Here is a 41,034-nt window from a genome sequence, read left to right on the forward strand (position 1 = left end):
CAGCGTCAGCACCAGAGGCAGCGCCAGCACGTGATCAACAACATCCGCATCCGCCAGCCGGAGCAGCCGCGGGAGCGTGAGGTCAGGGAGAACCGGGGCTTCGACATCCCGGCTGACGTCCTCGCCCAGCTCGTCGCGGCTCGCGGTGGCAACGGTGGCAACGGGGGCGCGATCGCCGGCGGCGGCAACAACAACGCCAACGGCGGCAACGGCGGAAACGGCAACGCCGCAGGCGTCTCCGCATTCAACGCGATTCCCATCCAGGCCCAGTGAGACCGCCGAACCGGTCGGTCTCACCCGATTGAAGTTCGGTGGCGTGCGCCGTTGCCGCATTCAAAGGCCGGTAGGAGGAACGGCGGGGGGGGCGTATCGATCCGCAGGGCCTGAACGTCCACGAATCGGTTGGCTCTTGCCATCTGGTGGAGGACCGCGAACGAACCTGCCGGCTCATATGGGAACTGGCCTGCTGATCTACACCAGAGCGCCCCGCCACCCTTCGTCAGGGCGCGGGGCGCTCGACTGTGTGCGAGCGCCCCGCTGCTGGGGCCAGCCGTGTACGCCGATGCCGTGGCCGGACATCCAGAAGTCGACACCTTCGGCCGTGTACGGCACCGTGTTGTCCGGCAGCATGTCCGGTGGCGCCCACATGAGCTTGGCGCACCTGCCCGGTTCGGCGTTCACGACCTCGCCCTCCCGGCGGGAGGCGGTGAAGAACACCCCCATGCGCGGCCGTCCTTCCGGCGAGCAAGGCGGGGTCGGCGGTCATGTGCGGGTGGCGGTGATCAGACGGCGGGCGCCCTGGTGGAGAAGGTCGGCGGCGACGCGGGAGCCGAGGGTGGCCGGATCGTCGACGTCGCCCCACGCGTGGGAGCGGACGAACTGCGAACCGTCGCGGTTGAACACCATCCCGTACAGGCTCAGCTGCCCGCCTGCGGTGGTGGAGGCGTATCCGGCGATCGGGGAGTCGCAGTGGCCGTGCAGCATGTGGAGCATCGTCCGCTCGGCGAGGATGTGCCTGGCTGTGGCCGGGTGGTTGAGTTCGTCGAGCAGTCGCATCACGGGGGTGTCCGCCTGGCGAGCCTGGACGCCGAGGACGCCGGCGCCGACCGCCGGGACCATCGACACCGCGCCCTCGCCGGAAGGACGGAAGTCGATCACGTCATGGACGTCGTCCCGCTGACCCGGACTACCTCCGCGACTGCTGGCGGTATCGACCGGGGGCCAAGCCGTACTCTCGTTTGAACGCTTTGGCGAAGGCGAATTCGGAGGTGTACCCGGTGCACTGCCCGACGGTCTGCACCGGTTTGTCAGTGTCGCGCAGCAGTTGCGCCGCCAGGGTCATCCGCCACCAGGTCAGGTAGCCCAGCGGCGGTTTGCCGACCAGCGAGGTGAACCGGCGGGAGAAGGCCGCCCTCGACAGTCCGGCTTTCGCGCCCAGCGCTTCGACCGTCCACTGCCCGGCGGGTTCCTGGTGGATGTGGCGCAGCGCTGCGGTGATCGCCGGGTCGCGCAGCGTCGCGGCCCACCCGGTGGCCGGGCCATCGTCGGCTCGCTCGTCGAGCCAGGCCCGCAGTATGTAGAGCAGCATGATGTCCAGCAGGGCCGACACGACCGCTTCGGTTCCGTGGTCGGGGTTGGCGATCTCGTCGCCGAGCAGGTTGACGGCAGCATGTAGCGGCGTGCGGTGGCCGAGACGTGCCGGCAGGTGGATGACCTCGGGCAGTTCCTCGAACAGTGGATGTGGCCGGGTTTGGTCGAGCGTGTATGCGCCGCACAGCAGGATCGTCGTGGCCCTCTCGCCGTCGTCGGCGCTCGGCGCTATCTCCCGCAGGGAGGCCGAGGGTGCGCCCGTCAGGGGTGTCGACGGGCTGTCGGCCAGAGCGTGCCCGCAACCGTGCGGCAGGCACACCACATCGCCCACGCTCAGGGCGATCGCGGCGCCCTCCGGCGGGATCAGCCAGCATGTCCCTTCCAGCACCACATGGAAGCCGGCCCCGGAGAACGGCTCGGCCCGCACTCCCCACGGAGCGTGCTTGCGGATCTCAGTGGAATGCGGGCGCCCCGTACGCATGACACCGATTGCATCGCTGAGCACATCCATCGCCAGATCGTATCGCAGTCCGCCACCCGGCAAGACGATCAGATATGAAACGGAGACAGTGAGCCATGGGGAGCGGCTCCTGACCTCCCTACGCTGAGTGCGTCAAACAGATTGACCGATCGGTCTACCAGAAGGGCATGACATGAGCCAGTACACCGCGACCGCGACCGCGACCGGCCGCGACGGCCGCGCCTTCAGTTCGGACGGCAAGTTGAACGTTGAGCTGGCCCTCCAGAAGGAGTTGGGCGGCACCGGCGACGGCACCAACCCCGAGCAACTCTTCGCGGCGGGCTATGCGGCCTGCTTCGCCACTTCCATGCAGCTGGTGGCGCAGAAGAAGAAGATCGACGTCTCGGGCATGTCGGTCACCGCCGAGGTCGGCCTCGTCCCCAACGGCCAAGGCGGCTTCCAGCTCGAAGTCAGCCTGCGGACGAAGCTGCCGGAGAGCATGCCCCGGAATATCGGTCGCGAGCTCATCGAGGCCACCCACCAGGTTTGCCCGTACTCCAACGCCACGCGCGGCAACATCCCGGTCGAGCTGCTCGCCGAGTAGCCACCACCCGCTGGATGCCACCTGGACCGCAACCGCCGGAGTCCGCGATCCAGGTGGCGTCGTCTTTCCCGGTTGCCCCACGAATCTGGACGAACAACCCGAGTCGGAGCATGGGCATGACAGAGACATTCACCTCATCCGCCTCCAGGCTGGATCCCGCCGGGACCGGCGCTGGCGCCGCCACGGGCGGACGCGTCAGAAACGCGGCGCTGCCGCTCTTCGTCGTGTGCGCGGTGCAGTTCCTCGACGCGATGGACATCGCGACCATGGGTCCCGCCCTACCGCAGATCCAACGGGAACTGGGCATGACGCCTGACGCCCTGCAATGGGTGGTGAGTGCCTACACGCTCGGCTTCGGCAGCACACTGCTGCTGGGCGGCCGGCTGGCCGACCTCTTCGACCGTAAGAACCGTATGAGTGGGCTACGAGGCACAGGAAATGCACGCCGCGGTTAACGAGATCCGCACCCAGCTCGGTCGCCCTTCCATCACCTTGGGAGCGATTCGCCAGGTCGAGCACGCGGTCGCGGTCCACTACCAGGGCGATGCCTACAACGAGCAGTACGCGGCACGATGCGCCGCCCTAGCGCTTAAGGAGGACTGACGATGGCTTACTCGTCTCACGGCCACTGGTTCGGCCCTGGCACCCCTGGGGTGGCCTGATGACCGGAGCAATGCTTGAGATCTGTGGATCGGCCGGGAAGGGGTGTACCTTCCCGATGATCATGTAGGTCTCATGCATGACCGACGCGCCAACGTCGGTCGGGAAGGCACACCCGTGCTCACCGTAGTCCCTGACCCCACCGACGGCGACCGCCGTACCGCAGACGGCCCGGTCTCCTCCTCGCTGATCGACGAGATCGTCCGCGAGGGCGCCCGCAGGATGCTCGCCGAAGCCCTCAAAGCCGAGGTCGACGCCTACATCGCCCAGTTCACCGACCAGCGCGACGAGGCCGGGCGCGTCTGGTCGTCCGCAACGGCTACCACCAGCCGCGGGAAGTGCTCACCGCGGCCGGCGCGATCGAGGTCAAAGCGCCACGCGTCAACGACAAGCAAACCGATGAGGTCACCGGCGAACGCAAGCGGTTCTCCTCGGCGATCCTGCCGCCCTGGGCGCGCAAGACACCGAAGGTCAGCGAGGTGCTGCCGCTGCTGTACCTGCATGGCTTGTCCAGCGGGGACTTCGTGCCGGCGCTGGGGCAGTTCCTCGGCTCCACGGCCGGGCTGTCGGCGCCGGTGATCACCCGGTTGACCGAGCAGTGGAATGCCGAGCAGCGTGCCTTCGCCGCCCGCGACCTGTCGAAGGGGGAACCTCAGAGTGAAGACCGGGGTATGTGGGCAGGGGCCAGCGTTGCCACCAACCAAGACCTGTCCGGGCTATTCCTCGTCAGAGCTGCCGAATTGTATCTGCGGAAGGGCGGCCGCTTCGGGTTTGTCATGCCGCTGGCCACGCTGTCTCGGCGCCAGTTCGCCGGACTCCGCACCGGGCAATTCCACGCGCCAGGACATCAGACCTTGCTGGCGTACGACGTGCCATGGGATCTTGACCTCGTCAAGCCCTCGTTCTTCCCAGTGCCCGCATCGGTCATCTTCGGAGAATGCGTGGCGGATTCGCCGAGGGCTCTGGACCAATCCGCAGAGCTTTGGTCCGGTCGCCTACCGACAGCCAACGCGTCGATTCAAGTGGCGCGCACGCGCCTCGTACGAACCACGCAGGAGACGGCCTCCGGAGAGGGCGGAACGACCTCGCCGTACGCGGCCCGTTTCGTGGAGGGGGCCGCAGTCGTCCCGCGCGTCCTGCTCATCGTTGAGAACCAGCCTGCTCCACCGCTCGGAGCTGGCGCGGGTCGAGTCGCGGTAGCTAGTCGACGCAGTCCGAAGGAAAAGCCGCCCTGGAAGGAGCTGCCTTCTCTCTCCGGAATGGTGGAGCGTCAATTCGTGCGGCCTTTGCTGGTCGGTGACTCGGTCCTGCCCTACGCGATCCGGGAACGACTGCGGGTTATCGTGCCGTGGGATGGTCAACGAATCCTCCACGGCGGCGACGAGCGACTCGACCTCTATCCGGGCCTAGCGCAATGGTGGCGAGAAGCTGAGCGCTTGTGGATGAAGCATAGATCAAGTAAGCGTTTGGGAAGCGGCTCGACTTCCGCCGCGGTCTGTCCATGCAGTTCCCGACTCCCGAACACCGGATTGCCTACTCCGCGAGCGGCATGTACCTCGCTGCAGCTCGTGTGAGCGACCCTTCGGCCGTAATCGAGCACGTTCTGTATTGGGGTGTAGCGGCTAGCCTTGAAGAAGCGCGATTCGTCGTGGCTGTTTTGAACAGTGAGACCATGACGGCCCGCGTTCGGCCGTTGCAGGCGCGCGGTGAGCACAACCCCCGCCACTTCGATAAGTACGTCTGGCAGGTGCCAGTGCCGCTTTACGGCCCTGATGACGAGCGACACCAGTAACTCGCCGCGCTCGCCGAGAAGGCCGAGGCCATGGTCAGCACACTAGACCTGCCGCAGGGCGTGTCCTTTGAAGCGCTGCGGCGCCGAGTACGCGAGGCATCGGCGTCCTCCGACACAGGGCGTCGCATCGAGGAGACAGTAGCTGCGATTCTGGGGAATCCGCTCTAGCCGGACCTGACGGCAGGATTTGCTTTTTTAGCTGGTCGCTGCCATTTTCATTACATCACGCCTGACCGGTTCATGCTACTGAGAAATCCTCGATGCTTACGGTTGACGCTCACCTGCTCCCATGACAACGTCAGTTAGCGAGGGTAATGGGACCGATTCCCTCTTCCTGCCAAAAGGCCTTGGCGTCCGCATTCGGCCCCGTTCAGCAGCCGGGCGGAAGCCTTGAGAGGAGATTCATTGTTTCAGGAGCAGATCGGCGGCAACAAGACGGCGGCGCAACCGTTCGTCACGGCCGATGGCTGGGTCTGGTTCATAGCGACGCAGCGCAACGAACTCTGGCGCGTGCGGGCCGACGGCACCCAGCTGTCCCAGCCCGGCGGCAACTTCGCCAATTCGACGCCGTTCGTCACGCCCGACGGCTGGGTCTGGTTCCAGGGGACGAACAACCGCCTGTACAAAATGCGGACCGACGGCAGCCAGAAGCAAACGTTCAGCAACTACACCATCGCCTCCTCGCCTGTCGTTACCGCCGACGGCTGGGTCTGGTTCCAGGGGACGGGGGCGAGCCAGCTCTGGCGCATGCGGACCGATGGCAGCCAGCTGTCCCAGCCCGGCAACAACTTAACTAGCTCGCCGCCGTTCGTTACCGCCGACGGCTGGGTCTGGTTCCGGGCAACGAACAACGGCCTGTGGCGCATGCGGAGCGACGGCAGCGAACTGTCCAGGCCCGGCAACAACTCCACCAATTCGACGCCGTTCGTTACCGCCGACGGCTGGGTCTGGTTCCAGGCAACGAACAACAGCCTGTGGCGCATGCGGGCCGATGGCAGCCAGCTGTCCAGGCCCGGCAACAACTCCTGCTTGGGCTCGCCTACGGTCACCGTCGACGGCTGGGTGTGGTTCCGGGCAACGAACAACAGCCTGTGGCGGATGCTCAGCGATGGAAGCCAGCTCACCTCCGTCGACGGCAACTCCACGTTGTGCACTCCGGTAGTCCCAGCCATGGGCTTCGCCAATGGCGTGGTCGGCGAATGGGTGTACTTTCAGGGAACAGGAAACCAGCTCCTGCGGGACTTCGTGCCGGCCAGCGACCTGAAAACTGAGGAAGGGACGCCAGCGTATTACGTGCTCACGGTCGCCTACGCGCCGCCAGGCACCGAGGGCGGCGGCAGCAGCTCTTCCGTGCAGTACGCCGGCGGCAGCTCGACCGGCACGACTACCACGACGAGCGAGTCGTTCAAGAACGGAACGAAAGTCGAAGCCAGCGGAGGGGACAAAGCGACGCTCGGCGGTGACTTCTCGGCATCCCGCAGCGAAACCAACACTTCCGCGCTAGAGATCACCAAGAGCCAGACCTATACACTTGAGATGTCAGGCCCGGCCAAGGACGGCATCAATCATGACTACGACGCCTTCCTGCTCTTGCTCAACCCAACCGTGACGGCGCAGCAGTACCCGCAGGACATCGTCCTCTGGAGCATGGGCACCGAAACAGCCACTGCCATGATCTACCTGGTCTACGCCGGCTGGCTCAAGGGCACGACGCCCATGCCACCCGGGATCAAGGCCTCCCTCGACGCGCGTGGCCTCACGCAGCACGACTACGACCAGATCCTTTCCACTGATCCTTTCGCCCGCGGCTCGGGAGCAATCGACCCGGAACGCTTCCTCCCCACCCTGCAGAGCTTCCCCTACAGCCCGCCGCTTGACCCCCAGAGCGAGCCTGCAAAGTTCACTGTCGCGTTGTCAAGCGCAAACGTCCAGACCGATACCCACGAAGTGCAAACCGAGTACACCGTGGGCATGTCAAAGGGCATCAGCTTCCTCAAAAAGAGCAACGAGCTCACCTGGACGAGCACGAGCTCAGAGGAGAAGAGCGAAGCCCACTCGCAATCAGCGACCGCGACAGTGGGCGGCCCGGCGTACGGATACCAGGGCCCGGCCACTGTCCTGGTCTACTGGGACACGCTGTACAGATCCTTCATGTTCGCATTTCCCACTACGTCCGCCTCGCATGTAGGAACGTTGAGCGACGAGTCCGGCCAGCCACTCGCCTACGAGCCGGTCACGCTCACCGTCGGCGGCCACCAGTTCAGCACCTTCACCGACGGGCTAGGCGAGTACCGGTTCTACGGCACACCCGCTGGCCAGGGCACGATCACCTCCGGAGCCCGTCAGATACAGGTCGAGCTGGGCGGCTAACGGCACAGTCGGATATCAGAACTGTCCGAATGCCGGGTGCACGGGCGGGCAGCTGTAGGCCAGCCCGCAAATCGGAGCGTCATCGGCTGCGGCAGCGACCAGCGCATACGCTGATCCGTGCGGAACTGGTAAGAGGCCGCCACGCTCGTCGACGGCCGTCCCGAGCTGGCCCTTGTTGCCAGGGGCGGTATCGACGCCCAGCGCGACGCCGGCCAGCGCTTCAACTTCAACCCTGTCTCCCGGCCGCGCAACACGGGTGGTCACCATAAAACTAGACGATAGGGCTCTTCCCGTTCGTCCGGTCACGCCCTCTCGGGTCATGCAGGCAGGCGGGCCGCGGTGCTGGCCCACCTGCGATAAGCGGGCATACTGCACTTTTAGACTAGCTGCGCCGCCAGCCCGTTCCCCGGGTGACGGCGGCACAGCTAGCGGTGCGCCCCTCGGGGTGGTGCGGCGCCGTCCGGTACCGATGAATCACGCGGTGCATCCAGGCTCAGATTCTGAGAGTTGCCAATCTATTGGGAGGAATAGCGAACATCCTCTTCATAGCGATCAAGCCTTCCTTGGGTCACTGCACGATCTTGCTGAGCGCGGTCTCGTACGCCTGCGCGTCGGTTGGCGGAAGATCCTTGGAGATGCGCAAGACGACGTTGCCCACCTGGTAGGTGTACTCGCCCAGCATGGGGCTCGCCTTGGCGAGGGTCTGGATGTAGTTGGCGCGTGTCTGGGCCGCGTCAGCGTCTTGGAACACCTCCACTCCGCCGCCGAGGTTGATGTCACCCGGCTTGCCACCTGCCCCCGCCGCCCGCTCGTGGGTGAACGCCGCCTTGCTGGTGTAGCCGTTGGGGCGGCCGAGAAGCTTGTTCGGGTCGTTCTCTTCGGTGTAGGTCACGGTGAGAGCGGCCGGCAGGCCCCGCGCGGCCAACTCAGAGACGATGTCAGCGGCGTCCCTGTCGGTGCTGACGCCGCCGCAGGCGGTCAGGAGGGCGGCCAGCATTTAATACAGCCACCGATTGCCTTTGACAGCCAACGGATGAGATCTGCTCTTACCTCAGTAACCTCATAGAGCCTCATACAGCCGAGGACAGCCGATCATCCCGGGATCGGTAGGGTTGGACCCATGAGCACGCCTGCGGAACGCTACGCCGCCTTCCGTGAGCAGCAGGCCGGTAGCGGGCCCGCCCTCACCTCGTTCCGGGGTCTGTACGACTTCGCCCTCGACGAGTTCCAGATCGACGCCTGTCAGGCCCTGGAGGCCGGTGACGGTGTCCTGGTCGCCGCCCCGACCGGGTCCGGCAAGACCGTGGTCGGGGAGTTCGCCGTCCATCTCGCCCTGGAGCAGGGCCGCAAGTGCTTCTACACGACGCCCATCAAGGCCCTGTCGAACCAGAAGTACAACGACCTCGTCCGCCGCTACGGCGCGGCCAAGGTCGGCCTGCTGACCGGGGACAACAGCGTCAACGGCGAGGCGCCGATCGTGGTCATGACCACCGAGGTCCTGCGCAACATGCTCTACGCGGGGTCCGGCACGCTCGCCGGTCTCGGTTACGTGGTCATGGACGAGGTGCACTACCTCGCCGACCGGTTCCGCGGCGCCGTCTGGGAAGAGGTGATCATCCACCTGCCCGAGTCGGTGCGGGTGGTCGCGCTCTCCGCGACGGTCAGCAACGCCGAAGAGTTCGGCGAGTGGCTCGGCGAGGTCCGCGGCGACACCACGGTCATCGTCGACGAGCACCGTCCCGTGCCGCTCTGGCAGCACATGCTGGTCGGTAACCGCCTGTACGACCTGTTCGCCAACGAGGGTGACGGCGTGCTGCGCATCAACCCCAACCTCATGCGGATCTCCCGTGACGAGGTGCGGCTGGCGCAGGCCCGGGGCCGCCGGGGGTACACCCGGCCGAGGCGCGGCCCGGCCCCGCACCGGCCGGACATCATCGAGAAGCTCGACGCGGAGGGGCTGCTGCCCGCGATCACGTTCATCTTCTCCCGCGCCGGGTGCGACACCGCCGTCATGCAGTGCCTGTACGCCGGTCTGCGGCTGACGACGGAGCGGGAGCGGCACGAGATCCGCCAGATCGTCGACGAGCGCACGGCCCACCTACCGGACGAGGATCTCGCGGTCCTCGGCTACCTGGAGTGGCGCGACTGCCTGGAGCGCGGCCTCGCCGCGCACCACGCGGGCATGCTGCCCGCGTTCAAGGAGGTCGTGGAGGAGCTGTTCACCAAGGGCCTGGTCAAGGCGGTGTTCGCGACCGAGACCCTGGCCCTGGGCATCAACATGCCCGCGCGGTCGGTGGTCATCGAGAAGCTCGACAAGTGGAACGGCGAGACCCACGCCGACCTGACCCCGGGGGAGTACACCCAGCTGACCGGTCGCGCCGGGCGGCGCGGCATCGACGTCGAGGGTCACGCCGTCGTGGTGTGGCAGCCCGGCATGGACCCGGTTGGCGTCGCCGGGCTCGCCAGCACCCGTACGTACCCGCTGCGCTCCAGCTTTCGCCCGTCGTACAACATGGCGGTCAACCTCGTCGGGCAGGTCGGCCGGGCCCGTGCCCGCGCGTTGCTGGAGGACTCGTTCGCCCAGTTCCAGGCCGACCGGGCGGTCGTCGGGCTGGCCCGCCAGCTGCGCAAGTCCGAGCAGGCGCTCGAGGGCTACGCCGAGGCCATGACGTGTCACCTCGGCGACTTCCAGGAGTACGCGGGGCTGCGCAGGCGGCTGTCGGACCGGGAGGCCGAGCTGTCCCGCCAGCGCGGGGCCGCCCGCAGGGCGCAGGCCGTGCAGTCCCTGGAGGAGTTGAAGCCGGGAGACGTCATCCGGGTCCCCGGCGGGCGGCGCGCGGGGCTGGCGGTGGTCCTCGACCCGGGGGTCAACGTCCGGGGCGAAGGGCCCTCCCCGCTCGTGCTCACCGCGGGCAAGCAGGTCAAGCGGCTGTCCCCGGCCGACTTCCCGGTGCCGGTGGAGCCGGTCGAGTGGATCAGGATCCCCAAGGGGTTCAACGCGCGGGCCCCGAAGGAGCGGGCCAACCTCGTCTCGACCATGCACGCCAAGATCGGCGACCGTGATCTCGGCAAGCCGCCCCGCGCCAAGGACCACGCGGCCGAGGACGAGGAGATCCTGCGGCTGAGGCGGCAGCTGAGGCAGCATCCCTGCCACGGCTGCGACGAACGCGAGGACCACGCGCGATGGGCCGAGCGGTACCACAAGCTGCTGCGCGAGACCGAGGTCCTGCGCCGCAGGGTCGAGGGCCGGTCCCACGTCATCGCCCGGACCTTCGACCGGGTGTGCGGCGTGCTCGACCAGCTCGGCTACCTGGAGGGCGAGACCGTCACCCAGGAGGGGCGGCGGCTGGCCAAGCTCTACACCGAGCTGGACCTGCTCACCGCCGAGTGCCTGCGCGCGGGCCTGTGGGAGACGCTGGACCCGGCGGAGCTCGCCGCCTGCGTGTCGTCACTGATCTACGAGTCGCGGCAGTCCGACGACGCCCGCAGCCCGCGCATCCCGGCCGGCGCCGCCAAGGAGGCGCTGGCGGCCATGATCCGGCTCTGGGGCGAGCTGGAGTCCATCGAGGAGGACCACGGACTGTCGTTCATCAGGGAGCCCGACCTCGGGTTCGCCTGGGTGGCGTTCCGGTGGGCCAAGGGGCACAGCCTCGACGCCGTTCTCACCGACGGCGATCTCGCGGCCGGCGACCTGGTCCGCTGGATGAAGCAACTGCTCGACCTCCTCGGCCAGCTCAGGGACGCCGCGCCGGTCGGAAGCAAGGTCAAGGAGAACGCGAACAAGGCCATCGACGCGCTGCGCCGGGGCGTGGTCGCGTACTCCTCGGTCAACTGATCGGCGGCGAACTGACCGCCCGGTCGGGGGCGTGTAGCGGCCAGTTCGCGCACAGTAACCGCAGGGCAAGGTTCTCGGGTGATCTGGGTGGAAATCTCCCTACAACAAGCCCCGCAGTCCCTGGAGGTAGGGATGTTCGCTCTCCTCGCCGCGCTCTTCTTCCTCGCAGCACTGGTCTTCGCCATCGGCGGCTGGGCCGTCGGCGCCGTCCTCACGGTGACCACGCTCGGCGTCGCCGGACTGTTCTTCCTCGCGCTGCACCTCGGCGGGTACGGCACGAGCTGGAGCCTGAAGAAGTAGCCTCCCGCGGCTATCGCACCGGAAAACGCGCGGGCCCCGAGGACACTCGTCCTCGGGGCCCGTCGCCGTGATCCCATGTGACGGCTGACGGCTGACGGATGGCGGCGGATGACGCCTGGTGGCGCGTGCCGGGCGCGCGTGGCGGCGGCGGGGTCAGGTCGCGGCGCGCGAGGAGAGCGCGGAGAGGAGCCGGTTCAGCGGACCGTCCAGGCCGTACCTGTCGGCGAGGGCCACCAGGCGGTCGGGGTCGAGGGGCGCGGTGGGGCAGGCCAGGCCGGTGTCGGGAACCGGCGCGTCGTGCGCCACCTTCACCACGGCGGGCGCGACGTTCAGGTAGTCGCGAGCGGCCGCCAGCTTGGCCCGCGCTCCGGCGGGGAAGCCCTCCTGGACCCCCTCGTCCAGGGTGGCGATCAGCTTGTCGAGCGAGCCGAACCGGCTGATCAGCGTGGCCGCCGTCTTCTCGCCGACACCCGGCACGCCGGGGAGGCCGTCACTGGGGTCGCCGCGCAGCGTCGCGAAGTCCGCGTAGCCCCGGCCGGGAATCCCGTACTTATGGGCGACAAATCCCTCATCCACCGTCTGAAGGTTACGAATGCCTCTTACTGTGTAAAGGACCCGGCAGGGCTTGGCGTCGTCCACGAGCTGGAACAGGTCGCGGTCCCCGGTGACGATGTCCACCGCCCCGGCCTCCCGGTACGTCAGCGTCCCGATGACGTCGTCGGCCTCGTATCCGTCGGCGGCGAGCCGCGCGATGCCGACCGCGTCGAGGATCTCCTCGATCACGGGGATCTGGGGCACGAGGGTGTCCGGCACCTCCTCCTCGTCGCCCGTCGCGACGCGGTGCGCCTTGTACGTGGGAATCGCCGCGACCCGGAAGGCGGGCCGCCAGTCGGCGTCCATGCAGGCGGCGAGCCGCGTGGGCGAGTGGTCGCGCACCAGGGTGGCGATCATGTCGATGAGCCCGCGTACGGCGTTGACCGGCATGCCGTCCGGCGCGGTCATCGACTCCGGCACGCCGTAGAACGCGCGGAAGTAGAGCGAAGGGGTGTCGAGAAGCATCAGCACCCGTCCATCATGGCCAGAGAGCGGGTCCGCCGGGCTCACCGGGGAGGGAAATCCTCTCCCGGTCGCGTTTCCGGGTCCCGGTGGCGCCTAGCCGTCGAGGACCCCGACCGCGAGGAGGCAGGTGTCGTCCTCCGGGTTGGGACCGCCGAGCGCGTCGAGGAGCCGGTCGAGACCGGGATCGAGGTCGTCGTGCCCCGAGATCGTCTCCGCCGCCCCCAGGGTGAGGGCCAGGCCCTCGTCGATGTCGCGCGAGCGCCGCTCCACCAGGCCGTCGGTGAACATCAGCAGCAGGTCGTCGGGGTGGAGCAGGATCTCCGCCACGCTGTACCGCGGGCCGGGCGCGGCGCCGAGGACCATGCCCTGCGGCGGCTGGAGCTGGCGGGCGACGCCGTCCCGGACGAGGATCGGGGACAGGTGGCCCGCCTGGGCCCAGGTGAAGACGCGGGTCGCCGGGTCGAAACGGCCGATGATCACGGTCGCGGTGGTCTCGTCGAGGCGGCTGAGCACGAGCTCGTTGAGCCACGCCAGCAGCCGGTCCGGGGACGCGCCCGTCATGGTCAGCCCCACCAGGGCGTGCCGGAGTTGAGCCATCTGCGCGATGGCGGGCAGCCCGTGACCGGAGACGTCGCCGATCGCGAGGAGCATCCGGCCGTCGGGCAACTGGGCCGCCTCGTACCAGTCGCCTCCGAGGCTGGCCGCTTTCTCCGCCGGGACGTAGCGGACCGCGACCCGCGCGTGCGGCAGGTCGATCGAGCCGCCGGGCTCGGGCAGGATCGCGTCCCGCAGCGCCAGTGTGATGGTGCGGTCCTCGGCGGCCTGCTCGCGTACTTCGAGAAGCTGCGTCCGCAGCCGGTCCACGATCTCCGTGGTCGTCGCGGGGACCACTGCGCGTTCGCCGGTGAAGGGAGGGCATGGCCCGGCGCCGCCAGCTACGGCGATCATGTGAACAGCTCCTCGAGCAGGAAGGGATGTGGAACGGAAAGTGATTGTTCCGACGCGCAGCGTAGCATCGCGAGACCGTTTCACGTACCGCGGGGGTGGGGCCCTGACCAGCCTCGGGCCGGTACCTGGTGTGTGCCGGCCCCGTGCTCATCGTTAGATTGGAGCGCGTGACAACGACGTCCTCTGATCTCTATCCCGTGTCCCGCCTCGCCGCCGTTCAGGAGGCGACCGCGGCCGCCGGTCTCGGCGCGCTGCTGCTGACGCCCGGACCCGACCTGCGCTACGTCACCGGCTACGACGCGCTGCCCCTGGAGCGGCTCACCTGCCTCGTCGTCCCCGCCTCCGGAGAGCCGTTCATGATGGTTCCCCGGCTCGAACTGGCGGCCGCCGAGCACTCGCCCGCCTCGCGGCTCGGCGTCGAGTTCGTCGCCTGGGACGAGACGGACGACCCGTACGGCCAGGTCGCGCATCGGCTGGGGTCCCTGTCCAAGGTGGGTCTCGCCGACAGGATGTGGGCGCTGCAGTCACTGCGGTTCCGCGACGCGATGCCCGGGGTCGAGCAGGTGCTGGCCGGGAGTGTGCTGAGCCCCCTGCGCGCGCGCAAGTCCCCGGCCGAGGCCGCGGCGCTGCGGGCCGCGGGCGCCGCCATCGACGCCGTCCACGCCCAGGTGCCGCGGTTCCTCAAGGCGGGCCGCAGCGAGCGCGGGGTGGGCCGGGACATCGCCGAGGCGATCCTCGCCGCCGGGCATGTCACGGTCGACTTCGTGATCGTCGGCTCCGGCCCGAACGGCGCCAGCCCGCACCACGAGGTGTCCGATCGGGTCATCCAGCCGGGCGACGCCGTGGTGGTGGACATCGGCGGCACAATGCCGAGCGGCTACTGCTCGGACTCCACCCGGGTCTACTGCGTCGGTGAGCCGTCACCCGAGTTCGTGAAGTACTACGAGGTGCTCAAGGACGCCCAGGAGGCGGCCTGCGCCCACGTACGGCCCGGCGTGACCTGTGAGTCCGTGGACGCCGCCGCCCGTGACGTGATCACGGAGGCCGGTTACGGCGAGTACTTCATCCACCGGACCGGGCACGGCATCGGCCTGGAGACCCACGAGGACCCGTACATCGTCTCCGGCAACACGGCCCTGATGGAGCCGGGATTCGCCTTCTCCGTCGAGCCCGGGATCTACCTCCCCGGCAAGCACGGCGCGCGCATCGAGGACATCATGATCTGCGGGGAGACCGAGGGAGAGCGACTCAACCACTCCACGCGTGACCTCGTCATCGTGTGACACCTCTGCGCACTGATGGCGGTCAGGCTCACAATCGGGGCGGCCGGTGATCCGGCCACCCCGATCGCGAAGCCGTACCCCACATCGGGCGCGCCATCGCGGGTCAGCGCGCGGTGGCGTCCTGTATCCGATCCAGAGCACGCCGCAGGTGGCGGCGCCGCTCGCCATCCTCCGCGAACGCCCGCCAGCCGCCGAAGTAGTTCAGTCGCAGGTCGCCGGCGAGGGCCGCTTCCAGCAACGGGGCAGCCCCGGCGGCGGGGGCGCCGATCTCGCCGAGATATCCGATCGCGGCAGCCATGACCGGGGTGACCTTGCCCTCCGGGAGCGCCTGGATCGTCTGGAGCAGGACCGGAACGGCGTCGGTGGGATCGCCGGTGACCCGCCACAGCGCGTGGGCGGCCTCCACTCGCTCCCAGTCACCGATGTCGGTCAGGGATCGGCGCAGCGGCTCCTCATGGCGCGCGGCCAACGGACCGAAGTCGGCCAGGAGTCTGAGGGCCTTGTTCGATCGGCCCTGCTCCAGAGCGGCGCCGATCATGGCCAGCGCCGGTTCGGCGTCGCCGGTGACCCGCCACAACGCCCATGCGGTGGTGACCCGCTCGACGCCGGACAGGTGCCCCGTCGCAGTCCGCGGCGGTCTGCGCAGGGCGGGCAGGGCCGATTCGGCGTCGGGGCCGATGGCGCCGAGCGCCGCGGCGGCCCACAGGCGCGCGTCGCCGTCGAGCAGACTCCTCAGCTCCGGTACGGCGGGCGCCGCCGACGCTCCCCACGCTTCCAGAGTTTGGGCGAGGACACGTCGCAGTTCGACGTTGTCAGCCCGGCGCAGGAGATCGCGTACGGCGGGTACGAGGACGTCGGCCCATCCCTCAAGCCGTCCGAGCAGCTCGTGCAGACCCGGAAGGGCGGTCATGTACGGGGACGTGCCGAAGAGGTTGGCCGACCGCGGGAACCTGACGCCACCCGTGGACAGCTGGTCGAGAAGGCCGGGACGGGCGCGCCGATCACCGGCCCACGCCAGCCCCCACAACGCGATGTCGGCGATGCGGGCCTCCCCGCGACGGGACAGTCGCGTCTCATCCGCCAGCATGGCGGCCAGCCGGTCCAGGTGCGGCCCTGCCTCGCCGCTGGCGACGAGCAGGTGCAGCGCGAACGCGCGGACCGTCGCGTCGGGGTCGTCGAGGTGCTCGACCAGCGGAGGGAGCAGTTCGGGCAGCGCGGACAGCCAGGTGCTCAGGACGACGCCCGCCGCCTTCACCCCACCGATCCGCACCTGCGGGTCGCGATGCGCCGGCATCCTGGTGGCGAAGCGGATGCGTGCCCGGCAGTGCCCGCCCAGCTCGTGGTCGATACCCCAGACCAGTGACTCGGGTGTGCCCCCGTACCACGGGTTGTGCCGCCAGGCCGCGAGATCACCCTCGCGGACGGCGCCGCAGACCAGGTCGATGTCCTCGGCCAGGCGGCCGAGCGCCATCGTCGCCGCCAGCTGTACCTGAGGCTCGCGATGCTCCCGCAGGCCTTGCAGCCAGGTCGCGCCGTACGGGGACAGCTTGCCCGCGGCGAGCACCAGCCCGAGCCGTACGGTCAGGTCGGGTTCGGCCGGCCACCTGGCGCGCAATCGATCCACGACCGTCTCGGCCTGTGGGCGCGCGGCCCCGAGCGCCCACGTCGTCATCCGCCGTACGTGGACGTCGGCGTCGTCGAGTGACTCCAGCAGCGGAGGTATGGATGCCGCCCACGCCTCCGGCCAAGCCGGATCGACCCCTCGCCCCCTGAGCTCTCCGGCCTCGTTCAAGGAGTTGATCCGGGAACGGACTGATGCGACGATCTCGGCGATCGGTCGCATGTCGTACGCGAACAGGTGCCGGGACCATCGGCCCGAACTGTGAAGGAAAGGTGGGGGCGTGATCCTGGACGGTGGCCCTGAGGCCGATATCCCGGGTCGAGTGCCGGTGGGAGACTCGCTGACGCATCCACTCGCAGAGGTGCTGGACGGAGTCGGCAGGGGCGAGTACCCGGACGCGGACGGCTCCGTGCGCGTCCTGCGCCAGCCGAACGACCGCGACTGCGGTGTGATCGCCTTCACCGGGCACAGCGTGGTCTTCGCGGACGTGGACCCCGCGTGGGCGCGCGGGTTGCTTCCCGGCGACGATCTGTCCGCGCCGCTGAACCCGCCGTTCCTCAGCGCTCTGGAGAAGCGGACCGGGCGCAGCGTGAACAACGTGGACATGCTGGTGGTGGCCGGTCCGCTGGCCGGTCCGCCCCCGGTGTCCCTCACCGAACTCGCCGATCCCGACCATCCCCGGGTGCGCCGTGCCGTACGGCATCGCGACGGGGTGCGGGTGTGGCGGGCGGAGGGCGGGATCGTGCTGCTGGGCCGGGGCGTGGCCGGCCGGTGGGAGATCGCGGTGGAGGTCGATCCCGGGTATCGGGGCCGGGGGCTCGGCGCGCGGCTCGCCCGTGCCGGGCGGCACCTGCTCGGCGAAGGACGGGTGGTGTGGGCCCAGATCGCTCCGGGGAACGCGGCCAGCGTGCGGGCCTTCCTGTCCGCCGGGTTCACCCCCGTCGGCGCCGAGGCCCTGCTCGTCCCGGCCGCCGACGTGTGAGAACCGACGGTCAGGCGGCCTCGGCGCCCGGTGTGGCGCCGATGGCGTCCGCGAGAGGCGCGGGCAGGGGATAGGGACGTTCGGCCGGTAGCAGGCCGGTCACGTCCCGCCCGTTCCGGAGGGCGGCGTGGATGTCGCGCACCCGGCCGGTGACGTCGGTGATCCCGAGGATCCACTCGTCGACATAGCGGTGGACGGCCTCGCCGGACAGGCCGATCTGGATGGATCGGTGCGGCAGGGCGTTGTGGTGCGCGTCGCGTTCCGGGTCCCACTGGATCCGGACCGGGCTGTGCCGCAGCCGCTCCGCCCAGGCCGTCGGGTCGGTGCCGTCGTGGTGGCTGAGGCAGGCGTGCCCGAGCGCCCACTCGAACCCGGCACGGGAGATCTCGACGGCCAGGACGCGGGTCTGCCCGGGTTTGGCGGCCCAGCCGCAGCGATACATCATCCAGAGGAACGAGGGCTTGATCCACGTCATGCGCTCCCGCTTGAACGGCGGGACGAACCGTCGCGCGGTAACGGCGGGTTCGGCGATCACCGGGTCGTACGCCTGATAGACGGTGACGGACTCCTCGGAGTAGGCGGCACGGATCTGCCGATAGGGCACGTTCATACCGATCAGCGTCGCGAATCGGCACGTCACCGGGCAAACGCATTTTTCACCTGAAAGCCTGATTGATCGGGACGGCCCAGGTGGGACGAACGGGACAGGTCGCGTCGGCGAGGAAAGACGCTCTTGGCCGGTACACGGGCGGCGTTGCACCATCGGTGCATGGCGGCCCTGGCTCCCGGCGATCCGCGCCGGCTCGGTGACTACTGGCTCGCCGGGCGGCTGGGCGAGGGCGGCCAGGGAGTCGTCTACGAGGCCTACGACGCGACGGGCCGCCGGGTGGCCGTCAAGGTGCTGCGGGCGGACGACGGCGCCGGCATGCGGGCCAGGTTCGCCAAGGAGGCCGCCGCCGCGCGGAAGGTGTCGCCGTTCTGCACCGCCAGAGTGATCGAGGCCGACCTCGACGCGGCCCTGCCGTACATCGTCAGCGAGTACGTGGGCGGGCCGAGCCTGCGGCAGGCCGTGGAGCGGGACGGGCCGTACGAGGAGGACCGGCTCTACCGGCTGGCCACCGGTGTGGCGACCGCGCTCGCGGCCATCCACCAGGCGTCGGTCATTCACCGCGATCTCAAGCCGGACAACGTGCTCATCGGCCCCGACGGACCACGGGTGATCGACTTCGGGATCGCCCGCACCCGGGAGATGTCCCTCACGACCACCGGGCGCGTGGCCGGGACCCCGGCGTTCATGGCCCCGGAGAGCGTCCTCGGGCAGCGGGCGGGCCCGGCGGTCGACATCTGGGCGTGGGGCGCCGTGACGGCCTTCGCCGCGACCGGGCGCGAGCCGTTCGGAGGGGACGGCATCGCGTCCCTCTTCCACGGCATCCTGGGCGCGGAACCCGACCTCTCCATGATCGAGGAGCCGCTGCGCGGCCTGGTCGCCGCCGCCATGGCCAAGGACCCGCGCGACCGGCCGACCGCCAGGTCGCTGCTGCTCGGCCTCGTCGGCGGCAGGAACGAACTGGCGCTGCTGCTCGCGGCGGGCACCCGTACGGCGGAGCTGGTCCGGCCCCCCGCCGGCACGTCGCCGCCGTCGCTCGCCGCGCTGGCCGAGGACGCCTACTCCGGACTCGGCCCCGCGGACCGTGCGCTGGTGCCGAGGATCCTGCTCCGCATGGTCACGCCGGGGGAGGGCGAGGACGACCTGCCGAGGAAGATTCACCCCGGCGAACTCCTCGACGGCGTGGTCGGCCCGGCGACGGCCGAGCGCGTGCTGTCCGGGTTCGCCCGGATGGACGTGGTGGCGCGCGAGGGCGACGCCGTCTCCCTCGCGAACGCGGCCCTGCCGCGCGCATGGCCCCGGATGCGCGAGTGGATCGACGCGGACAGGGACGGCCTGCGGATCCACCGGCAACTCGGCGACGCGGCGGGGATGTGGGACCGGCACGGCCGCCGCCCCGGCGATCTCTACCAGGGCACCGCGCTGGAGACGGCGGTCGCCTGGGCCGCCACCGGGCGCCAGCACGTCACGCTCAACCTGCTGGAGAGCGCCTTCCTCGACGCGTCCCTCGCGCTGGGCCGGGTGCGGGGCCGCCGCAGGCGCCAGCTCACCGGGGCGCTCTCCGCGCTGCTCGTCCTGGTGCTGGCGTCGGCGGTGGTCGCGGTGGTCCAGGGGGCGGCCGCCGCCCGGCAGCGTGACGTCGCCGCCGCGCGGCAGACCGCGGCGCGGGCGGACTCGCTGCGGTCGGCGGACCCGGCCAGGGCGATGCTGCTGAGCGTCGCCGCGTGGCGGCTCGCCCCCGTGTCGGAGGCACGCGCCGCGCTGTACAGCTCGCTCGCCCAGCGTGAGCACAGCGTGTCACCGCCGCCGAAGGTGACCGCGGAGGCGCGGTTCGGCCTCAGCGGCGACGGGCGGACCCTCGCCGTCGTCGACCAGGACCGGGCGGTGCTGTGGGACGTGGCCGCCGGCCGGGAGCGGGGCGCCGTCTCCGGCGTCGGCCGTGCCGTACGGGACGTGGCGCTGAGCCGGGACGGGAGGTGGCTCGCGGTCGCGGGGGAGCGCTCGGTGCGCGTCTGGGATCTCGTGTCGCGGCGGCCCGCGGGCTCGGAGATCGGCCAGGTGGCGCGGTGGCTGGACTTCAGCCCGAGCGGGCGGTCGCTCGGCCTGGTGACCGAGGGCGGCAGGTGGCAGATCTGGGACACCGCCGAGGGCACCCGGATGGTCGACCGGGCGGACGCCGGGGTCGAGGCCGTGGCGATGTCGTACGACGACCGGCTGGCGGCCCCGATGCTGGACGGCGACCGGTTCGAGCTGTGGGACGTCACCACGGGGAGGCGGCTGCCCGTACCAGGCGAAGGGCGGGCGGTCTGGGTCGCCTTCGGCCCGGACCGGCGGACCCTGGCGGTGAGCGCGGGCGCGGACGTCGTCTTCTGGGACCTGCCGGAACGGGCCCGCAGGGGCGGGCGGCTGGAGGGGGCGGGCGCGGTCTGGCTGGCGTTCAGCGCCGACGGGCGCTTCGTCGTCACCTACGACAAGAGGAGCGTCGGCCTGTGGTCGGCCGAGGGCGTGTCGCTCCTGCGCTATCCCCTGGGCGACACCTCCGGCATGCCGTCCGCGCGGATCGGCGCCGACGGCCGCACCCTCAGCTACCTGCTGGGAGGAGGGGCGGTCGCCGTGCTGGACGTGGACGCCGGCGCCCACTCCCTGAGGCTCGCCTCCGAGATCCAGACGGTCGCCTTCAGCCGCGACGCGCGGCTGGCCGCCGTGCAGACCGGAACCTCCCTTGAACTGTGGGACGTCGCCGGCGGGCGGAGGCTGGGACCTCCCCTGGCGTCCCCGGCCGCCACGGCGCTCGCGGTCAGCCCGGACGGGCGGGTCCTCGCCGTGGGCGCGGAGGACCCGCCCGTCCTCACCCTCTGGGACGTGTCCCGGCGGGTACGGCTGGCCGCGCTCCCCCTCGCGGACGTGAACTGGGTGGGCGGGCTGGCGTTCAGCCCGGACGGGCGGACGCTCGCGGTCAGCCCGTCGAGCGGCAGCCCCGAGCCGGTGCAGCTCTGGGACGTGGCCCGCCGTACCAGGAGCGACGTCCTCGCGCACGACGGCGGGGACGTCATGGCGTTCCGGCCGGACGGCGGGGCCCTCGCCGTGGGCGGCCTGGCCAACGCGCTCGTCGCGCTGCCCCGGGGGCCGGTCTGGGACCGGCCCTTCGGGCCCAGCGACGACGGCGTGCGCTCGGTGGCGTTCAGCCCGGACAGCCGCATCGTCGCGACCGGGTTCAGCAAGCTCGGCGTGGACCTGTGGGACGCCACGACCCGCCGCAGGACGGGCCGTCTGGCGCCGCTCCAGGGGCGTCTCGACGACGTGGTCGCGCTCGCCTTCTCCCCGGACGGCCGGTTCCTCGCCACCGGCGGGGCGAGCGGCAGCGTACGCGTCTGGGACGTGGCGGCGCGACTTCCGCTGGGCCAGCCGTACACGGCCCACACGGGTCAGGTGACGGCCCTGGCGTTCGGCGCGGGGGGACGCGATCTCTACAGCCTGGGCTGGGACGGAACGCTCCAGCGCTATCCCGTCGATCCCGGGCGTGCCGCCACCGCGGTGTGCGCGCGTGTGGGGGCGACGTTGTCAGAGGACGAATGGCGACGCCTCATCCCCGAGGTGTCCTACCGGAAGGTGTGCTGATCGTGCTGCGACTTCTCCTTCTCCTTGGACTCGCGCGTCTCACCGGCGGCCGGAACGGTGGCCGGGGCGGTGCCCGGGGCGGTGACCGGACCGGCCGCCTCGACGGCCGCGACCGTCCGGATCCGCCGGCCGTCGAGTACGCCGAGGTCACGCCGGACCCGGTGGTCCTGGACCCCGACGCCAGGGTCCCGGTCCGGATCGACGTCGTCACCGGCGGATCGGGTGGCGAACCGCCGCGCGGGGTCCTTTCGGGCCCCGACGGGTGGCGTACCGAGCTGGACTTCCACCGCGCCGCCGAGTCGCCGTTCGAGGAGGGATGGCGGGCGGAGCACGTCTTCTCGCCGAGGGCCGCGCGCGGCATCTGGCGGGCGACCGTGGCGCTGGGCGAGTCGGCCCACGAGCTGGAGTTCTCGGTCGAGGACGCGGAGGAGAGGGATCCGGCCGCGATCGTCGACTTCCGCGTCAGCCCCGAGCAGGTGGAGGAGGACGCGCCGATCACGCTCAGCGGGGTCCTGAAGGCCGAGCGGGTCCGGCCGGAGAAGCACCGGATCGTGCTGTCCTTCCGGCAGGAGGACGCGCTGTCGTGGAGCGAGATCGCGGAGATCGGCACGGACGAGTCCGGCGAGTTCGCCGTGACGCTCGACGCGTGGGAGCCGGGATGGTGGCGCGCGGACTATCTCGGCACGGCCCGCGGGTCCGACGGCTACCGCGCCCTCCGGAGTACGCGGAGCGAGGCCGCCTACTCGATGGTGCGCAGCGGCCCCAAGATGCGGTCGCGGTTCTCCGGGTACAACGCGCTTCCGTCCTCCACGGGTTCGGGGAAGCTCGTGAAGCACACGGGCAAGCTGATCCACGAGACCCCGCTGGACCCGCCGCCCGGCGTCGAATGGGTGGCCGCCCCGTCGAGGGAGGTGACCTTCTGGTTCAAGCCCTCCGGCGGCTCGTGGTCGTCGGCTCCCGTCGCCAGGGCGACGACCACGAACAACGGCTCCTTCACCAAGAAGCTCTCGGCGGCGAGGTCGGGCGAGTGGCAGGTGCGCTACAGCGGCCAGAGCGGAGATCTGAAGGCCGCTCCGAAGACCCGCCAGGTGAAGGTGAGATGAGGGAAAGGGCAAACTGACACCATTTGTCGGCACGCGACGCGCCGATACGGCGCTACCGTTTCAGACGTGGAGGAGATCGATCGCCGCATCGTGTCGTTGCTGGCCCGTGACGGCCGGATGAGCTTCACCGATCTGGCCAAGGAGACCGGGCTGTCGGTGTCGGCCGTGCACCAGCGTGTACGCCGGCTGGAGAAACGTGGCGTGATCCGCGGATACGCGGCGCTCGTCGACTACGACGAGATCGGCCTTCCGCTGACCGCGTTCATCTCCATCAAGCCGATCGACCCGGCCGCGCCCGACGACGCGCCGATACGGCTCAGCCACATCTCGGCGATCGAGGCGTGCCACAGCGTGGCCGGCGACGAGAGCTACATTCTCAAGGTCCGGGTCGCCTCGCCCATCGCCCTGGAGGAGTTGCTGCAGCAGATCCGCGCCTCGGCGAACGTGAGCACCCGCACCACGATCGTCCTGAGCACGCCGTACGACTACCGCGCCCCCGAGATCGAGCCCGGCCTGACCGGGGACGACGCCGAACGCTGAACGGGCGGCCCCGGTGCCGGGCCGCCCGTTCAGCGTTCGCGCGCCGGGCCACTACACCTGGGCGGGAAGGAAGTGCCCGCGCACCCGCTCGTACGCCTCGGGGGCCGCGCCGATCCGGTCGAGGCCGAGCAGGGCGGCTCCGACGATCGGCGGCACGTCGGCGACGACCAGCACGGCGTGCGGGGCGCGCTCCGCGTACCTCCGCTCGACGAGCGCCATGAGGAGCTCGTCGCCCGCGGTGAGCACGCCTCCGCCGAGCACGACCTCGCAGGGCCCGTCCAGCAGGCCGAGGCGGCGCATCGCGACCTCGCCGAGCACGGTCACCTCCTCGGCGAGCCGCTCGACGAGGCCGCGGGCGATCGTGTCGCTCCGCGCCGCCGCGAGCAGCGGGGGCACCAGCTCGTGCAGCCGCTCGACGGGCAGCTCCCCGAAGTGCAGCCCGATGACGGCCTCCTCGACCGTGGCCGTGCCGAACCCGGCGCGGACCACGTCCACCAGGGCGGTCCGCGGCCCCCTGCCGTCCTCGGCGCGCGCGGCGTGCCACAGCGCCTCCTCGCCGAGGCCGTACCCGCCGCCCCAGTCGCCGCTGAGCCGGCCGAGCGCGGGGAACCTGGCCACCTCGCCGGAAGGGGCGACGCCGACCGCGTTGATGCCTGCGCCGCAGACCACCGCCACGCCCCAGGGTCCCCTGGCCCCGGCGCGCAGCAGTGCGAAGGTGTCGTTGCCCACGACGACGTCCGGCGCGTAGCCGCGGCGGAGCAGCTCGTCGCGGAGCCGTTCCTCCTCGATCGGCAGGTCGGCCCCCGCGACGTACGCGGCGATGTGATCGGCGATGTGCCCGGCGATGTGCCCGGCGTGCCCGGTGTGCCCGGCGTGGTCCGCCTCCCCGGGCGAAGCCGACAAGACCGACGAAGCCGGCGCGGGACCGGCCTGAGGGAGGGTCCGCTCCACGATCTCGCCGATGACGTCGATCGCCGCCGCCACCCCGGCGCTCTGCGGCAGGAACGCCGCGCCCCTGCCGGTGGCCAGCACGGACCCGTCCTCGGACACGAGGGCCACGTCCGTCTTGCTGTTCCCTCCGTCGACCGCCAGCACGGTACGCGGGCGACGTTCGGTCACCGGGACACCGCCCAGGCGAGATGGGACCGGTTGGCCTCGACGAGCAGCCGGGCCAGCTCGTTCGCCAGGGACGCCTGCCCGACCAGCGGATGCGCGAGCAGCGCGTCCCGCACCCGCCGCTCGCCGCCGCGCAGCGCCGCCTCCAGGGCCAGCGACTCGTACGCGGAGACGTGCCCGATGAGGCCTCGGTACAGCGGTTCGAGCGGATCGACCGGCAGCGGTACCGCCCCGGAGGCCGTGATGCGGGCGGGCACCTCGATGACCGCGTCGGCGTCCAGGAACGGCAGCGTGCCGCCGTTGCGGGTGTTGACCACCTGGACGTCGCCCCGGTCGTTCACGAGGGAGGCGATCAGCGCCACGGCGGCCTCCGAGTAGAAGGCGCCTCCCCGCTTCTCCAGCAGTTCCGGCTTGGTGTCCACCGAGGGGTCGGCGTACAGGTCGAGCAGCGCGGACTCCATGGCCGCCACCTCGGCCGCTCTCGACGGCTTGCGCCGCTGCTCCTCGACCACCAGGTCGTGCGCGTAGAAGTAGCGCAGATAGTACGAGGGGACCGCCCCGAGGTCGCGGATCAGCTCCACCGGCAGTTCGAGATCGGCGGCGATCTCCTCGCCGTGCTCGGCGAGTACCCGGGGGAGGACGTCCTCCCCGTCGAGGTGGACCGAGCGCACCCAGGTCAGGTGGTTGAGACCGACGTGTCCGAGCGAGATCCGGTCGGGGGTCACGCCGAGACCGGCCGCGAAGCGGCGCTGGAATCCGATCGCCACGTTGCACAGGCCGATCGCGCGGTGGCCCGCGTCGAGCAGCGCCCTGGTGACGATGCCCACGGGGTTGGTGAAGTCCACGATCCACGCGTCCGGCGCGAGGCGGCGCACCTTCTCGGCGATGTCGAGCACCACCGGGACCGTGCGCAGCGCCTTGGCCAGGCCGCCCGCACCGGTCGTCTCCTGGCCGACGCAGCCGCATTCGAGCGGCAGTGTCTCGTCCACGTTCCTGGCGGCCTGCCCGCCGACCCGCAACTGCAGCAGCACGGCGCCCGCCCCGGCGACGCCGTCCTCGACGGTCGTGGCCGTGCCGACCGTGGCGGGATGGCCGGCGCGGGCCAGCATCCGCCGGGCCATCCCGGCCACGAGCGCCAGGCGGTGCTCGTCCGGGTCGACCAGGACGATCTCGGAAAGCGGGAGTTCGTCCCGCAGGCGGGCGAACCCGTCGATCAGCTCCGGTGTGTACGTGGAGCCGCCCCCGACAACGGCCAGCTTCATTTCACTCCTGTCAGTTTGACGCCCTCGATGAATGCCTTCTGGGCGAAGAAGAACACGACGATCACGGGTGCCATGGCCAGGACGGTCGCGGCCATGGTGAGGTTCCACTGGACCCGGTGCACCGACCGGAACGCGGCCAGCCCCAGCGACAGCGTCCAGTTGTCCAGGTCGGTCCCCGCGTACAGCAGCGGGCCGTAGTAGTCGTTCCAGCAGTAGAAGAACTGGAACAGGGCGACGGCGGCGATGGCCGGTCTCGCCATCGGCAGGATCACCCGTATGAGCGTCCGGAACTCGCCGCAGCCGTCCACCCGGGCCGCGTCGGAGTACTCGCGCGGGATCGTCACCAGGAACTGGCGCAGCAGGAAGATCGAGAAGGCGTCGCCGAGCAGCATGGGGATGATCAGCGGCCACAGTGTCCCGGTCAGGTGGAACCGCGCCCACACCAGATAGACGGGTACGGCGACGACCTGCGGCGGAAGCATCATCATGGTGATGACCAGCAGGAACGCCAGCTTGCGCCCCCGGAACCTGAACCGTGCCAGCGCGTACGCCACGGGGATCGACGACAGCAGCATGAACGCGGTGGCGAGCAGCGAGTACATGAGCGTGTTGCTGATCCAGGTCAGCAGCGGCGCCTTCTCGAAGATGTCCGAGAAGTTGTCCCAGTTCCAGGTGGTGGGCCACAGCTGGGACGTCAGCGCCTGCTGGTCGCTCATCACGGCGGTGAGCCCGATGAACACCAGCGGCCCGAGGAACATGATGGCCAGGGCGATGGCCACGGCGTGCTTGGCGATCCAGTACAGCGTGGCGCGGCCACGGGGCCCGCGCGCGGGCGGGCGGGCCGTCACCCGCTCGGGAACGGCGGTCGCGGTCACGGCGCCACGCTCCTCGGCACGGAGATCACCGCGGGGGCGGCGGTCATGATTCCTCCTCGGCGAACCCGCGGAACTGACGCAGCAGGATCAGGGTGAACACCATGGAGACCGCGAACAGGATGAGCGCGAGCACGCACGCGTAGCCCATCGCGAAGTCGCGGAACCCCTGCTGGAACAGCCATTCGGGGAAGGTCAGGGTGGACTGGTCGGGATAGCCGGGGGTGAAGACCGACCCGGCGGAGTCGGTCGCGCCGGAGGCGACCCGCGCGGCCACCATCGCCTGGGTGAAGTACTGCAGGGTCTGGATGACCCCGGTCACCGCGGCGAACATGAGCACCGGACGGATCACCGGGAGCGTGATGTGCACGAACTGCCGCCAGCCGGTCGCGCCGTCGAGCGCGGCGGCCTCGTAGAGCTGTTTCGGCACGTCAAGCAGGGCGGCCATGAAGATGACCATCAGGTCGCCCACGGACCACAGGGCCAGCAGCGTGAGCCCCCACTTGGAGTAGGCGGGGTCGCCGAACCAGTCCGGTGACTGGACGCCGACCGCGCCGAGCATCGCCTGCACCGGCCCGGTGCTCGGGTTGAGCAGGTAGACGAAGCCGAGCGTCCCGGCGACGAGCGGCACGAGCGACGGCAGGTAGAAGATCGTGCGGAAGATCCCGGCGCCCGCCTTCAGCCGGGTGATGAGTTGCGCGACGCCGAGGCCGAAGACGACGCGCAGCGGGACCATCACGACCACCAGCCACAGCGTGTTCCTGATGGAGGTCCAGGCGGCCTCGTCCTTCAGGAAGTACTCGTAGTTCAGCAGCCCGACCGGTTCGAGGGTGAACAGGTCGTACCGCTGGAACGAGAAGTACACCGTGGAGATGAGCGGGTAGACGAAGAAGATCGCGAACCCGATCAGCCAGGGGGAGAGGTAGGCGAGCGGGCGGAGCCGGTTCCCGAGGGTGATGGCGGCCATGAGGTCAGTCGCCCGCGGTGAGCTTGAGCTTGTCGTCGATCTTCTTGTCCACCCCGGCGAGCACCGCGTCCAGGTCGGTGGCCCGGCCGGACTCCCAGGCGATCTGGGCCTCCTGGAGGGTCTGCTGGTTGAACACCGAGTTGACGTGGGCCGGAAGCGTGGAGCTGTTCGGGTTGGCGAAGATGTCGAGGAACGTCTGGAAGTTCGGGTCCTTGTTCAGCTTGGGCGACTGCAGCGCGGGCAGCGTGCTCGGAACGTTCCTGATCGCGTTGGACAGCGTCACCAGCGCGTCGGTGTCGGTGGTGAGGTACTTGACCAGTTCCCAGGCGGCCTCCTGGTGCTTGGCGCCGCGCGGGATGCCGATGACCGTTCCGGCGATGAAGCCGGCGCCGTACCTGGCCGCCTGGTCGTCGGCGACCGGCAGCGGCGCGGTGCCGTATTCCAGGTCGGGCACGTCGGAGGCGATCATGGCGTTGCGCCACTCGCCGTCGATGGCCATGGCGACCTTGCCCTGCTGGAACGGGTTCTTGGCGGACCACTCGTCGCCGAAGCTCTTGCGGAACTTCTCCAGCTTGTCGTAGCCGAACCAGTCGGTGAGCTCCTTCTGCCAGGTCATCAGCGTCTTCCAGGCGGGATCGGAGCCGATCGCGGAGGTGCCGTCAGGGTTGGTCCACTTGGCGCCGACCATGACACCGGTGTGGATCGGGGCGTTCTCGTACATCTGGCTGGTCGGCATGAACCCGGCGACCTTGATGGTGCCGTCGGGGTTCTTCACCGTGAGTTTCTTGGTGAGGTCGGCCAGCTCGGACAGCGTCTTCGGCGGCTCGTTCCCCTTCATCAGCTTCTTGTTGTAGTAGAGGCCGTAGGTGTCGGCGAGCATGGGCATGACGCACCGCTTGCCCCCGTACTGGGTGTACTCGGCGATCACCTTCGGGAACAGCGTCGCCGCGTCGATCTTGCTCGCGGTCAGGTACGGGTTGAGGTCCTGGAAGATCCCGGCCTTGCAGAACTCGGCGACGCTGTCGGTGGTGAAGGAGAGCGCCACGTCCGGCGGGTTGCCGCCGCGTACGGCCTGCACGATCTGGGAGTCCTGGATGGCCTTGGTCGCCTTGACCGTGATCCACGGGAACTTCTGCTTGAACCCGGCCAGGCTGTCCTCGAACGCCTTGAGCTCGTTGTCGGCGCTGAAACCGTGCCAGAACTCGATGGTGACCGGGTCGTCGGCGGTCGCGGAGTTCAGCGCGGGCCCGGGGGACTCGGTGCCCGCCGTACAGGCCGTGACCAGGGCGAGACCGGCCGCGGTGGAGATCGCCAGCAATCGTTTCACGTGTGCCTCCTACGGGCGAAGGGGGGTGGTGGCGAGCGGGTTGCCGCCCCGCTCCGGCGCTTCCCGGCGCCCGGTCCATCCGAAGATCTCGTCCCGCGCGGTGTCGAGGGCGAGGTCGAGGGCGCCGGCGAGAACCGGATTGCCCTCGACGGTGGACAGGCGCAGCGGAGGTCGTGGGATGGTCAGCGTGTGCAGCTCGCGTTCGACCAGTTCGCGGAGCAGGTCGCCTCCGGCGATCAGCACCCCGCCGGACAGGACGACGATCTCGGGATCGACGACCGCCGTGATCGCGGCCAGGCCGACGGCGAGGCGGGAGGCGAGTTCCCGCAGTGCCTCACCGGCCGCCGCGGCGAGCCGCCCGCCGGACTCGGCCGCCAGCACCGCGTTCCGTACGGCCGCCGCCGGTGTGGTTCCGCGCAGCCCGTGCGCGCGCATGATCCGCAGTACGGCCGGGCCGCCCGCGAGCGCCTGGAAGCCGTGGTCGGCGCGCCGGCCGACGTCGCGGGCCGTGGGGGCGCCGATCGCGGGCATGTACCCGACCTCGCCCGCGCCGCCGGTGGCCCCCCTGTGCAGCCTGCCGCCGAGCACGAGCGCCGAGCCGATGCCCTCGTCCGCCCAGAGGAGGACGTAGTCCTGGTGCCCACGGGCGGCGCCGCGGGCCTGCTCGGCCTGGGCGACGAGGTTGACGTCGTTCTCCACGTCGACGGGCACGCCGACGCCGTCACGCAGGGTGCCGACGACGTCGGGGATGTGCCAGCCCGGGATGTGTGCGGCGTAGCCGAGACGGCCGGTCGACGGGTCGACGGCGCCGCCGATGCCGATGACCACGCGGCGCAGCGCGGTGACGTCGATCCCGCCGCCGGTCCCAGTGCCGGTTTCGGCGCCGGGGTCTCCGTCGCCGAGCTTGACGCCCGCGCAGGCGCCGTCGAGCGCGGCCCGCACCTTCTCCACGATGTCGCCGCCCGACCGCCCGGGGGTGGGCAGGAGGTACTCGGAGACCACCGCGCCGGTGATGTCGGCGACGGCGACGGCGATCCGCGTTGGGGTGACGTCGAGCGCCGCCACGTGCGCCGCGGACGCGTTGATCCGGTACAGCTCCGCCGTACGCCCGGGGAGGCCCTCACGGATGCCGTCGAGGACGACGAGGCCCGCCTCCTGGAGCCGGGCCAGCAGCTGGGACGCCGTGGGCTTGGACAGGCCGGTGAGCGCGCCGAGCTCGGGCCGGGTGAGGGGACCGCGTTCGAGCAGGACCATCAGCGCGGCGCGGTCGTTGATCGCGCGCAGCAGGCTGGGCGTGCCGGGGGTCGGCTGGCTCACTGGAGTCCTTCCAGGGGACGAGAGAAGTTAGGAAAGGTCCCTAACTGGAAGAGAAAGTAAAGAAACCTTCCGAACTCGTCAAGGGGTCGCCGCACCCCGCAACCGACTCGTGACGTGGCCGGCCCGCCGGGGGGACCGGAGCTCGGGCCGGGGGGAGATGGAGGCACTGCCGAGGGGCACGTACAATCGGTCGGCCTATGCCTCATTCATCGGCGGGCGAACTGGCCCGGGAACAGACGTACGTCGCCGCTCTCTACGAGCGGCTCGACGTGCTGCGGGCGCGTACCCGCGGGCAACTGGACGACGTGCTCGCCCAGGGCGCCACGGGCACGCACCAGAACCGTTCCGAGCGCGACTCGTTCGCCGGCATGTACGCGCAGCGTCTGGCGAGGCTGTGGGCCGTCGAGAACGGCCTGTGCTTCGGCCGCCTCGACAACACCGACGGCGGCCGGCTGTACATCGGCAGGATCGGCCTGGCGGACGACGACCAGGAGCGGCTGCTGATCGACTGGCGGGCGCCGGTCGCCCAGCCGTTCTACCGCGCCACCCCGGCCGCGCCGATGGGCGTCACCCGCCGCAGGCACCTGCAGACCCGCGGCCGTACCATCACGAACGTCGACGACGACCTCCTCGACCTCGACGGCCTGTCTGACGCCGACCGCGCCTCGCTCAACGGCGAGGCCGCCCTGCTCGCCGCGCTGGACGAGAAGCGCACCGGCCGCATGCGCGACATCGTCGCGACCATCCAGTCCGAGCAGGACGCGATCATCCGCAGCGACCTGAACGGCGTGCTCGTCGTCCAGGGAGGACCGGGAACCGGCAAGACCGTGGTGGCCCTGCACCGCGCCGCCTACCTGCTCTACACCTACCGTGAGCGGTTGGAACGGCGCGGCGTCCTCATCATCGGCCCGAACCTCACCTTCCTGCGCTACATCGAGCAGGTCCTGCCCTCGCTGGGCGAGACCGACGTGCTGCTGTCCACCGTCGCCGAGCTGTACCCCGGCCTCACGGCCACCCGCTGGGAGCCGCAGGAGGCCGCCGCGGTCAAGGGCGACATCCGGATGGCCGAGGTGATCGCGAAGGCCGTACGGGACCGGCAGCGCGTGCCGTCCAAGCCGGTCGAGATCCGCCTGGACAAGTTCACGCTCAAGCTCGACCGCCAGACCTTCGAGGCGGCCAAGTCGCGTGCCGTCCGGTCGAAGAAGCCGCACAACCAGGCGCGGGCCGTGTTCGTACGGCAACTGCTCAACGCGCTGACGAGGCAGGCGGCCAGGCAGCTCGGACGCGGCATGCTCGACGACGACGACTTCGCCGACCTGCGCGAGGATCTGCGGACCGAGACGCCCGTGCGCACGGCGCTCAACCGTCTGTGGCCCTACCTCACGCCGCAGCAGCTCCTGATCGGGCTGTACACCTCCAAGGAGCGGATGGCCTACGCGGGGCTGGACTCCGACGAGCGCGACCTGCTGCTCCGGGAACCGCCGCGACCGGGCGAGAACTGGTGGAGCGAGGCCGACGTGCCGCTCCTCGACGAGGCGGCCGAGCTCCTCGGCGACATCGACGAGGGCGTGCTGCGCGCGGCCCGGCGCGCCGAGGAGGAGCGCGAGGAGCGGCTCGCCTACGCCCGCGAGGTGCTGGAGCTGACCGGCATGGCGGACATCATGGACGCCGAGCGGTTCGCCGCCAGGCAGCAGGCCGACGAGGTCTACCTGACGACCGCGGAACGGGCCGCCAAGGACCGCACGTGGGCGTTCGGTCACGTGATCGTCGACGAGGCGCAGGAGCTGTCCGCGATGGCCTGGCGCGTGGTGATGCGGCGCTGCCCGAGCCGGTCGATGACCGTGGTGGGCGACATCGCGCAGACGGGATCGGCGGCCGGAGCGGCGAGCTGGGGCCGGGTGCTCGACCCCTACGTCGCGGGCCGCTGGCGCGAGGCGGGGCTCTCGGTCAACTACCGCACGCCGGCCGAGATCATGTCCGTGGCCGGTGACGTGCTCGGCCTGGTCGGCTCCGGCCTGAAGGCGCCGGAGTCCGTACGCGAGACGGGCGAGCGGCCGTGGGCGCTGCGGCTCGCCGACCCGGAGACCGGCCTGCCGCCCGTCATCAGGGAGGAGATCGTCCCGGACGGTCGCCTGGCCGTGATCGTCCCGCACGCGCGTGAGGCGGATCTGGGCGCGGCGCTGGTGGCCGGGGTGCCGGGCGCGGCCGCGGGACCGGGCCCGGCGGCGCTCGACGCGCCGGTGTGCGTGCTTACCGTCGCGGACGCCAAGGGCCTGGAGTTCGACTCGGTGATCGTGGTCGAGCCCGGTGAGATTCTCCGGGAGTCCCCGCGAGGACCAAGCGATCTTTATGTGGCGCTGACCCGGGCGACGCGACGGCTCGGCGTGATCCACTCCGAAGGGCTGCCCGAGGCGCTGCGGAGCCTTGTTCCGCGTCCTGAGTGATGTGGGAGTGTCGGGATCTGTGGAAATATGAGCGAGATCGCCCACACGTCCCGCCTCGATCACGGACATCCAGCCTGTCCTAGCTGCGAAAACTTGGTGTTTCCGCTGTTCGGGGCACGGTTGACATCTGCGCTGAGGTCGGTAGTTTGCTGCGCAGTCCAGCACGGGACTGACCGGTTGACCGTCTTCTGACTTCGCCCGATTCTGCGTCCGTGACGGAGGGGGACTCCGTCTGCACAGCCAGGCGCAGCGCTGGCGTTCCGTCGAGTCGGGGCACCTCAGCCGGCCGGGGGGTTGGACCCGGGAGGGGTCCGGATACCCAGTAGACAACGGAGCTCCGCGCCCGCCGCCGACGGGACGGATCCGGTCCGAAGGGTCTGTCCGGGCCCCCTTCCGTCACCGTGCTTCCTCGCCGGAGGGGCGAGGTCCCGTCCCGCGGAGAGTGAAGCCCTGCCCGGCCTGCCGGTACGACCAGATAAGGTCGGGGTGTTCCGCGATGGCCAAGCGGAATGTACACATCTGCTTTCTGCTCGAAACGCGGCAGGGCGTGTCGTGTCTGCGCGGGGAGGCTTCGGGGTTGCCCGGCCTGCGAACCGTGAACCACCAGGCCCGGCCGGAAGGCCGTGCGCTGTGATCCCCGGTTTCTGGCCGTGGGAGGACGTCAAAGGCGAGGAGAACACCGCCCCGTGGCAACCGAAGTGAAACCGCAGGCGATGCCGGCCCCCTCCGGTGCCGGCCGGCCGGTGTCCGGCCCGCGCCCGGCCGTCCGCGCCGCCGCCTCCGTCGCGGGCGGGCTGCTGCTCTTCCTCGCCTTCCCGCCGATCGATCTGTGGTTCTGCGCCCCCATCGGCGTCGCACTGCTCACCCTGGCGCTGTACGGCACACGCCCGCGCCGGGCGGCCTGGCTGGCCTACGCCGGCGCGGTGGCGTTCCTGCTGCCGACGTTGTCATGGGTGCGCCCGATCGGTGATGACACCTGGCTGGCCCTGGTGGCGATCGAGAGCGTGTTCTGGGCCGTGCTCGGGGTGGCGGCCACCCTCGTGATGCGCGTGCGTCTGTGGCCGCTCTGGGTGGCCTGCCTGTGGGTCGCCCAGGAATGGGCCCGCGGCGTCGTCCCCTTCGGGGGATTCCCGTGGGCCCGGCTGGCGTTCAGCCAGGGCGATTCGCCGTACACCGGCTACGCCGCGCTGGGCGGCGCGCCGCTTGTAACTTTCACGGTGGTCCTGTCCGGGACGCTGCTGTCCCTGCTGCTCATCCGGCTCGTCCGGAGCATCCGGTGGACCCGCGTCGTTGCGGGCGCGCTTCTCGGTGCGATAGCCGTACCCCTGCTGGGGTTCGCGGTGCCCCGGCCCGGTGACGAGGGCAGGACAGTGAAGATCGGGGTCATCCAGGGCAACGTGCCCGGCCGGGGAATGGACTTCCTGGGCGACGAGCCGGCCGTCGTGCTCCAGAACCACGCCGACGAGACCCACCGCCTGGCCGAGGCCGTACGCGCGGGAAAGCTCCCCAAACCCGACATCGTGGTCTGGCCGGAGAACTCCAGCGACATCGACCCGTACCGCAGTGAGTTGGCCAGGGGCATCATCGACTCGGCGGTCAAGGACGTCGGTGTACCCGTCCTCACCGGCATCGTCGCGCTGATCGGCGACGAGAACCGCGCGACGCGGAGCCTCATCTGGGACCCGGTCACCGGCCCCGGCGCCTACTACGACAAGCGGAACCTCGTGCCGTTCGGCGAGTTCACCCCGTTCAAGGAGATCATCCTGGCGCTGTCGGAGCGGGCCAACCTGGTCGGCCGCCAGTCCATCCCGGGGGACGGCCCCGGCGCGCTGCGGATGGGCCCTGTCACGATCGGCACGATCGGTTGCTACGAGGTCGCCTTCGACGGGACGGTGCGTGACGCGGTCGTCGCGGGCGGCAGCCCGCTCGTCGTGCAGACCAACAACGCCAGCTACGCGCTGACCAACCTGCCGCCGCAGCAGCTCGCGATGTCGAAATTGCGCGCCGTCGAGCACAACCGGAGTGTGATCACTACCGCCACGACGGGTATATCCGCATATGTGGACCCAGATGGCACGGTCGAGTGGCAGACCCGCGAGTTGGAGCCCGCGATGAACGTCGTGACCGTCCCCGTCAGGACACGCGACACGCTTGCCACGGAACTGGGCGCGGCTCCCGAGTGGATGCTGATACTGATGGGGGTCGGCGCGACGGCTGTGGCGGTCATCTCACGGAAGCGAACCCGGAACGTGAGCGACGTGGACGTCCCGCCCGTGCCCCCGGTACGGCCGGAAGGCATCGGCGACGCGAGCGAGGAGCGGTGAGCGACCCCTTGGGCATGGAGGAAGAGCTGATGGAGCGGACTTCCGGGCGGGTGCTCGTCATCGTCCCCACCTACAACGAGTGTGAGAACCTGCCGATGATCGTCGGGCGGCTGCGTGCGGCGCTGCCGGACGTGCATCTGCTCATCGCCGACGACAACAGCCCCGACGGCACCGGCAAGATCGCCGACGAGTTGGCGGAGAAGGACGACCACGTCCACGTCATGCACCGTCCGGGCAAGCAGGGGCTCGGCGCCGCCTACGTCGCGGGGTTCCAGTGGGGCCTCAACGAGGGATACGACGTCCTGGTGGAGATGGACGCCGACGGCTCCCACCAGCCCGAGGAGCTGCACAAACTGCTCGACGCGGTGGCCGCGGGCGCCGATCTGGCGATCGGCTCCCGCTGGGTGCCGGGCGGGAAGGTCGTCAACTGGCCGGCCTCCCGCGAGTTCCTGTCCCGGGGCGCCAACACCTACAGCCGCCTCATGCTCGGCATGCCCGTACGGGACGCCACCGCCGGCTTCCGCGCCTACCGGGCCGCCACCCTGGAGAAGGTCGGCCTGAACGACGTCGAGTCGCAGGGATACTGCTTCCAGGTGGACCTCACGCTCCGCACGGTACGTCAGGGCCTGCGCGTGGCCGAGGTCCCGATCACGTTCGTCGAGCGCACGGCCGGCGCCAGCAAGATGAACCGCAACATCATGGTCGAGGCGTTCTGGCGGATCGCCGTCTGGGGCGTCGGCGGCCTGCCCGACCGCTTCCGCAAGAAGGGCTGATCCGCGCCCGCTCTCCTTGGCGGGCCGGTTCCCGGCCGATCATCGGCGGCCCGCGCGCTTTCGCTCTGAGCGATACCGGAACCGCCTGGGCCGATGGCGGCGTTCCTCCTAACGGAGGTCGTGATGTCGCGTGCTGGGCTGTTCCTCGCTTTTCTGATCATTCCCGTCATCGAGATCTGGCTGCTGATCCTGGTCGGCCAGACGATCGGCGGCGGGGCCACGGTCGTGCTGCTGCTGGCCGCCGCCGCGCTCGGTGGGTGGCTGATGCGCAGAGAGGGGCGCCGGGCCTGGGCGGGGCTGCAGACCGCCCTTCAGTCGGGCCGCATGCCGGAGCGCGAGCTGGGCGACTCCGCCATGGTGATGGCCGGTGGTGCCCTGCTGCTGGTCCCGGGCTTCCTCAGTGACATCGCCGGGATCTTCCTCGCCCTGCCGGTCACCCGGCCGGTCGCGCGACGCGCTCTCGCGTGGTTCTTCGGCCGCCGTGTGAGTGCCATGGCGGCCCGCTCGCCGTACGGCCCGCTGTTCGACCGCGCGGGCGGTCCCGGTGCTCCGGGTGGTCCCGGTAGTGCGGGCCGGGTCGTCCACGGCGAGGTGATCCAGGACGACGAGGTCGTCGAGGGGCAGATCGTCGTCCGGCGCCAGGACCCCCGGCAGAGCCCCTGATCGACGGCGGGTCCCCTGCCGAACCACGGTCGGCGGCTCGCGGTGACCGAGGGACCCCCGGCCGGATCCGCGGCGGAGGCGGCGAATGATCCCAGTAGCGCATGGACCCTCCCCGAACCGCACGCTCACCGGCGGAGGAGGGCTCGCTCCCTAGCCTGGGCGCATGGCGCAGCGACTCCACGGGCCGTCATGACGGCGCCCGACCCCTTGTGGCGAGCGGATACGGGCTTCAGTAGGGACGTCGGCCCGGGGCGTCTCCGTTCGGTCACGCTGGTCCTTCTCGGGGCGGTTCTCGCCGGATGCGGCTCGGCTCCTCACGGTGCCACGACCAGCCCCGCCGCGGAACGCGGCGCCGTCCCGGCATCGCCCACGCCCGGCGCGTCCACGTCCGCGTCCGGGACCACGACCGCGCGCTCGTCCGCGCAGGCGGATCCGAAGCGGGGCGGGGTCGAGCGTGACATCTACGCCGCCGACCGGCCGGGGATGCTCAGCCCCGCGGTCAGAGGTTTCCCGTCCCGCGTGTACGTGCCCAACAGCGAGAGCAACAGCGTCCACGTCATCGACCCCGCGACGTACAAGGTGGTCGACCGGTTCAGGACCGACCGCCTGCCGCAGCACGTGGTGCCGTCATGGGACATGAAGAAGCTGTGGGTCAACAACAACATCGGCAACACGCTCACCCCGATCGATCCGAAGACCGGCAAGCCCGGCCGGTCCATCCCGGTCGAGGACCCCTACAACCTGTATTTCACGCCCGACGGCACGACGGCCCTGGTGATGGCCGAGCGGAACAACGAACTCGACTTCCGCGATCCGCGGTCCATGCGGCTGTTGCACTCCATGCCGGTGCCCTGCCGGGGGATCAACCACGCCGACTTCACCGCGGACGGATCCGTCTTCCTCGCGAGCTGCGAGTTCTCCGGCGACCTCGTCGTCATCGACTGGCAGCGGCGGAAGGTGCTCAAGACGATCGCCCTGGGCTCCATGACCATGCCGCAGGACGTCAAGCTGTCACCGGACGGCACGACCTTCTATGTGGCCGACATGTCGAGGGGCGGGGTCTGGCTGGTTGACGCGGCCACCTTCAAGGTCATCCGGTTCATGCCCACCGGGGCGGGGGCGCACGGCCTGTACGTCAGCAGGGACTCGCGCGTGCTCTATGTCTCCAACCGGGCCGCCGGCTCCGTGTCGGTCGTGTCGTTCAAGGAGGGGAAGCCGATCGCGACCTGGCACATCCCCGGAGGCGGCTCGCCGGACATGGGCGGGCTGACCGCCGACGGCCGCGAGCTGTGGTTGTCCGGGCGCTATAACAGCGAGGTCTACGTCTTCTCCACGGTGTCCGGTGAGCTGACGCACCGGATCAAGGTCGGATCGGGGCCGCACGGCCTGTGCGTGTATCCCCAGCCGGGCCGCTACTCGCTCGGCCACACCGGAATCTTCCGGTGACCTCAGAGGGGCCGGGGGCGTCAGGCGAGATCCCGCCTTCGGGCCTTCCACGGCTGAGGCGCCGCCTGCTCTTCGTGGCTGGTGCGCTGGCCGTCGCCTCCGCCTGCTCCGCCCCCCGTGACGGCGCCGGTGACGACCCCCGTGACGGCGCCCGCGCGCGAACCGGTGACGGCGGTCGCCGCGCCGCCGCCGCGCGTGGCGGCTCGCCCGGATCGTCGGCCCGTGCCGTACCCCGGTTGCCCGCGGAGGTGGCCCACGGCCGCCGCGATGATCCCGTGGTGTCCCTGACCTTCCACGGCTCCGGCCCGCCGAAGCTCGCGGAGGAGGCGCTCAGGGCGATCGAGAAGGCGGGCGGACACGCCACCGTGCTCGCCGTGGGCACCTGGCTCGACCGCTATCCGGCGATGGCCCGGCGGGTCCTGGACGGCGGCCACGATCTCGGCAACCACACCCAGAACCATCTCGACATCTCGTCGCTGGACGCCGCCTCCGCGCGGAGAGAGATCGAGGAGTGCGCGGCCCGGCTGCGGGCCCTGACCGGGTCGATCGGCGCGTGGTTCCGGCCGTCGGCGGCCCGCACCGCCACGCCGCTCGTGCGGAGGCTCAGCGCCCAGGCGGGCTATCCCACGTGCCTGTCCTACGACGTCGACTCCCTCGACCACACCGATCCGGGGCCGGACGCCGTCGTCGCCAACGTCCTGCGCGCCGTACGGCCCGGCTCCGTCGTGAGCATGCACCTCGGGCATCCGGGGACGGTGACGGCGCTTCCCCGGATCCTTGACGGGCTGCGGTCCCGGAACCTGCGCGCGGTGACCGCGACCGAGCTGCTGCGTCGCTGAGCCGGGGACCCTCGGCCGTCCGGTTCGCGCGCACGACCGGGGTACCGGCCCGCTGGTGAAACGTTCACCGATGTCCGGCCGGCGCCCGGGGCGGGCGCCGGCCGGTCAACGGCCGACGCTCTCGGCGAGGGCGGCCAGTGCCGCGCCCCGGGCGCCCGCCATGTCGAGGTCGTCCACCAGTGACACGGTCGCGACCCGCCGCTGCTCCTCGCGCAGGAGGGTGTGCTCGCGCACCTTCTCCAGGAACCACTCACGGAAGTGCGGCGCCGCCTCGACCACCCCGCCGCCCAGGAAGTACGCGCTGGGATCGGTGAAGTTGGCCGCGATCGTGAAGAGCCGGCCGATCGCCATGGCCTGCTGCTCGAAGACCTTGAGTGCGAGCGGGTCGCCGTTCTCGCCGTAGCCGCGCAGCAGCTTGGCGGCCTTCCCGATCGGCTCGACGGAGGCCAGCTCATGGTCGGGGAACCGGGTCAGCCAGTAGGGCAGCAGGTTCTTCTCGATGCCGGTCAGGGACGCCACGCTCTCGGCGTCGCCGGTGAATCCGCAGTTGCACTCCGGCAGCGGCTGCCCCTCCTCCAGCAGGCCGTGCAGCGGGATGTGGACGTGTCCCAGCTCGCCCGCCATCCCGGCGGCCCCCTTGACCACCCGCCCGTCCTCGACGATGCCGCCGCCGAGCCCCGTGCCGACGATCGCGGAGATCGAGGAGTGCTCCCACTCGCGGGCCCCGAAGCGTACGTGATGGGCGTAGAGGGCGGCGGCGTTGCCGTCGTTGTTGTAGACGACCGGAAGGTCCAGATGGGCTTCCAGCGCCCCCCGGAAGTCGAAGCCGTGCCAGGCGGGCTCGGAGAAGTTGGTCGCGCCCTTCGTCGAGATGACGCCGTCCGCGCTGGCCGGGCCCGGAGTGTCCAGGCCGACGGCCCGCACCTGGGAGCGGGTGATCCCGGTCAGCCGGAGCACGTTCTCCATGGCATGGGCCAGCTGCTCGACCGCCACCTCGGGTCCCTCGCGCACCAGGCTCGGCGTCTCCGCCATCCGATCCACCAGGAAGCGGCCGGAGGCGTCGAGCACGGTCGCGTTGTTGCTGGTGCCGCCGTTGTCGAGTCCGACGACGACCCACGAGTCTGCATGTGCCATGCGGGAGATTCCTTTGCCCTCGCTTGTCAGTGCGAAGACTATTGCGGGAACCGCCCCGGAGGCACCTGCCGTACGGACCCGAATCGCCGACCGGTCCCAGGGACGGCGGGCGTGGCGACCGGCGTCGAGACCGGCGCGGGGGTCAGCGTGCGGTCACGGGCACCCGGCCGGTCACCGACACCTCGTCGAGGTCGGAGACGAGGAGATCCGCCATGGCGAAACCGGTCCCGGTGCCGGACGGCGTATCCCGCGCTCCGCCCCGGTCCACGCCGACGATCAGTCCGAAACCGCCCCGCCGTGCCGCCTCAAGGCCGGGAAGCGTGTCCTCCACCACGATCGTCCGTTCCGGTGGGACGCCGAGGCGGCGGGCGGCCTCCAGGAACATCGCGGGGTCGGGCCGTCCGGGAAGCCCGAGCCGTCCGGCGTCGTCGCCGTCCACCAGCTGGTCGAACAGGTGGCCGACCGCCGCGGAGGTGAGGATCCGGCGGCAGTGCCTGCTCGCGGAGACGGCGGCGATGCGCACGCCACGCCGCCGCAGCTCGCGGAGCAGGGCCACGCTTCCGGGGTGGGCCGCGACGCCGTGCCGCCGCAGATGCGCGGTGAAGAGCGCGTCCTTCTCCTCGGCCAGCGAGCGGACGCTGGCGGTGCCGGGCGGGCCGTCCTCGGGCAGGCTGAGGCCGCGGGAGGCCAGGAACGTGCGGATGCCGTCGAGCCGTGGCCGCCCGTCCACGTGGCGCAGGTAGTCGTCGCGGATGTCGAACGGCTCCGAGCGGCCGTGCAGGAACGTGTCGAACACGTGCTTCCAGGCCGCGGCGTGCACGCGGGCGGTGTCGGTGACCACGCCGTCCGTGTCGAGGATCGCCGCGTTGAACGAGGTCAGATCGATGGCCGCCATGGCGCCGCCCTTTCCGTGCTGGACGTTGGAGTGAACACGAGCCTCTCCGTTCCGGTTCGGATGGGCACCACCGGACCGTTCCATCATGAGGGACGGCTCCATGGCGGCCTGGAACCACCCCACCATCTCGCGAGATCCCGGGGAAAGGCCGAAGGTCCGTGATCGGTGGGCCCAACGGCCCCGGCGTACGGCACCGCGGGGGCGGAGGCGCACCGCCCAGGTCCCGGGCCATCGCGGCGGCTCCGGACGGAGGGTCCAGAGTAGGGGGAGGGGCATTCACCTC

Annotated in this window: 34 protein-coding genes and 1 pseudogene; 18 read left to right on the forward strand and 17 right to left on the reverse strand. The window is 70.6% G+C overall.

Annotated elements, in window-relative coordinates:
* On the forward strand, window positions 1-273 hold a 273-nt coding region (locus IMZ11_RS35295; protein ID WP_228646773.1), incomplete at its 5' end, for a hypothetical protein.
* 198 nt (window positions 274-471) lie between these two features.
* Here IMZ11_RS35295 and IMZ11_RS35300 read toward each other — a convergent pair.
* Genes IMZ11_RS35300 through IMZ11_RS35310 form a run of 3 tightly spaced genes read right to left on the reverse strand, consistent with a single transcriptional unit; the run spans window position 472 to window position 2,101 of the window.
* A complete protein-coding gene (locus IMZ11_RS35300; RefSeq protein WP_228646774.1) occupies window positions 472-723 on the reverse strand; it encodes a hypothetical protein in 252 nt (83 codons plus the stop codon).
* 39 nt (window positions 724-762) lie between these two features.
* Entirely contained in the window at window positions 763-1,158 is a 396-nt protein-coding gene (locus IMZ11_RS35305) for a hypothetical protein (protein WP_228646775.1), read from the reverse strand.
* 28 nt (window positions 1,159-1,186) lie between these two features.
* Window positions 1,187-2,101 (reverse strand): AraC family transcriptional regulator, encoded by a 915-nt coding sequence (locus tag IMZ11_RS35310; protein WP_228646776.1) that lies wholly within the window; start codon window positions 2,099-2,101, stop codon window positions 1,187-1,189.
* A gap of 142 nt (window positions 2,102-2,243) precedes the next feature.
* Here IMZ11_RS35310 and IMZ11_RS35315 point away from each other — a divergent pair, with 142 nt between their 5' ends.
* The 4 genes and pseudogenes from IMZ11_RS35315 (at window position 2,244) to IMZ11_RS35330 (ending at window position 7,476) form a co-directional block, all read left to right on the forward strand.
* Window positions 2,244-2,654, forward strand: coding sequence for an organic hydroperoxide resistance protein (locus IMZ11_RS35315; RefSeq protein WP_228646777.1), 411 nt, complete (start codon window positions 2,244-2,246; stop codon window positions 2,652-2,654).
* Window positions 2,655-2,770: 116 nt separating this feature from the next.
* Window positions 2,771-3,109 carry an MFS transporter gene (locus IMZ11_RS35320; protein WP_228646778.1) on the forward strand — a complete coding sequence of 113 codons (339 nt, stop codon included), beginning with the start codon at window positions 2,771-2,773 and terminating at the stop codon, window positions 3,107-3,109.
* A 322-nt stretch (window positions 3,110-3,431) separates the two neighbouring features.
* Window positions 3,432-3,955 (forward strand): annotated as a pseudogene (locus tag IMZ11_RS35325) (transposase); the annotation flags it as partial.
* A 1,556-nt stretch (window positions 3,956-5,511) separates the two neighbouring features.
* Window positions 5,512-7,476, forward strand: a complete 1,965-nt coding sequence (locus tag IMZ11_RS35330) for a DUF5050 domain-containing protein (protein WP_228646779.1) — start codon at window positions 5,512-5,514, stop codon at window positions 7,474-7,476.
* Window positions 7,477-7,491: 15 nt separating this feature from the next.
* Here the strand turns inward: IMZ11_RS35330 and IMZ11_RS35335 are convergent, their stop codons facing one another.
* On the reverse strand, window positions 7,492-7,743 hold the full coding sequence (locus IMZ11_RS35335) for a hypothetical protein (RefSeq protein ID WP_228646780.1): 252 nt from the start codon (window positions 7,741-7,743) through the stop codon (window positions 7,492-7,494).
* A gap of 301 nt (window positions 7,744-8,044) precedes the next feature.
* Complete coding sequence (locus IMZ11_RS35340; protein ID WP_228646781.1) at window positions 8,045-8,473, reverse strand: hypothetical protein; 429 nt, start codon at window positions 8,471-8,473, stop codon at window positions 8,045-8,047.
* A gap of 123 nt (window positions 8,474-8,596) precedes the next feature.
* Between IMZ11_RS35340 and IMZ11_RS35345 the strand changes: the two genes are divergently transcribed.
* Window positions 8,597-11,311 carry an RNA helicase gene (locus IMZ11_RS35345; RefSeq protein ID WP_228646782.1) on the forward strand — a complete coding sequence of 905 codons (2,715 nt, stop codon included), beginning with the start codon at window positions 8,597-8,599 and terminating at the stop codon, window positions 11,309-11,311.
* A 78-nt stretch (window positions 11,312-11,389) separates the two neighbouring features.
* Window positions 11,390-11,611, forward strand: a complete 222-nt coding sequence (locus IMZ11_RS35350) for a hypothetical protein (protein WP_228646783.1) — start codon at window positions 11,390-11,392, stop codon at window positions 11,609-11,611.
* A 153-nt stretch (window positions 11,612-11,764) separates the two neighbouring features.
* Here the strand turns inward: IMZ11_RS35350 and IMZ11_RS35355 are convergent, their stop codons facing one another.
* Both IMZ11_RS35355 and IMZ11_RS35360 read right to left on the reverse strand, forming a co-directional pair.
* Complete coding sequence (locus IMZ11_RS35355) at window positions 11,765-12,670, reverse strand: 5'-3' exonuclease (protein ID WP_228646802.1); 906 nt, start codon at window positions 12,668-12,670, stop codon at window positions 11,765-11,767.
* Between the two features lie 93 nt (window positions 12,671-12,763).
* Complete coding sequence (locus IMZ11_RS35360) at window positions 12,764-13,618, reverse strand: PP2C family protein-serine/threonine phosphatase (protein ID WP_228646784.1); 855 nt, start codon at window positions 13,616-13,618, stop codon at window positions 12,764-12,766.
* Between the two features lie 167 nt (window positions 13,619-13,785).
* Here IMZ11_RS35360 and IMZ11_RS35365 point away from each other — a divergent pair, with 167 nt between their 5' ends.
* Window positions 13,786-14,901 carry a M24 family metallopeptidase gene (locus IMZ11_RS35365; RefSeq protein ID WP_061255698.1) on the forward strand — a complete coding sequence of 372 codons (1,116 nt, stop codon included), beginning with the start codon at window positions 13,786-13,788 and terminating at the stop codon, window positions 14,899-14,901.
* A 103-nt stretch (window positions 14,902-15,004) separates the two neighbouring features.
* On the opposite strand, the gene IMZ11_RS35370 is transcribed toward IMZ11_RS35365, so the two are convergent.
* On the reverse strand, window positions 15,005-16,744 hold the full coding sequence (locus IMZ11_RS35370) for a HEAT repeat domain-containing protein (RefSeq protein WP_228646785.1): 1,740 nt from the start codon (window positions 16,742-16,744) through the stop codon (window positions 15,005-15,007).
* Window positions 16,745-16,802: 58 nt separating this feature from the next.
* Here IMZ11_RS35370 and IMZ11_RS35375 point away from each other — a divergent pair, with 58 nt between their 5' ends.
* Window positions 16,803-17,504, forward strand: a complete 702-nt coding sequence (locus tag IMZ11_RS35375; RefSeq protein WP_228646786.1) for a GNAT family N-acetyltransferase — start codon at window positions 16,803-16,805, stop codon at window positions 17,502-17,504.
* Window positions 17,505-17,514: 10 nt separating this feature from the next.
* Here the strand turns inward: IMZ11_RS35375 and IMZ11_RS35380 are convergent, their stop codons facing one another.
* Entirely contained in the window at window positions 17,515-18,114 is a 600-nt protein-coding gene (locus IMZ11_RS35380; protein WP_228646787.1) for a DUF4291 domain-containing protein, read from the reverse strand.
* Window positions 18,115-18,273: 159 nt separating this feature from the next.
* Here IMZ11_RS35380 and IMZ11_RS35385 point away from each other — a divergent pair, with 159 nt between their 5' ends.
* From IMZ11_RS35385 to IMZ11_RS35395, 3 genes are all read left to right on the forward strand, one after another.
* Window positions 18,274-21,729, forward strand: coding sequence for a WD40 repeat domain-containing serine/threonine protein kinase (locus IMZ11_RS35385; protein ID WP_228646788.1), 3,456 nt, complete (start codon window positions 18,274-18,276; stop codon window positions 21,727-21,729).
* A 2-nt stretch (window positions 21,730-21,731) separates the two neighbouring features.
* Window positions 21,732-22,832: a hypothetical protein gene (locus tag IMZ11_RS35390; RefSeq protein WP_228646789.1), complete on the forward strand. Its 1,101-nt coding sequence runs from the start codon at window positions 21,732-21,734 to the stop codon at window positions 22,830-22,832.
* 66 nt (window positions 22,833-22,898) lie between these two features.
* Complete coding sequence (locus IMZ11_RS35395) at window positions 22,899-23,372, forward strand: Lrp/AsnC family transcriptional regulator (protein WP_082776880.1); 474 nt, start codon at window positions 22,899-22,901, stop codon at window positions 23,370-23,372.
* Between the two features lie 51 nt (window positions 23,373-23,423).
* On the opposite strand, the gene IMZ11_RS35400 is transcribed toward IMZ11_RS35395, so the two are convergent.
* From IMZ11_RS35400 to IMZ11_RS35425, 6 genes are read right to left on the reverse strand one after another with little or no spacing between them, the layout of a single operon-like run.
* Entirely contained in the window at window positions 23,424-24,491 is a 1,068-nt protein-coding gene (locus IMZ11_RS35400; protein WP_228646790.1) for a BadF/BadG/BcrA/BcrD ATPase family protein, read from the reverse strand.
* Window positions 24,488-25,750 (reverse strand): 6-phospho-beta-glucosidase, encoded by a 1,263-nt coding sequence (locus IMZ11_RS35405; RefSeq protein ID WP_228646791.1) that lies wholly within the window; start codon window positions 25,748-25,750, stop codon window positions 24,488-24,490. The genes IMZ11_RS35400 and IMZ11_RS35405 overlap by 4 nt, the downstream gene beginning before the upstream one ends.
* Complete coding sequence (locus IMZ11_RS35410) at window positions 25,747-26,625, reverse strand: carbohydrate ABC transporter permease (protein ID WP_228646792.1); 879 nt, start codon at window positions 26,623-26,625, stop codon at window positions 25,747-25,749. The genes IMZ11_RS35405 and IMZ11_RS35410 overlap by 4 nt, the downstream gene beginning before the upstream one ends.
* Before the next feature lie 43 nt (window positions 26,626-26,668).
* Window positions 26,669-27,589, reverse strand: a complete 921-nt coding sequence (locus IMZ11_RS35415; RefSeq protein ID WP_228646793.1) for a carbohydrate ABC transporter permease — start codon at window positions 27,587-27,589, stop codon at window positions 26,669-26,671.
* 4 nt (window positions 27,590-27,593) lie between these two features.
* Window positions 27,594-28,916: an extracellular solute-binding protein gene (locus IMZ11_RS35420; protein WP_228646794.1), complete on the reverse strand. Its 1,323-nt coding sequence runs from the start codon at window positions 28,914-28,916 to the stop codon at window positions 27,594-27,596.
* A 9-nt stretch (window positions 28,917-28,925) separates the two neighbouring features.
* Window positions 28,926-30,233, reverse strand: a complete 1,308-nt coding sequence (locus IMZ11_RS35425; RefSeq protein ID WP_228646795.1) for an ROK family transcriptional regulator — start codon at window positions 30,231-30,233, stop codon at window positions 28,926-28,928.
* Window positions 30,234-30,430: 197 nt separating this feature from the next.
* On the opposite strand from IMZ11_RS35425, the gene IMZ11_RS35430 reads away from it, so the two are divergent.
* The 6 genes from IMZ11_RS35430 to IMZ11_RS35455 all read left to right on the forward strand — a co-directional run bounded on the left by IMZ11_RS35430 (window position 30,431) and on the right by IMZ11_RS35455 (window position 38,722).
* A complete protein-coding gene (locus IMZ11_RS35430; protein ID WP_228646796.1) occupies window positions 30,431-32,677 on the forward strand; it encodes an AAA family ATPase in 2,247 nt (748 codons plus the stop codon).
* A gap of 686 nt (window positions 32,678-33,363) precedes the next feature.
* Complete coding sequence (lnt, locus tag IMZ11_RS35435) at window positions 33,364-35,001, forward strand: apolipoprotein N-acyltransferase (protein ID WP_228646797.1); 1,638 nt, start codon at window positions 33,364-33,366, stop codon at window positions 34,999-35,001.
* Between the two features lie 29 nt (window positions 35,002-35,030).
* Window positions 35,031-35,774, forward strand: coding sequence for a polyprenol monophosphomannose synthase (locus tag IMZ11_RS35440; protein ID WP_228646803.1), 744 nt, complete (start codon window positions 35,031-35,033; stop codon window positions 35,772-35,774).
* 123 nt (window positions 35,775-35,897) lie between these two features.
* Complete coding sequence (locus tag IMZ11_RS35445; RefSeq protein WP_228646798.1) at window positions 35,898-36,437, forward strand: FxsA family protein; 540 nt, start codon at window positions 35,898-35,900, stop codon at window positions 36,435-36,437.
* Between the two features lie 189 nt (window positions 36,438-36,626).
* The gene (locus IMZ11_RS35450) at window positions 36,627-37,883 is read left to right on the forward strand and encodes a YncE family protein (RefSeq protein WP_228646799.1); all 1,257 of its coding nucleotides are present in this window, start codon (window positions 36,627-36,629) and stop codon (window positions 37,881-37,883) included.
* 74 nt (window positions 37,884-37,957) lie between these two features.
* Window positions 37,958-38,722 (forward strand): polysaccharide deacetylase family protein, encoded by a 765-nt coding sequence (locus IMZ11_RS35455; protein ID WP_228646800.1) that lies wholly within the window; start codon window positions 37,958-37,960, stop codon window positions 38,720-38,722.
* A gap of 105 nt (window positions 38,723-38,827) precedes the next feature.
* On the opposite strand, the gene IMZ11_RS35460 is transcribed toward IMZ11_RS35455, so the two are convergent.
* The gene (locus IMZ11_RS35460; protein ID WP_228646801.1) at window positions 38,828-39,856 is read right to left on the reverse strand and encodes an ROK family protein; all 1,029 of its coding nucleotides are present in this window, start codon (window positions 39,854-39,856) and stop codon (window positions 38,828-38,830) included.
* Window positions 39,857-39,998: 142 nt separating this feature from the next.
* Window positions 39,999-40,751 (reverse strand): HAD family phosphatase, encoded by a 753-nt coding sequence (locus IMZ11_RS35465; RefSeq protein WP_228646804.1) that lies wholly within the window; start codon window positions 40,749-40,751, stop codon window positions 39,999-40,001.
* Window positions 40,752-41,034 lie beyond the last annotated feature (283 nt).

The organism is Microtetraspora sp. AC03309, from assembly GCF_020826795.1.
GTDB classification, from domain to species: domain Bacteria; phylum Actinomycetota; class Actinomycetes; order Streptosporangiales; family Streptosporangiaceae; genus Microtetraspora; species Microtetraspora glauca.

Excerpts from the sequence above, each read along its gene's own strand:
- IMZ11_RS35445 (WP_228646798.1), top strand. The coding sequence starts at position 35,898 with ATGTCGCGTGCTGGGCTGTTCCTCGCTTTTCTGATCATTCCCGTCATC.
- IMZ11_RS35430 (WP_228646796.1), top strand. The coding sequence starts at position 30,431 with ATGCCTCATTCATCGGCGGGCGAACTGGCCCGGGAACAGACGTACGTC.
- IMZ11_RS35360 (WP_228646784.1), bottom strand. The coding sequence starts at position 13,618 with ATGATCGCCGTAGCTGGCGGCGCCGGGCCATGCCCTCCCTTCACCGGC.
- IMZ11_RS35315 (WP_228646777.1), top strand. The coding sequence starts at position 2,244 with ATGAGCCAGTACACCGCGACCGCGACCGCGACCGGCCGCGACGGCCGC.
- IMZ11_RS35335 (WP_228646780.1), bottom strand. The coding sequence starts at position 7,743 with ATGGTGACCACCCGTGTTGCGCGGCCGGGAGACAGGGTTGAAGTTGAA.
- IMZ11_RS35405 (WP_228646791.1), bottom strand. The coding sequence starts at position 25,750 with ATGAAGCTGGCCGTTGTCGGGGGCGGCTCCACGTACACACCGGAGCTG.
- IMZ11_RS35300 (WP_228646774.1), bottom strand. The coding sequence starts at position 723 with ATGGGGGTGTTCTTCACCGCCTCCCGCCGGGAGGGCGAGGTCGTGAAC.
- IMZ11_RS35460 (WP_228646801.1), bottom strand. The coding sequence starts at position 39,856 with ATGGCACATGCAGACTCGTGGGTCGTCGTCGGACTCGACAACGGCGGC.
- IMZ11_RS35340 (WP_228646781.1), bottom strand. The coding sequence starts at position 8,473 with ATGCTGGCCGCCCTCCTGACCGCCTGCGGCGGCGTCAGCACCGACAGG.
- IMZ11_RS35355 (WP_228646802.1), bottom strand. The coding sequence starts at position 12,670 with ATGCTTCTCGACACCCCTTCGCTCTACTTCCGCGCGTTCTACGGCGTG.
- IMZ11_RS35345 (WP_228646782.1), top strand. The coding sequence starts at position 8,597 with ATGAGCACGCCTGCGGAACGCTACGCCGCCTTCCGTGAGCAGCAGGCC.
- IMZ11_RS35370 (WP_228646785.1), bottom strand. The coding sequence starts at position 16,744 with ATGCGACCGATCGCCGAGATCGTCGCATCAGTCCGTTCCCGGATCAAC.
- IMZ11_RS35385 (WP_228646788.1), top strand. The coding sequence starts at position 18,274 with ATGGCGGCCCTGGCTCCCGGCGATCCGCGCCGGCTCGGTGACTACTGG.
- IMZ11_RS35440 (WP_228646803.1), top strand. The coding sequence starts at position 35,031 with ATGGAGCGGACTTCCGGGCGGGTGCTCGTCATCGTCCCCACCTACAAC.
- IMZ11_RS35415 (WP_228646793.1), bottom strand. The coding sequence starts at position 27,589 with ATGGCCGCCATCACCCTCGGGAACCGGCTCCGCCCGCTCGCCTACCTC.
- IMZ11_RS35380 (WP_228646787.1), bottom strand. The coding sequence starts at position 18,114 with ATGAACGTGCCCTATCGGCAGATCCGTGCCGCCTACTCCGAGGAGTCC.
- IMZ11_RS35465 (WP_228646804.1), bottom strand. The coding sequence starts at position 40,751 with ATGGCGGCCATCGATCTGACCTCGTTCAACGCGGCGATCCTCGACACG.
- IMZ11_RS35320 (WP_228646778.1), top strand. The coding sequence starts at position 2,771 with ATGACAGAGACATTCACCTCATCCGCCTCCAGGCTGGATCCCGCCGGG.
- IMZ11_RS35450 (WP_228646799.1), top strand. The coding sequence starts at position 36,627 with ATGACGGCGCCCGACCCCTTGTGGCGAGCGGATACGGGCTTCAGTAGG.
- IMZ11_RS35310 (WP_228646776.1), bottom strand. The coding sequence starts at position 2,101 with ATGGATGTGCTCAGCGATGCAATCGGTGTCATGCGTACGGGGCGCCCG.